43 protein-coding genes and 1 pseudogene (2 of these 44 running past the window's edge) are annotated in these 57,671 nt (G+C 59.1%); 30 read left to right on the top strand and 14 right to left on the bottom strand.

Annotated elements, in window-relative coordinates; all coding sequences use genetic code 11:
* Together NPS47_RS04245 and NPS47_RS04240 are read left to right on the top strand one after the other, a co-directional pair.
* A protein-coding gene (locus tag NPS47_RS04245) for a sensor histidine kinase (protein WP_274293853.1) crosses the window boundary here: on the top strand, positions 1-277 show its 3' portion. It extends 1,220 nt beyond the left edge of the window; 277 of the gene's 1,497 nt are visible here — the last part of the coding sequence; the start codon falls outside the window, past its left edge; it ends in the stop codon at positions 275-277.
* The gene (locus tag NPS47_RS04240) at positions 246-1,676 is read left to right on the top strand and encodes a sigma-54-dependent transcriptional regulator (protein ID WP_274293852.1); all 1,431 of its coding nucleotides are present in this window, start codon (positions 246-248) and stop codon (positions 1,674-1,676) included. The genes NPS47_RS04245 and NPS47_RS04240 overlap by 32 nt, the downstream gene beginning before the upstream one ends.
* 60 nt (positions 1,677-1,736) lie before the next feature.
* Here the strand turns inward: NPS47_RS04240 and NPS47_RS04235 are convergent, their stop codons facing one another.
* From NPS47_RS04235 to NPS47_RS04225, 3 genes are all read right to left on the bottom strand, one after another.
* Positions 1,737-2,930 carry a hypothetical protein gene (locus NPS47_RS04235; RefSeq protein ID WP_274293851.1) on the bottom strand — a complete coding sequence of 398 codons (1,194 nt, stop codon included), beginning with the start codon at positions 2,928-2,930 and terminating at the stop codon, positions 1,737-1,739.
* 88 nt (positions 2,931-3,018) lie between these two features.
* Complete coding sequence (locus NPS47_RS04230; RefSeq protein WP_274293850.1) at positions 3,019-3,486, bottom strand: VOC family protein; 468 nt, start codon at positions 3,484-3,486, stop codon at positions 3,019-3,021.
* Positions 3,487-3,594: 108 nt separating this feature from the next.
* Positions 3,595-5,214 (bottom strand): NADP-dependent glyceraldehyde-3-phosphate dehydrogenase, encoded by a 1,620-nt coding sequence (locus NPS47_RS04225; protein WP_274293849.1) that lies wholly within the window; start codon positions 5,212-5,214, stop codon positions 3,595-3,597.
* 139 nt (positions 5,215-5,353) lie between these two features.
* On the opposite strand from NPS47_RS04225, the gene NPS47_RS04220 reads away from it, so the two are divergent.
* Positions 5,354-7,594: a putative bifunctional diguanylate cyclase/phosphodiesterase gene (locus NPS47_RS04220; protein WP_274293848.1), complete on the top strand. Its 2,241-nt coding sequence runs from the start codon at positions 5,354-5,356 to the stop codon at positions 7,592-7,594.
* 1 nt (position 7,595) lies between these two features.
* Here NPS47_RS04220 and NPS47_RS04215 read toward each other — a convergent pair whose 3' ends face one another.
* Positions 7,596-11,198 carry a dermonecrotic toxin domain-containing protein gene (locus NPS47_RS04215; protein WP_274293847.1) on the bottom strand — a complete coding sequence of 1,201 codons (3,603 nt, stop codon included), beginning with the start codon at positions 11,196-11,198 and terminating at the stop codon, positions 7,596-7,598.
* Between the two features lie 424 nt (positions 11,199-11,622).
* On the opposite strand from NPS47_RS04215, the gene NPS47_RS04210 reads away from it, so the two are divergent.
* Together NPS47_RS04210 and NPS47_RS04205 are read left to right on the top strand one after the other, a co-directional pair.
* Positions 11,623-11,853: a hypothetical protein gene (locus tag NPS47_RS04210; RefSeq protein WP_274293846.1), complete on the top strand. Its 231-nt coding sequence runs from the start codon at positions 11,623-11,625 to the stop codon at positions 11,851-11,853.
* 61 nt (positions 11,854-11,914) lie between these two features.
* Complete coding sequence (locus NPS47_RS04205) at positions 11,915-12,211, top strand: DUF3077 domain-containing protein (protein WP_274293845.1); 297 nt, start codon at positions 11,915-11,917, stop codon at positions 12,209-12,211.
* A gap of 142 nt (positions 12,212-12,353) precedes the next feature.
* Here NPS47_RS04205 and NPS47_RS04200 read toward each other — a convergent pair whose 3' ends face one another.
* A complete protein-coding gene (locus tag NPS47_RS04200) occupies positions 12,354-17,495 on the bottom strand; it encodes an RHS repeat domain-containing protein (protein ID WP_274293844.1) in 5,142 nt (1,713 codons plus the stop codon).
* A gap of 470 nt (positions 17,496-17,965) precedes the next feature.
* Between NPS47_RS04200 and NPS47_RS04195 the strand changes: the two genes are divergently transcribed.
* The 7 genes from NPS47_RS04195 (at position 17,966) to NPS47_RS04165 (ending at position 25,282) form a co-directional block, all read left to right on the top strand.
* Positions 17,966-19,123, top strand: coding sequence for a hypothetical protein (locus tag NPS47_RS04195; protein WP_274293843.1), 1,158 nt, complete (start codon positions 17,966-17,968; stop codon positions 19,121-19,123).
* A gap of 75 nt (positions 19,124-19,198) precedes the next feature.
* The gene (locus tag NPS47_RS04190) at positions 19,199-20,314 is read left to right on the top strand and encodes a glycosyltransferase 61 family protein (RefSeq protein ID WP_274293842.1); all 1,116 of its coding nucleotides are present in this window, start codon (positions 19,199-19,201) and stop codon (positions 20,312-20,314) included.
* A 432-nt stretch (positions 20,315-20,746) separates the two neighbouring features.
* Positions 20,747-20,923 carry an EPS-associated small membrane protein EppA gene (gene eppA, locus NPS47_RS04185; protein WP_191831747.1) on the top strand — a complete coding sequence of 59 codons (177 nt, stop codon included), beginning with the start codon at positions 20,747-20,749 and terminating at the stop codon, positions 20,921-20,923.
* Between the two features lie 256 nt (positions 20,924-21,179).
* Complete coding sequence (locus NPS47_RS04180; protein WP_274293841.1) at positions 21,180-21,737, top strand: polysaccharide biosynthesis/export family protein; 558 nt, start codon at positions 21,180-21,182, stop codon at positions 21,735-21,737.
* 25 nt (positions 21,738-21,762) lie between these two features.
* On the top strand, positions 21,763-22,881 hold the full coding sequence (locus NPS47_RS04175) for a hypothetical protein (protein WP_274293840.1): 1,119 nt from the start codon (positions 21,763-21,765) through the stop codon (positions 22,879-22,881).
* A 20-nt stretch (positions 22,882-22,901) separates the two neighbouring features.
* A complete protein-coding gene (locus NPS47_RS04170) occupies positions 22,902-24,464 on the top strand; it encodes a GumC family protein (RefSeq protein ID WP_274293839.1) in 1,563 nt (520 codons plus the stop codon).
* 11 nt (positions 24,465-24,475) lie between these two features.
* Positions 24,476-25,282, top strand: a complete 807-nt coding sequence (locus NPS47_RS04165) for a CpsD/CapB family tyrosine-protein kinase (protein WP_274293838.1) — start codon at positions 24,476-24,478, stop codon at positions 25,280-25,282.
* Positions 25,283-25,474: 192 nt separating this feature from the next.
* On the opposite strand, the gene galE is transcribed toward NPS47_RS04165, so the two are convergent.
* The 3 genes from galE to NPS47_RS04150 all read right to left on the bottom strand — a co-directional run bounded on the left by galE (position 25,475) and on the right by NPS47_RS04150 (position 30,635).
* Complete coding sequence (gene galE / locus NPS47_RS04160) at positions 25,475-26,437, bottom strand: UDP-glucose 4-epimerase GalE (protein ID WP_274293837.1); 963 nt, start codon at positions 26,435-26,437, stop codon at positions 25,475-25,477.
* 68 nt (positions 26,438-26,505) lie between these two features.
* Positions 26,506-29,103 carry a cellulase family glycosylhydrolase gene (locus NPS47_RS04155; protein ID WP_274293836.1) on the bottom strand — a complete coding sequence of 866 codons (2,598 nt, stop codon included), beginning with the start codon at positions 29,101-29,103 and terminating at the stop codon, positions 26,506-26,508.
* A 5-nt stretch (positions 29,104-29,108) separates the two neighbouring features.
* A complete protein-coding gene (locus NPS47_RS04150; RefSeq protein ID WP_274293835.1) occupies positions 29,109-30,635 on the bottom strand; it encodes an O-antigen ligase family protein in 1,527 nt (508 codons plus the stop codon).
* A 95-nt stretch (positions 30,636-30,730) separates the two neighbouring features.
* Between NPS47_RS04150 and NPS47_RS04145 the strand changes: the two genes are divergently transcribed.
* From NPS47_RS04145 to NPS47_RS04095, 12 genes and pseudogenes are all read left to right on the top strand, one after another.
* Positions 30,731-32,107 carry an oligosaccharide flippase family protein gene (locus NPS47_RS04145; protein WP_274293834.1) on the top strand — a complete coding sequence of 459 codons (1,377 nt, stop codon included), beginning with the start codon at positions 30,731-30,733 and terminating at the stop codon, positions 32,105-32,107.
* Positions 32,108-32,350: 243 nt separating this feature from the next.
* Positions 32,351-33,817 carry an FAD-dependent oxidoreductase gene (locus NPS47_RS04140; RefSeq protein ID WP_274293833.1) on the top strand — a complete coding sequence of 489 codons (1,467 nt, stop codon included), beginning with the start codon at positions 32,351-32,353 and terminating at the stop codon, positions 33,815-33,817.
* A 144-nt stretch (positions 33,818-33,961) separates the two neighbouring features.
* Positions 33,962-34,579 (top strand): acyltransferase, encoded by a 618-nt coding sequence (locus NPS47_RS04135; RefSeq protein ID WP_274293832.1) that lies wholly within the window; start codon positions 33,962-33,964, stop codon positions 34,577-34,579.
* On the top strand, positions 34,572-35,528 hold the full coding sequence (locus NPS47_RS04130; RefSeq protein WP_274293831.1) for a glycosyltransferase family 2 protein: 957 nt from the start codon (positions 34,572-34,574) through the stop codon (positions 35,526-35,528). Before NPS47_RS04135 ends, NPS47_RS04130 begins: the two co-directional genes overlap by 8 nt.
* Positions 35,529-35,536: 8 nt before the next feature.
* On the top strand, positions 35,537-36,061 hold the full coding sequence (locus NPS47_RS04125; RefSeq protein WP_274293830.1) for a serine O-acetyltransferase: 525 nt from the start codon (positions 35,537-35,539) through the stop codon (positions 36,059-36,061).
* Positions 36,062-36,092: 31 nt separating this feature from the next.
* Positions 36,093-37,070, top strand: coding sequence for a glycosyltransferase family 2 protein (locus NPS47_RS04120; RefSeq protein WP_274293829.1), 978 nt, complete (start codon positions 36,093-36,095; stop codon positions 37,068-37,070).
* A gap of 7 nt (positions 37,071-37,077) precedes the next feature.
* Positions 37,078-38,007 (top strand): annotated as a pseudogene (locus NPS47_RS25635) (DUF535 family protein); the annotation flags it as partial.
* 441 nt (positions 38,008-38,448) lie between these two features.
* Positions 38,449-40,092, top strand: a complete 1,644-nt coding sequence (locus NPS47_RS25630; protein WP_337993412.1) for a glycosyltransferase family 4 protein — start codon at positions 38,449-38,451, stop codon at positions 40,090-40,092.
* A gap of 55 nt (positions 40,093-40,147) precedes the next feature.
* Positions 40,148-41,350, top strand: a complete 1,203-nt coding sequence (locus NPS47_RS04110) for a glycosyltransferase (protein ID WP_274293827.1) — start codon at positions 40,148-40,150, stop codon at positions 41,348-41,350.
* A complete protein-coding gene (locus NPS47_RS04105) occupies positions 41,347-42,534 on the top strand; it encodes a glycosyltransferase family 2 protein (protein ID WP_274293826.1) in 1,188 nt (395 codons plus the stop codon). The genes NPS47_RS04110 and NPS47_RS04105 overlap by 4 nt, the downstream gene beginning before the upstream one ends.
* Positions 42,534-43,304: a WecB/TagA/CpsF family glycosyltransferase gene (locus tag NPS47_RS04100; protein ID WP_274293825.1), complete on the top strand. Its 771-nt coding sequence runs from the start codon at positions 42,534-42,536 to the stop codon at positions 43,302-43,304. The genes NPS47_RS04105 and NPS47_RS04100 overlap by 1 nt, the downstream gene beginning before the upstream one ends.
* 168 nt (positions 43,305-43,472) lie before the next feature.
* Positions 43,473-44,891, top strand: coding sequence for an undecaprenyl-phosphate glucose phosphotransferase (locus NPS47_RS04095; RefSeq protein WP_274293824.1), 1,419 nt, complete (start codon positions 43,473-43,475; stop codon positions 44,889-44,891).
* A gap of 546 nt (positions 44,892-45,437) precedes the next feature.
* On the opposite strand, the gene NPS47_RS04090 is transcribed toward NPS47_RS04095, so the two are convergent.
* Together NPS47_RS04090 and NPS47_RS04085 are read right to left on the bottom strand one after the other, a co-directional pair.
* A complete protein-coding gene (locus tag NPS47_RS04090; protein ID WP_274293823.1) occupies positions 45,438-46,028 on the bottom strand; it encodes a hypothetical protein in 591 nt (196 codons plus the stop codon).
* A 322-nt stretch (positions 46,029-46,350) separates the two neighbouring features.
* Positions 46,351-47,286, bottom strand: a complete 936-nt coding sequence (locus NPS47_RS04085) for a LysR substrate-binding domain-containing protein (RefSeq protein WP_274293822.1) — start codon at positions 47,284-47,286, stop codon at positions 46,351-46,353.
* Positions 47,287-47,432: 146 nt separating this feature from the next.
* On the opposite strand from NPS47_RS04085, the gene NPS47_RS04080 reads away from it, so the two are divergent.
* The 3 genes from NPS47_RS04080 (at position 47,433) to NPS47_RS04070 (ending at position 50,778) form a co-directional block, all read left to right on the top strand.
* The gene (locus tag NPS47_RS04080; protein ID WP_274293821.1) at positions 47,433-48,809 is read left to right on the top strand and encodes an L-serine ammonia-lyase; all 1,377 of its coding nucleotides are present in this window, start codon (positions 47,433-47,435) and stop codon (positions 48,807-48,809) included.
* 119 nt (positions 48,810-48,928) lie between these two features.
* A complete protein-coding gene (locus NPS47_RS04075) occupies positions 48,929-50,227 on the top strand; it encodes a serine/threonine transporter (protein WP_274293820.1) in 1,299 nt (432 codons plus the stop codon).
* A gap of 143 nt (positions 50,228-50,370) precedes the next feature.
* Positions 50,371-50,778 carry an OsmC family protein gene (locus tag NPS47_RS04070; RefSeq protein WP_274293819.1) on the top strand — a complete coding sequence of 136 codons (408 nt, stop codon included), beginning with the start codon at positions 50,371-50,373 and terminating at the stop codon, positions 50,776-50,778.
* Here the strand turns inward: NPS47_RS04070 and NPS47_RS04065 are convergent.
* The 4 genes from NPS47_RS04065 to NPS47_RS04050 all read right to left on the bottom strand — a co-directional run bounded on the left by NPS47_RS04065 (position 50,775) and on the right by NPS47_RS04050 (position 55,039).
* Positions 50,775-51,452 (bottom strand): DUF3313 domain-containing protein, encoded by a 678-nt coding sequence (locus NPS47_RS04065; protein WP_274293818.1) that lies wholly within the window; start codon positions 51,450-51,452, stop codon positions 50,775-50,777. The genes NPS47_RS04070 and NPS47_RS04065 overlap by 4 nt on opposite strands.
* 199 nt (positions 51,453-51,651) lie before the next feature.
* Positions 51,652-52,398, bottom strand: coding sequence for an enoyl-CoA hydratase (locus NPS47_RS04060; RefSeq protein WP_274293817.1), 747 nt, complete (start codon positions 52,396-52,398; stop codon positions 51,652-51,654).
* 29 nt (positions 52,399-52,427) lie between these two features.
* Positions 52,428-53,024 carry a helix-turn-helix domain-containing protein gene (locus NPS47_RS04055; protein WP_274293919.1) on the bottom strand — a complete coding sequence of 199 codons (597 nt, stop codon included), beginning with the start codon at positions 53,022-53,024 and terminating at the stop codon, positions 52,428-52,430.
* A gap of 65 nt (positions 53,025-53,089) precedes the next feature.
* Entirely contained in the window at positions 53,090-55,039 is a 1,950-nt protein-coding gene (locus tag NPS47_RS04050) for an FAD-dependent oxidoreductase (RefSeq protein WP_274293816.1), read from the bottom strand.
* A gap of 184 nt (positions 55,040-55,223) precedes the next feature.
* On the opposite strand from NPS47_RS04050, the gene NPS47_RS04045 reads away from it, so the two are divergent.
* The 3 genes from NPS47_RS04045 to NPS47_RS04035 all read left to right on the top strand — a co-directional run.
* The gene (locus tag NPS47_RS04045) at positions 55,224-56,261 is read left to right on the top strand and encodes an ABC transporter substrate-binding protein (protein WP_274293815.1); all 1,038 of its coding nucleotides are present in this window, start codon (positions 55,224-55,226) and stop codon (positions 56,259-56,261) included.
* A 72-nt stretch (positions 56,262-56,333) separates the two neighbouring features.
* Complete coding sequence (locus NPS47_RS04040; RefSeq protein WP_274293814.1) at positions 56,334-57,095, top strand: class II aldolase/adducin family protein; 762 nt, start codon at positions 56,334-56,336, stop codon at positions 57,093-57,095.
* Between the two features lie 125 nt (positions 57,096-57,220).
* Positions 57,221-57,671, top strand: partial view of a TetR family transcriptional regulator C-terminal domain-containing protein gene (locus NPS47_RS04035; RefSeq protein WP_274293813.1) — the 5' portion only. 194 nt of this gene lie beyond the right edge of the window; only the first 451 of its 645 coding nucleotides appear in the window; it begins with the start codon at positions 57,221-57,223; the stop codon falls past the right edge of the window.

Below are 57,671 nucleotides of genomic sequence, written 5' to 3'. Positions count from 1 at the left end.
GCTTGAGCTGACGGGCGAAGGCAAGGTCCAGCTCACCTTGAGTGATACTGGCAAAGGCATGAGCCAGCAACAAGAGCGAATGGTTTTCAAACCTTTTTTCACCACCAAGCAAGGCGGCCTGGGCGTCGGCCTGGTGTTGGTCAAACGAATAATGGAGCGTTTCGGCGGCGCGGTCAGCCTGACCAGTCGCGAAGAGGAAGGAACCCGCGTATGCCTGACTTTCAATGTTGCAGCGGGAGGGGACCATGGAGCACAGCATCCTGGTGGTGGAGGATGATGAAATCCTTGCTGAAAATATCCAGACCTATCTGGAGCGTAAAGGCTTCGAGGTCACCGTTTGCCATAGCGCCGAGGAGGCACTGGAGCAACTGCCCCGGTGTCAACCCGATGCAGTGCTGACCGACAATTCATTGCCGGGCATGAACGGCCATGAGCTGATCAAGGCCTTGGCCGAGCGGGCGCCGGAGCTCAAGGTGATCATGATGACCGGCTACGGCAACGTCGAAGATGCCGTGCTGGCGATGAAGGAGGGGGCCTTTCACTACCTGACCAAACCGGTGGTGCTGGCCGAGCTCAAACTGATGCTCGACAAAGCCCTGGCTGCTGAGCGCCTGGAACGGACGCTGTCGTTCTACCAGGAGCGCGAAGCCCAAAAATCCGGTGGCCAGTCGCTGATCGGCGAGTCGCCGGCGATGCTCGGGCTCAAGCACACGCTCACGCAGCTGCTCGATGCCGAGCGGCGAATGGCCAGCGGAGATTTGCCGCCGGTGCTGGTGGAAGGCGAGACCGGCACAGGCAAGGAGCTGGTGGCCCGTGCCCTGCATTTTGATGGTGCGCGCAGCAAGGGGCCGTTTATCGAGTTCAACTGCGCCTCGATTCCGGCCAACTTGCTGGAGGCGGAGCTGTTTGGCCATGAGAAAGGCGCATTCACCGATGCCAAGGACCGCCGGGTGGGGCTGGTGGAAGCGGCCGATGGTGGCACGCTGTTTCTCGACGAGATCGGGGAAATGGACCTGATCCTGCAGGCCAAACTGCTGAAGCTGCTGGAAGACCGGACGATCCGCCGCATTGGCGCGGTGAAGGAGCGCAAGGTCGATTTGCGCATCATCAGCGCCACCAACTGCAACCTGGAGCAGATGGTGCAACAGGGCAAGTTTCGCCGTGATCTGTTCTTCCGCCTGCGGATCATCTCGATCAAGGTCCCGAGGCTGTATGCCCGGGGTGAGGACATCTTGCTGCTGGCCAGGCACTTCCTCGCCCTGCATGGCAAGCGCTATGGCAAGTCGCACCTGTATTTCAGCCCGGACGCCGAAGAACTGCTGCTCAATTACAGCTGGCCAGGCAACGTGCGGGAGTTGCGCAATATGCTCGAACAGACGGTATTGCTTGCGCCTAACGAGGAGATTGCGCCGCATCAGCTCAATGTCTGCATGAGCCTGGTGGATGAGCCGTTTGAGATGCCGGCGCCGGCGTTTCATGACCACCATCACGGCAGTGCCGAGGTGCCGGCTTCCACCAGCTTGCCTGAGGTGGAGCGCGAGATGGTGCGCAAGATGCTCGACCGTACCGACTGGAATGTCACCAAATCGGCGCGGCTGCTGGGGCTGAGCCGGGACATGTTGCGTTACCGGATCGAGAAGCTGGGGCTGACCCGGCCGGATAAGCGGCAGTGGTAAAAAAACTCGCAGGGCAAGCCGGCTCCCACTGACTCCGGTGGGAGCGGGCTTGCCCCGCGATTACTCACGCCCACGCATGAAGAAACCCGCGACATACTTGCGAAAGGTATCCAGGCTCTTGAAGTCGGCATAGCGCTTGAAGGTTTCGCCTTCGGGTTCGGGCCCCAGTGGTTGCTCGGTCAGCGATACGGAAAGCACCCGGTCCTGATCGGAGCTGAGTATCAAGGCATCCATGCCCTGGCCACCAATGACCGGGCGCCGCATGATCACCCGGACGCCTTTGCTGGCCATCCAGTCGATCAAGGAGATGAGCATCTTCAACGGCTCGCGCTCTTCATCGCGATACACCGGAAACAGCTGCCCACGCGACAGCACCGGGACGCTGGCGACATGGATCAGTTCATAGAAATGGCTACCGGCACTGGCCGGTGAGTAGATCGCCAGGGCCAGCAGCGGCCCCGGGGTCTTGCTGCCGCCCCACAACAGGTGATGGCCCTGGAAGTCGAAGCCGTCTTCGCTGCGTTCGTTGTAGACCTTGCGCGCCTTGATCTGGCCGACGCAGTCGAGCATCAAGCCGTAGCGCCGATGATTGCCAAAAGCGCTGGAGTCCCGCAGCCGCGCCTTGAGCATCATCATGTGCTTCATGTCCAGACGGGTTTCCAGGTAGTTGCTGGCCGGCACCCGCTCGATCAAGGGGTAACGACTGGCGACGCTGCGCAGTTCGGCAAATTGTCCGCTCAGGTCTTTTTTCAGGTGGCTGGCGTAGACGTTCAGGCCGCCGGCTTCGATCAGCGTCAGCAGCAAGGACAGCAGACGATGCTGTTCGCGCTTGTCGCCACCATTGTTGGTCTCGCCCCCGCTCCCAGGAGTGGGGCGGCGAAAATCGCCGATCAGACGCAAGGGCGTGTCGGGCGGCAACCAGGCGGCGGGGAAGGCGTCAGCATCTTCTGGGCGACCAGTTTCGCGCTCATCTTTGATGAAGGCACAGTCGGGCGCATGCTCGGCGGTGCCAGGGTTGTTCTTGAGAAACAGGGTGCCGGTGTTGCCGTTGAGATTGACGTTGAGGATCGGCATTGCACGCGGTTGGCAATCACACGCCAGCCAGTGTCCGGCAGCGCGGACCTTGAGCAACAGCTGATTGGCCTGCAGCAGGCGCGGGCCGGCCAGGTTGCCCTGGACAAACCCCTGCAGCAACTCGTCTTCGGCAGGGGTAAGCGTGCGCACCAGCGCGGTGTTTTTTTCGATGATTCTCATGAGCAATCCTGGCCAGCCTTCCTGTGCCCGCCACCTTAATGCAAAGCCCGGCTGGCGGCCATGGCTCGCCAACCGGGAACTGCCGGGTTTACTGTCCGCCGAACAACTTGGCGGCGCGGGCGCGGATTTCTTCCACCGAGACGTCCTCAACGTGGGACGAGACGAACCAGAGATTGCCGAACGGGTCTTTCAAGGTGCCGCTGCGGTCACCGTAGAACTGGTTCTCCACGGCTCTGACCTGGGTGGCACCGGCCTTGAGGGCTTGGTCAAAGCGCGCATCGACATCGTCGACATACAGGTGCAGGCCAATCGCTGCGCCAGCGAGCGACTGGCTGCTGACCAGGCCACCCGGCATATCGCAGGGGTCGGCGAGCATCAGCGAGGAGTCGCCAATCTTCAGCTCCGCATGCCCGATCCGCCCATCCGGGCCTTCCAGGCGGAACATCTCGACCGCGCCGAACGCGGCTTTGTAGAAGTCGATGGCCTTGCCGGCATCCTTGATGCCCAGGTAAGGGGTGATGCTGTGCTGTCCTTCGGGGATTGGTTTGACGGCCATTTTATGGATCCTCCTTAGCGCGCCGCAGGGTGGATGGCGCGAAACTGTATATTTGTACAGTTTCGACGATTGGGCAAATCAAAACCTGCGGCGCTGGACGGACGGCAATCAGAAAATGTAATCGGTGGTCAGGAAGCTGGAATCACGATTGCGGATGATGTCGCTGATCAGCTGCTTGTTGCTCTCCTGGAATCTGGTCGCTACCAGGGTGCGGATCGAGAACACGCGCAGTGCATCGTGTACCGACAAGGTCCCTTCGGCGGAGTTTTTGCGGCCGTTGAACGGGTAGGTGTCCGGGCCACGTTGGCACTGGGCGTTGAGATTGATCCGTCCGACCTGGTTGGCAAAGGTGTCGACCAGGCGTCCGACCTCGGCCGGGTTGGTACCGAAGATGCTTAGCTGCTGACCGAAGTCGGAATCGAGCACATAGTCGATCACGGTCTGCAGATCGCGATAAGGCACCACCGGCACCACCGGGCCGAACTGTTCTTCCTGGTACACACGCATCCCGGCATTCACCGGGTACAGCAGTGCCGGGTAGAAGAACGAACCACGGCTGCTGCCGCCCCCTTGGTTGATGACCTGCGCGCCTTTTTCGACGGCATCGGCCACCAGGCCGTTGAGGTAGTCGATCTTGCCCGCTTCGGGCAGCGGCGTCAGGGCCACGCCAGGCTCCCAGGGCATGCCCGGCTTGAGCGCGGCCAGCTTGCGCTGAAACTTGTCGAGGAAGCTGTCAACCACATCCTCATGGACGAAGAGGATCTTCAGCGCCGTGCAACGCTGGCCGTTGAACGACAGGGCTCCGGTAACCGACTCGTTGACGGCATTGTCCAGATCGACCTCGGGTAGCACGATCCCCGGGTTCTTCGCATCCAGGCCCAGGGCTGCGCGCAGGCGATGCGGGCGTGGGTGGAGCTTTTTCAGGTCGCTGGCCGCTTTATTGGTGCCGATAAAGGCAAACACATCGATCTTGCCGCTGGCCATCAGCGCGCTGACGGTCTCGCGGCCGCGGCCATAGATGACGTTGATCACACCCGCCGGGAAGCTGTCGCGGAAGGCTTCAAGCAGGGGGCGAATCAGCAGTACACCGAACTTGGCCGGCTTGAACACCACGGTGTTACCCATGATCAGCGCTGGGATCAGGGTGGTGAAGGTCTCGTTCAGCGGATAGTTGTAGGGGCCCATGCACAGCGCCACGCCCAGCGGCGCGCGACGGATCTGGCCGAGGGTGTCCTGCTCCAGTTCGAAACGGCTGGAGCGGCGGTCCAGCTCCTTGAGGGCATTGATGGTGTCGACGATGTAGTCGCAGGTGCGGTCGAACTCTTTCTCCGAGTCCTTGAGGTTTTTGCCGATCTCCCACATCAACAGCTTGACCACCGCTTCACGTTGCTCGCGCATTTTGCCCAGGAAGGTTTCGACGTGCTGGATGCGCTCGGCCACACGCAGGGTCGGCCAGGCGCCGCGGCCCTTGTCGTAGGCGTGTACGGCGGCGTCCAGGGCGGTGAGGGCGGTGTCGGCATCGAGCAGCGGCGTGTTGCCGAGGACCACCTGACGCTCTTGATCACCTTCCTTGAGCCATACCGGGCTGCGCACGGTGGCCAGCGGCCCGTCCCAGCGCTGCAACTGGCCGTTGACCAGGTACTCGCGTTGCACCAGCGGCTCACCCAGGCGGTACGCTTCGGGGATCTCGTTGGCGGTGGGAAACAGCGAATCGAGCAGACGGTCCATGGGCGCAGCACCTCTTTTTCTATGATGGGTGAAACGTTTCAGTTCGAGCATAACGCCAGCGCGCTAAAAAAAGCCAGCCTCACTCAATATTGCGCCCGACACGCCGATAAAGCGGTATGCCGACGCGAACAACGGACCTATGAGCACAAGAATCCTCGCCCTTGATGACAAACTGGTCCTGCCCGCGACCCTGAGCACCACCCTCAATCGCTTGCTGCCGATAGGCTTTGCGCTGGTCGGCATCGGCTTGTCGGTGGCGCTTGGCCGCCTCGACGTTCAGCGCCAGGAAAGCGAACTGGTGGCCAACGCCAGCGCTCGTCTGTCCGGGGTGCGCGCCGCTCTGGAGGCGCAGTTGCGCTCGGCCTTTGGCGAGACCGAAGGCATCGCCCAACTGATCAGCGCCGATGGCCAGATCAGCCCTGAGCACTTTCATGACATGGCGCGCCAGGCCATCGCTTCGGTTCCACATATCCGCCATATCTCGGTGGCGCCGGGCGATGTGATTGCCGATGTCTATCCGATCAAGGGCAACCAGAGCATCATCGGCGTCGACTACCGCCACCTGCCGGACCAATACCCGATGCTGCAGCGTGCGCGCGACCATTACAGCCCGGTGCTGGCCGGTCCCGTGCAGCTGTATCAAGGCGGGCGCGGCCTGGTCTATAGGCGCCCGGTGTTCCTCAAGGGCCACAAGGGCGTGAAGCTGTATTGGGGCAATGTCTCGATCGTTGCCGACATCGACCGCTTGCTCAGCGCCGCCGGTCTGGACCTGGACCCGGGCTTTGAACTGGCCTTGCGCGGCGCCGACGGCCAAGGCTCGGCGGGGGCAATGATCTGGGGCAATCCGAAACTGTTCGAGGAACATGCGGTAACGGTCAATGTCGATGTCCCGGGCGGGCTTTGGCAACTGGCGGCGACCCCGCTGGGGGGCTGGCCGTCGATGAGCCTGTTCGCCTCACCCTTGTTCCTGTTTGCGTTGACCTGTACCGGGTTGTTCAGTGTGTTCGTTGCCCAGCTCAATCGCAGCAACCACCTGATCAATCTGCGCAACGGTGAACTCAAGCAGTCCCAGGCGCAGCTGGAGCGCCTGGCCCATTACGATGCGATCACCGGCCTGCCGAACCGGCTGCTGTTCAATCAACGCCTGCAGGCGGCCATCGATGCTGAGCAACAACTGGCCGTGCTGGTGCTGGACATCGACGGCTTCAAGCAGGTCAACGACAGCCTTGGGCATGCAATGGGCGATCTGTTGTTGCAACAGGCCACCGCGCGTTTCGTCCAGATCCTCGACGAAGCGGACAGCCTCTGCCGTCTGGGCGGGGACGAATTTGCCTTTCTGCTCAGCGGCACTGAGCAAGCCTGTAGGGAGCGGGTTCTGGCATTGCTGCAGACCCTGCAGCTACCGTTCGATCTCAAAGGTAACGCAGCGCTGGTCACCGGCAGTATCGGCCTGGCCTGGTACCCCGAACATGGCCAGACCTGCGACCGTCTGTTGCGCCACGCCGACACCGCCATGTATGCGGCCAAGGAGAGCGGGCGCAACGCCTGGCGGCTGTATCACCCGGACATGACCGAGCGCCTGCAGGAGCGTTTGTGTATGGAACGCAACCTGCGCCGGGCGTTGAAGAACAATGAATTCGAGCTCTGGTACCAACCCAAGATCGACCTGTTCAGTGGCCGTGTGGAGGGCGCCGAAGCGCTGCTGCGCTGGCGCGATCCCGAGCATGGCCTGGTGTCGCCGGCGCAGTTCATTCCGCTGGCCGAGCGTACCGGACTGATCATTCCCCTGGGGGAAAAGGTGCTTGAGCTTGCCTGCGAGCAGATTGCCGCCTGGCGCGCTGCCGACTGCCTGCCGGGCCCGCTGGCGATCAACGTGGCCGCCTTGCAGATTGAACGCAGTGACTACGTCGCCAGCCTGTCGCGCAGCCTGAAACGTTATGACCTGCCACCCACCTTGCTGGAGGTGGAGATCACCGAAAGCCTGCTGATGGAAAGCCAGCAGCAAGCCTGTGCGGCCTTGGCCCAGCTGCAGGCCATGGGCGTGGCAACCGCGGTGGATGATTTCGGCACCGGGTACTCGTCGCTGGCTTACCTCAAGTCGTTACCTATCGATCACCTGAAGATCGACCGCGCCTTCATCAAAGACTTACCAATGGATGATGACGCGGTGGCGATCACCCGGGCGATCATCGACCTGGGCCATGCCCTGGGCTTTCGCATTACTGCCGAAGGTATTGAAACCCAGGCCCAGTACGATTTTCTGCGCAATGCCGGCTGTGACCAGGGCCAGGGCTTCCTGATGGCGCGGCCGATGCCGGCGCAGGCTTTACAGGCCTGGCTGGCTGACCGCCAGTTGCTGCGCCAACCGGTGCTTGATTGACTCAGCGGCGTTCAATCTGCAGATCAAGCAGGCGCACCGCCGGTATCGCTAGCATGCGCCTGCGGTAGTACTGGTCCTGGTCCATGCGCGTGAGTCGGCGCCAGACCTCGGCATGCGAATCGGGCAGGGTGTCCAGGTACCAGTCGCTCTCGACCAGCGTTCGCAGGTCACGGCGATACTGCAGTGGCAGGCGCTCCCAGATCCCCAGTCGGTCCGGGCCGGCGCCATGCAGCAACTCCTCGTAGTCAACGTCCGGTACCAACAGATCGATGCCGGTGGCCTGGTAGTAGCCATCGATTTGCCCCAATACCTGTGGGCTCAAGGCATTGCTCTCCAGTCGCAATGTCCGCGCCACATGCGCCGGGATGGACTCTGCCGCCGGCAGGTTTGCCAGCGGGTTATAGGCGAAATCCAGCAGCAGGGGATTGACCAGGTTCTGCAAGCCGTTGGGCAACTCGCGCAGCCCGCAGCGGGTCAGGAACACGGTACGCAAATGGGGTAGCGCGCTGAGGTCCGGGGTGCGCCCCAGCGGGCAATGCGAGGCGTCGAACACGCGCAGGTTGACGAAGCTGTCCAACCTGGCCTGGGCGGCGGCGTCCCAGACCAGCGGGTTGCGTTCCATGTCCAGCCATCCCAGGTTCTGCGGCATGCCGACGGAGGGAAGCCGATTGAAATTACAGCGGGTGAGCTTCAGACGTTCCAGTGCGGGGAATCGCTCATACAGTTCTGCCGGCAACCGGCTCACACCCGGGTTGCCGGAGAGGTCCAGTTCGCCGACATGGGTGAACTCGTTGGGCAATGCCAGGGTCGCGAGGTCTTCATCGGTCAGGTTCAGGGCGGACAGGTCCAGGGTATACACGGTGCGGCCGTCGAGCAGGGTTTCAACGGAGATGCGCCGCCAGGCATTTTCTATGCGCTGCAAGGCACGTCGCCGGTTCGGTACCGGAACCGCCCAATCGACGAGGTCGCGGCGCAGTTCCTGCAGTTGCGCTTGCAGGCGGTCCAGTTCCAGCGTCGGTGACAGGCCTAGGTTTCGCCAGTTCTGGATGGCTGCTTGAATGTCCATATCGGACATGCCGGGAAACAATCGCCGGTAGCGCACCGCCACCGAGGTGCGCAGGAACTGTCGCGAATAGGCCCGGGGCGGCTCACCACCGCGCAACATCCCAGCGCCCCAACGGCTTGGCTGATAACCCCAAAGGCGTCGATTCAGTGCAGCGCGGTCATCGGCAACCATCGTCAATACGCGCTCGCGCAAGGCTTCCCCAGCGTCGGCCGCAAGTCCCATCGCCAGGCGCTTTTGGCTGGGCAGTGCGGCCTCGACCGCGCGGCACAGGTCATGGTCGATCACTCCCGGAGCGGGGCGCTCGCCCAGGTAGGCTTCGTAGCCATCAAGCGATTTGACCACCACCACCCGCTCGCTTGCCTGCGCCTCGCCGATGGCGTGCAGCACCGTACCTTGTGGGTTGCCGGCGCGGATCTCCAGACGCAGGTCGGGCGACCAGCCGGGCACGCGCTCCAGGCAGACCAGCAACAGTCGCTCACTGTCATTGCTGACCAGACCCGGCAGCCACAAACCCTGGGCGGCGCGAGTCAGCGGCAGGTCGCTGGCCAGTTGGCTGGCGCGTTGTTCAAGCGTTGCTGATAACGGGCCCCCGGCGCGCAGGCGTGCGAGGGTATAGGCCAGCGGCTCGGGGGTGGGTTGATTGCCCAGGTGGACCTGCAGCACGTGTTCTTCGCGGGTGCCGCTGACCTGCAGCGCCTTGACCAGATCGACATCGGCCAAACCCTGATAGTTCGGGCTCAGCCGTCGCACCAGGTGCGCGCCGGACCAGGCATGGGGTTGCTCGTGTTCTGCGCGCCAGGCGCCTTCGCCGTTATGCTCCAACAGCGGTTGGTACGCCTCGGGCTCGCTGGGGTGAACGATACGCCAACGGTCCAGGGCGGGGTCCAGGCGCTGTTCATACACACGGCCATCGAGGCGGATAAAACTGCGTCCTTGGTGCTGGTATTGACCGGCACTGTTGGCTTGCAGGTGTTCGGGCAGCGCTGTGTCACTGGCGTACGGTGCAAGATCGGGGCGCCACAGGCGTTGTGTGCCGTCGGCGCTGCGAACTGGTTCGAGGCCTTCCATCAGAGTGCTGTTGAACAGTTTTGGCAGGACCTTGCCGGCCACATGCAGCCCGCCGATCAGTGCCAGGTTCAACCCGACCGCTTTCAGGTGACTCAACGCCAGCTGACGATCGCCGATGCTCCAGGCCTGGTAGCCTTCATAGACCTCATCGAGCAACTGATAAGCCACTACTGCGGTCATCAAGGTGCCGACGCCGGGAACGAACAGCCCCGCCACCATCAGTGCATTCAGGCTAATGTCTTCCCATTGTGCCTGGCGTCGCTTGCGCGCTTGCTCGTCGGCATCGGCGGTCGGTACCGCGAGCTGACGGGCCTCGCTTTTTAGCCGGGCGACATGCTCCAGGTGCAGGAAACTGAACAGTTCACCTTCGATGGCGAGCGGCACCAGGTACAACGACGAGTTGCCCTCGGCATCAAGGTTCTGCTGCAAGCGGCTGAGGAAAGTTTGCTGTTGATCGCGCGGGACGTAGGCCAGGAAGCGTTGCTGGAAATCCGCCTGCACCAGATCATCGCGCAATTGCTCATGCAGTGCGGACAGGTTCGGGAACTGGCGCAACGAAATCCCGTGGCCCGGCAAGTGCAGTAGCAGGCCTGCTTCGCCCAGATCGAGCATCAGCACCTCGTGCAAGTCGATACCGAACAGGCTCAGCTGGCTGCAGGTCAGCGTCGTACCCTGGTCGAGCAACGCCTGCACCTTGTCCAGCGCACCACCGCTCACCTGGTGGCGAAGGAAGGCGAGGTCTGCTGCCAGGCGCAGACGATCCTGGTGAACCCTGATGGCCAGCGTAGCGACCTGTGCGGGCGCGAAGACAGACGCCAGGTGCGCCTGGTAGCGCTGACCGAGGTCCAGGGAGCGGCAGGTGCGTGCAAACGCTTTTGGCGGCAGACTTAATGGCTTGATCGTGTAGGCCTCGGACTCCAGTTCGATGTCGACCAGGGTTTCGCTGTCACCGAGGGTGGTCTTGCCGATGACCACGGTCTTTTCAATCTGCGCATCACCTGCCAGGGCCAGCGCGCTTTCGTGGCTGAACTCGACCTCGTCTTCGAAGTTGTGCAGGGCGGCTTCGAGCAGGCTTCGGCGCTCGTGCTGGCTGACGTAGGTTTGCCAGGTAAACAGGTGATGGATATGTATCAGTTCGCTGGTGCGTAACGGGACTGACAATTGATGTTCGGTTGTCAGCGCTTGTGCGAGCAGGGGTTCGGCGAATTCTGCAATATTCTTCAGGCCCTTCAGTGCGCGGGCCAGGGCTTTCTGTGAGTGCGTCAGGCGTGCCTGGCTGCTATGAACCGCTTCGCGCAGATCGGGAGCGGCATTGGCGAACCAGTCGGCCTGGGCGTCGGGAAGACCTTGGGCGGGCAGCAGGCTTTCGTGCAGGGTTTGCCACTGCTCGGGTGAGGCGTGTTGACTCCAGCTCGGAAGCTGGCTTTCGATCAGCTGTTGGTGCGGGTTTTCCAGGTCTATGGATGGCATCTTCGGTGCTCCTGTTTCAGGGGCACTCAGGAGGCAGGAGGCGAGGGCGGTCAAGGTGGTAAATAGTTGTGGTGGGGTGGGAGCTGGCTTGCCCCGCGATCGAGGGCGAATGATTTATCCCGCACCTTTTCAGATTATCCCTCTTCCTTGTAGTCCATTTCCCAAAGATACTTGCAGCGCCTTTGAGCCGTTGCACTGCTCTGGAGTGCGGCCTAACCTCTGCCGGTCGTTGGTACTCAACGACCGGCTTTGACAGGCTGACCTAACCTTCAGAACATGTGCTCGCTTTATGGCGGCTGTACGTGGGGCACCTCGTGTGCGCCGAGTTGTCCTCTGGAGTTATCGGTCTGTCAACCCGCGTATAGCTGCCACCCTCCTGTTTGACAGCAGGTTTGTGGCCGCCTCATTAACTCCAGAGGTGTATATGCTCAAGATCGTCCCCGATCCACCCCTCAATCCCCATAACCATTCCCTTGAAGACCTCCTTGTTCTGGTCTCGGAGCATCTCGTCTGTGCGCTGACCGTTGCCCAGCAGACGGTACTGCTGCATCCCCAACCGTCCGGGCAGATTCTGACGTTGACGACCCTGCATGAGATCGACAGCGCTCGCAGTCTGGTCGAGCTGGCGTTGAGCAAGGTGCAGATGCGCCACTGAGTTGAAACCTTCGCGGGGCCCGCTCCCATCGGAATGTGGGGGCGGGTATGAGGACGTGGTAATGACTGACAGTAAAAAATCGAAAGACAACATAGGGCCGCTCAAAACCTGTGGTATCGGCAGTTTCGGCGAAGGCATCGGTGGGCGAATCGAGGACCGTTTGTTCCACACCACTGCAGGGCATGATCTGGTCTATGCGCTGGAACAGTCCACCGTGCTGATGAGCTGCGTCCACAAGCTCACCTTGCAAGCCGCGGTCGATCAGGACCACACGCTGGTGTGGGCGGCACATTACCTGAGCGGGATGGCCAAGGCGCTGGTCGATGATGTGGCCCACGTTATGGCGACAGGGCGGTGATCATTAGACAAACGTAAACATCATCGCCGATGAAAAAGCCCCTTGCGACCTCGGAAGGGGCTTGGTTTCATAGCGCTCACTCATCCTTCAATTGGCTGGCATCGCCCATCAGTTGCGCGTAAAGATCCTGACAGACTACCCATCAGCCCCGCCCCAATTTTGCATAGTACCCGGTAAAACTCTTCCAGCTGCCATGGGGTGCCCATGTTGAGCTGTTGACTTGTCCATTGACATAGGCAGCCTCCTCAGACTCAAAGTAACTGCTGTTGCTAAGCACACCGGTTACACCACATACAATCGTGTTGGCATCGCCTCCATCAAAAACGCTTAGAGAATCCCGCCACACTTGCATGGATGAGTTGCGAACGCCATGACTGGCGTCGATGCCTGTCAAAGGTTGACGCATTAGCTTTTCCATCTCGCGCGTATAGCGTACACCTGGCGTTCTGTTGAACGATGGGGCGGTAGCAGTTTCCCCGTAGTTCGAAATGTTGGTTTGGTAAGCGACTCCTCGGCCACGTGCCGCAGCCCCGCCGGACAGGTGCTGAGCCTTCCAGGCCGTCTTTTCCATAAGATGGCTCAGGCTTTTACCTGCACCGCGACCGATCCGAGGGAGTGATTGAGCAGCTTTAACGGCCAGCGCCCCGGCTTTTTTCGCGAGCTGGGCGGCGCCACCAGCCACTGCCGTTGCCAAAGAAACCCAACCCAATATCTTGGCTGTCTCCGGGTCCGTGTCCTCAATCACGACCGCTGTAATGGCAGTCGCAGCTGAGATAATCGCGAGGGTCACGATCGCTGCGTACACCCATAACGAAAGCCCACCCGTTGCTACGGCAGTCAGGACAGCTAAGCCCGCCCAAATCACTGTATTGATAATTCCCCCAACTTTTTCTCCGAAAATTGACTTCAACAAATATCCGGTGGCCACAGCGATAAGCGCCACTACCACGAACACGGCCAAAAAAGGCAGGAAAGCGAGATGCCCTGTCGGGTCTTGTCTATTGCTGGGGTCCCCATCGCAGTACCCATAAGGATGGGGACCGCCGGCGCCGAATGGACTCATGCTGTCCTGGCTGTGAAAGCGCATGGCATCGGGTGCATACCAGCGATAGCCGTTGCCTAATGGGTACTGGTCGTTGTCAGTGTCACGGTACTCGCCGTTATAGCCCTCCAGCGCCTCCTGTTCCGTCGAGGAGTGTTTGCCATAGGCTGTATAGGCATGATGCGCCAGAGTGCCCGCGGTCAGGTCTAAGGTCAGTACCACAGTGTCGCTGGCATCCTTGAGCTGCACCAGAAACCGCTTTACACCAGACTTCACTACACACACCACCGATGCACCGAACCCTTCCAGGCAGCAATGGCGCATGTTGTCGGCAGTAACGGCATACTCGCCACGCACCGTCAGGTCATCGTAGATGATCTGTTTTTGATCTGCGCCGTCACCCGTTGCCATCAGTTTGCTCATTGCGTCATAGCTGTAATGTTGACTACCCGCCTTGATCAAGCGCCCTAATGCATCGTAACGGTAGGTTTTCCCGGTCTGGTCCTTGGTCACACGACCGGCAGCGTCATAGCTGAGTTCGCCGGATGTGCCAAAACCCGGGTCATCATGGGTTACCTTGAGCAACTTTGTCCCAGTGGCATCGTCGTAGGTAAAGGTGGAAGTGCAGCGGTGCTTATCATAGGTAGTAACGCACTTAGTGACGTTGCCCATTACATCGTAAGTAAATACCTGTTTGTCGATGGCTTTGCCATTAGGCGAACTGGGCCGCCAGACGCCGGTAGTTTCACAACATTCCAGATGACCTTTGACGTGATAGGTTAACGTTCGACTGCCCAGCGTGGTATCACCCTGTTTGATGGCCGTATTAGCGAGACGGCCGTGTACGTCGTAGTTCCGAGTGATAGAAAATTCACCCTTGGCAGTCTTGATGGTACGGGATACCTCGCGGCGTTCTTTATCGTACTCATAGGCCACGGATAGATCATGTTTTGCCGCAGCACTTTTGCCTTTAGTGAGCGGTTTACCGAGACTCAGGTTCTCGTTGCTCAACCGGCCAAGTGCATCGTAAGTGATATCAAGCTGACTCTGTTCTGCACCGCCTGCATGAAGATGAGCTATCGATGAGCGTCTTCCATGAGTGTCGTAGGTAAAATCAGTCTTGCCTCCGCCGGCATCCTCTTCGCCTAGCAGGCGTCCTGCGGCAGAGCGTTTATAAGTAATTGTCTTCCAGCTGGCTGCAGCGGAAGGATCCGTTTGTGCTCTGAGTCGGGCCTCATAAATAGAAAGATTACCATTCAGGTCGTGGGTGCAACGAACACTGCGCTCGCCCTCGGTTGCGCTGGACACTCGCGAGGATGCGATAGCGTAAGTGAATTGCTGATGCAGCGAGCTGGTTTCCTCCTTGATACTGGCCACACGATTGCCAATTTCTTTGTAATAGGTGTAGTTCAATATTTTGCCATCGGCGGCGGTTTTACTTGACGGTACTGAACTTGCGCCAGTGTAGGCGAATGTTTCCTTATGACCGGCTCGGGAAATGGAAGTCAAGCGCCCATCGGTATCGAAGGCGCGCTCACCCAATGTGCGATCATCAAGAGAAATTTTGGTGGGTTCATGATTCAGCGGGTCTTGGGGATACTCGTAGTAATAGCAGTAATGGCTTTCGATATAGTCATGGCTAGAATCGGTGGGTTTGATAGGTCGCAGGTAATTATCAATAACTGGGGAGGATAGGTTGTTTTGAGTAAAATACTCTTCCAGATAGAGTCTTTCCGGTTTTACATGAGCATAGAACTTGCTGATGCATCGCCCAGCGTAGTCATATTCGTTAACTATGCTCTGGGCAGTATGTGCGGTAGCGATTACATGTGAGGCAATTAGCCCTGGGCCCCAGTAGGTAAAACGCTCCAGTTGTAGTGGGGTGCCCGCTTCATCCCGCCATACGATTTCCCTGATCGTTTCGTCATCGTTGTAGTAGGTGAATTTTCCGTGAAGCTCTGCAAGCTCTCCTGTCCGTTCGGTTCGCATTTTTTCAACGGGATCGTAACTGTTGACGTGTACTTCGCCGTTGCTGTACCTGCGTAGCGCTTCGTTTCCCCAGACATCGTACTCATACTTACAGGATTCAGTGATTACATTTTCGCCATCTGCCGATTGAAGATAATCGTAACGCAGGGTGGCGCTCTTGCGGCCCTGTTCATCAAATTGCTCTTCGAGCATCAGCTTCCACGGTATTTCCACTTCGCTCTTGTCGGCGGGCGCTGCCAGATACTCTCGAACCACATTGCCTCGCCCGTCATAGTCATAAGCGCGACGCAGTCCGTTTGCTTCCTCGACTTCCATGCGCGCGGCGCAAGGGTAGCGGTAGACGGTCACAGCTTTGTAGTGGGCGCTTTGGGCGCACGCGGTGTGCTGGGTCAAACGTCCATGGCAGTCATATTCATAGTCGGTGCGGTTCCCGTCCGCATCGGTTTCGCTGATAAGCCTGCCGCTGAGGAAACTATGGGTCTGCTGGGTGATGCTGCCTGCTGCCCCCTGTGTCTTTTGCTCAATTGTGGTGGTGATTGAGTTTCTCGAATAGTCACAGTGATGTTGGACCGTCTTTTCTTTCAGGGTTCCATCCGGGTAGTGCGTGCTGATTTTTCTAACGCCGCGTCGGCCGTAAACATAGCGCTGCTCCAGTTTTGTTTTTTCGTTATCAAAGAAAAATTGTTGGCGCGCTGAGGGGCGAGATGTTACTTCGTCGTAAAGGTAGCGAGTTGTTGTTTTGCTTTCGTCGGGGTATGTGGTTTGTTCAGCTTCCAGTTGTGATGGTATGAATTTTAACTCACCCTCGCTGCGATACGTCGTCTCGTTGATGGCGTTGAGTGTGTGGGAAAGTTTGTTGTATTTCCAGGTTGTCTGGCAGCCTGGTAGCGTTCGACTAGTAAGGTGCTGCTTTTCATAGATCTCTTCTGTTGATGCAGAGGTCTTAGCCCCTGAATTATAATGTTCCGTCCAATTTTTTTCAAATTCCTCTGCCATTGCTCTCGCATACCTCGGTGCTTCGAAATTGAAGAACCCATATGCCTTCTTGTTCTGGTGCGCGAGCTCGTATATATCTTTTTTCTGTTTTTCCAATGCCTCCACACTTATCGTGTAAAACGATTTTTCAGTGATTCGTCTTAGTGATTGTTCGCGTGCTTTCATCCAATAGTTTTCTTTGGATACACAGTTTGGTGTGGCGATGTTGTACGATTGCACCTCTGTCAATTGATGTTCACGGTTGAATTGGTGGCGTTCAGTTTTGTGTCCATCCGTGATCGTTGTGCAATACTTCTCCTCGGTTGAGCCGCTATATGTATAGTGGCTAGTGACTTTTGTTGCCAGGTTTACAGGAGTGACCGTGTGCATCGCAACGCAGGGTAGCTTTGACAGTTTGGGGTCGTCCTTGAATTGCAAGCCGTTATTTTCGTAAGTGACAGCTTCGGTAAGCCCTTCAGGTGTCTGTATTTTTGAAAGCAGCCAGCCACATTCGGGGTGGTTGTCGTAAGTGAATTGATAGTTGTCACCTTCTGGCAAGGTAATTTCGCTCAGTGCGTAATCGGTCAGCGCTAGTTTGAATTTGCAGGTTTCTAGAGTGTTTGGCCAAAACTCAATTGATATTTCTTTTTCTGATGTTTTCGTGGTGGGGTAGTTGATTTCTACTAGGGGTTCATCGCGGTATTCAAGGCGCTCAGTGTCTTCAAGGTATACATCATATTTGTCACTGATGCTTAGAAGCTTGACTTGATGGTAAGTGATGTTGTTTATTTCATGTGCTTCAGCGACCCATTTTAGTAAGGCATAATGAGTCCCGTCCATGCTCAAGGAAGTGGGTGTAAAAATGGTACTGCCCCCAATTTTTTCGAGTCTCTCTACCCGGCCGTCGAGGCGTTTGACGGTTAACGCATCCCACTCCCATAACGCCATCACGCCATAGCTGAAATAGTCTTTGTTGTATTCGACCTTGATGGCTTCTCCCGAATGAAGCCTCAATTGTTCCGTCGTAGTGTCATAGGTGGTGAAGGCAAAAGACCACCCATCGCCAAGCCCCGCGCGGTTGTTGACCATGGGGGAGTAGAACAGGCTCATGTCGATCGCAGGGCCCAGACCTGCATTGCAGGTAATGGTGGGTAAAGGTATATACGCCTCGAACAGGCCGGTGCGTGTGTCGACAAACGTACGCTTCTGGCTGGTGGTATTGAAAATCTCGTGGTTCTCACCGTCACAAGGGTCAATGCCCATCACGTTGTGCGTCATATGCCACCTCAGGCTCAATAGAGGTGCCGAAGTGACGACCTCTGCGAACGTAATCTGGCGTCGCTTTGCAGACTGCGCTACTGGCAAAATTACTAGGTATTGCAAGAAAAACGTGTCGCAGGCAGCGCGTTACAGTTCATAACGCTGGAGAACAGGTTGTCAGGTGTGCGCCCGCGCTGGAGTCGGGGGGAGCGGTACGCCCCATGACCCGATGTGACGCCAACTCGTAAGCGGGGACAAGCGCGCTCACTGCTCTACGCCTGTTCCGAAGGAAAATTGGCGCCATAAAATACCTGCGCGCAGCGGCAACATTCGGCTTGCAAAGTCCCTACCCAGCACCTTTAATTGTTACTGAATGTGAGCAAGTCAAAACGTTCGCTATGGGGTCCATGTCGTTCAAGAATATCTATCTGGGTGCTACTTGATGCTTTACTGATCTGCCACCAGGCACTACTTCACAGGACGTAGAAATGAAAGCGAATTTGGTGGCAGCAATCCGCAAGCACGTATCACCGGCCATGCGTTATGAGATTAGAACGACGTTGAACAAGGTGCACGATCTGCTCGGCCGCGCGTGTTTCTGGCGCTGGGAGATCGCCCGGTTCAGGCTGCAGCAGGAAAGCCCCTTCGAAATTCTTTATGTCGGTCGCAAACATTACCGGGATGTGGCCAAGGTGCTCATCGGCGGCAAGTCGCTCAGGGACTCGCCGGTGGCGCCAGGCCAAGCGCAGCCGACTGAGTCGAGTCATGTGGTGGTGGTCAGTGAGATGCCGACCGCCGGGGCGTTGAGTGTTCCTCACTATCTGAGTGCGGTGGTGCCGCTGCTGGGGCGCTCCCTGGAAGAGATCACAGCGCGCTACGACAGCGAGTTGCGCCGCAGCATCCGCAAGCACCGGCCGCTGTACTGGATGAAACAGGCGCTGACCGATGAAGAGATTGCGATGGCCGACCAGCACCTGCTGCGCGCCTATGCTACCGCCAGGCAAGGCGAACACGCGGCACAGTTTTCCACCGAGACGGTGTTTCGCCTGGCCAAGACCGTAGGCCGGCTCGACCTGATCATGCAGGGGGATGAAGTAATTGGCTGTCACCTTGGCTGCGAAATCACCCGGGGCACAAAGCGCTACTGGAGCACGCTGCGTTTCGGCTATTGCGAAGCGGTTTTTTCAGATGCGAAGAAACTCAAGGAAGCCAACTCGATCAACACCTACATGGCCCTTGAGTGGGCGGTGGAGAATGGCTTTGATTATTACGATATCGGTCTTTGTCTGGCACGGCCTGATGACGGCTTGTTGAAGTGGAAACGGCGGCGCGGCGGCGATATCGATTCGTTGGGTAATCACGCTTATATGTTTGTGCGGTTGCCAAAGACCGGCACGGCAAAGTTCTTGTGGGACACGCCGTTATTTGCTGTTGAAGGTGACAAGTTGACGCTCCATCTGGGTTTGCCGGACGGGGCAAGCGATGACGAAGTTGCTGATCGTTACCATGAAATGGTGTTCGGTGGGTTGCACAAGATTTATCTGTACGGTGGAAAGAGTTCGGGTGAGCTGTTTGTGGAAACGTTGCGTAGCCGCTACGCAAACTTACAGTCCCCGCCCGTGATGGAAAGGATTCCTTCCAACTAAGCAATGTTCCGGGTTGAGGTCAATGCGGGCGCAGTGCGCCTGTCGATTGACTGTGCCCTGAGGGGAGTGATCTTCATGGAAAGTAATCTTTCGAATTTCAGTGCGTCGAGCGCTGAAAAACAAAAAAGAATCTCACTTTCCGCCTATAAATTCATGGCGAGAAAACTGTTTGCACGTAAAACAGAAATCAACCTGAAAAATGTAGCGGCGAAAAGCTGGGATATTGCTCCGGGGGAAACAACGATTTCACCGCCGGCTTTTTTTCTACCTGGCCAGTTAGAGCGGGTCAGTGCCTGGGAAGCGCGGTTTTTTCCTTTCGAGCATCCTGCCCGTACCATGCACGGACGGCTGAGGATGGAGCATGGCTCGACACGTGGCCACTTGATTAAGGACGTCTGGCTGATCGATGGCGCCCTGTACAAGGGCAATGCCAGTCTGTGGTTGTCGCTGAACCCGACCAAGTTTCCACGCATCGTCGTCGACACCGAGATCCAGCGTGGCGCCGCTTACTGCACACAAAATGGCAACACCTGGTTTGGTACCTGGTTGATGGAAGACTGCGTGACCTACGCACTTGCCTGCAATGAAGGGGTGCCGGTGACCACCGCGCCATCGGCCAGGTTCCCACTCTTTACCCAGGCACCCGCCTATGAGAACTGGCTGGGCATGCGCCCGGTTCGCTTACGCAGTGCGTTTTTTCGCGAGCTGGTGCTGTTCGATGATCTGAGCAATAACCGCAGCCGGCATTTGCGTTACCGGGCGATGGGGGAAAAGCTGCTCTCGCACGTGAACCATGCCGCTCACCCTGGGGTGTTCATTCTTCGCGGCGGGGACGGTGACTTGCGTTTGTTGCGCAATGAAATCGCGGTCGCTGAGCATTTGCACAAAACCCGCGGATTTCGCATCCTCGACCCGTTGAGAACGGATGTTCCGACCATCGTTGCAACCTGTGCCGGAGCGAAAGTCGTGGTGGGGGTTGAGGGAAGCCAGTTGGTACATGGCGTCAATGTACTGCAGCCGGGTGGAGCGTTGTTGGTGCTGCAACCACCGAACCGTTTTGTCAGCTATTACAAGTTCCTCACTGATCGCGATCATCAGCATTTCGGCTTTGTGGTCGGAACGCCGGAAGGCGATGGCTTCACCATCGATACTGAAGAGGTTGAGCGCACGCTGGATCTGTTTCCGGTATAGCGGCGTTTACTTGAATCCCAAGCCAATACGTCTGGTTACGAAGCAGAAATATTCGTATTTGATTTCTCAGCGTTGAAACACTCTCTTTCGTTTTCGGCGCCAGGTTCGTGCTGGCGTCGGTTACCTGTCGCCTTATTCAAGCAAATTTCAGGGGGTATGACGGTTGATTTTTTCCACCGTCAACAGACCGGATAGTCCCAGCACTGGCTGGAGAATGGCGGTCTAGAGCGCTCAACCGAACAGGCCTGAGACTGAATAAATCTGCTGACGGCATTTTGACGCGGGGCGACACTTCCCATTGAGATTTATTATGGTGTCGGATCGTTGACGTAGTGTCATTGTGCTCATAAGCTCAATTCAACAAAGTAACAATCTTTCACCCGCCGCACGCTGTTGGTTACTTTTTTATACCAGGCCTTTCTGGAGGGGATTATGCGCTCGACACTGTTGATAAAATCGATTTTTCTGTTGGTGCTTATGAGCGGTGCGGCGGGGGCTGCTGATTCTTATGTTAATAAAACGAGTGTCGTGCCCATTGGCACAGCGGGCTGGCTTTTTGCGTTTGCAGTGATTGGCTTTATTGCAGTCGCCAACAGACGAAAAGTTTAAGCGAAGTTTGTGAGGGTCACGATTAATACTATTGTATTAATACCGTGTCGGCGCATCTGCCGCGGCTTGTTAATTCTCAAGCCATTGCTATATTCCACTGGTCTGCCGCCTTCGGGCGGTGCTGACTGAAGGACGTGGTACCGGCTTCAGGGGTGATCGACGCCAGCGCAGCGGGTTGCAGGGCTGCGTAAAGAGCGAGAGTTTGTATGTTGTTCTCAATTAGTGCTCATTTGGCCGCCTGGCCGGAGGGATCCTCATGCTACGTTTGATGACGTCTGTGCTCTGCGTGCTGGTGGTCTGGACGGGTACTGGCAACGCTACCGAGAAAAACGCCCCTTACTTGCTCAATCCCGGCGACCTGGTGTCTATTTCCGTCTGGGGTGATGAAAAACTGCAAGGGGAGGTCAGCGTACTTCCCGATGGCAGTATCACCTTCCCCTTGGCAGGGCGCATTGATGTTGCCGGGCTTGATGCCAGCGCCGTCGAACAGAAAGTCGCTGCCAGACTTGAAAAATTCATTTCCGATCCGACGGTCAGTGTTGTGGTCAAAAATGCCGCCGGCAATCTGCTCTATGTCCAGGGCAAAGTAGCCAAGCCCGGTCCAGTGCAAATGGCAGGCCCTACAGCGGTGCTGCAGGCCCTGAGCATGTCAGGCGGCCTGGACAAATTCGCGGACGTCAGTGAAATCAAGGTGGTCCGTGGTACGGGCGACACACAAAAGATAATGCCCGTGCACTATAAAGATTTGATTTCCGGGCGCGATATGTCTACCAATATCCAGCTGCAGGCCGGCGATACGCTGGTCGTACCTTAAACTGCCCGACCTAATAAGAATTACAGTGCCTCTATTGCGAATACCCGGCGTTGCCACAGCATGCTTGATCCTGCCGTTTGCGGGCATGGTCCAAGCCTCCACCTGGCAGTCCTCGGCAGCATTGCCGACCACTGTCGAATATGACAGCAACCCGTTGCTCTTGACGTCTGGGGAGGAGGGTGTGACGCGTACGATCATCGCCCCCGACTACAGCCTCGTCGGCACCTTCGATCGCGACCAGTTGCGCCTGGGTCTCGGGGTGCGGGTGTTGCGCTCGTCCGACACGAATATCGTCGATAACCGTGAGGACCCCAACGTCAATCTGGGCTGGCAGCGAGAGACCGAAACGGGCGGCTATGGTTTGTCGGCGCAATACAATGAAAGCTCGACACTGTCTTCCGCTGTGCAGGATACCGGCGTGGTCACCACCACCGATGGCACGCAGAAGTTGTACGTGCTGGCCGCCAACTGGAACAGCGCCCTGACTGAACGCAGCACCTTGTCCAACGAAACCAAGTACTCCAGCGCCACCTATGACGTGGATACGCTTACCGGTTATGACGAGCTTGCGACCAATCTGACCTGGACCTATGCCTGGAGTGAACGTACCGACCTGTACACCGGCATCGGTGCCAAGCGCTATGAGCCGGATGATGAAACCCTGGCAAGCGCCTCCAATAGCTACAGCCCGGTAGTCGGCTTGAAGTATCAGTTCTCCGAGCGCCTGCAGGGCGATGTGCACCTGGGCGTCAATGAAGTCTCCGGTGACGGTGGTGGTCGCCGCGGCGAAGGCGGGCTTTCGCTTTACTACACAGGCGAGCGAAACGCTTTGAGTGTCGATGCCGAGCGCAGCACGGTCGCCAGCGCCGAGGGTGGTTTCACCGAGGTCGATTCGGTGCGCGGTGCCTGGAGCTATGCGCTCAACGAGACCAGTCGTGTAGGTCTTGATGCCGCCTGGCAGGACAGTAAAGGGCAAACGCCAAACACGTTGCAGACTTATGGCGCCTGGGCGAGTCGAGACCTTTCGCCTTTTTGCGATCTGCGCCTATCGTTGATGTACAAGGAACGCCAGCAAGACGGTTTGCCAGATGCTGTAGGCACGATCATTGGTATGACCCTGACCTATAGATTTCCCGACCTCTGAACTTCGGCAGAGTGGCCCCTATGAAATCTGAATACGAGCTGTCCCTCAACGATTACATAGCCATTATCAAGGACCGGGCCCTGCTGTTGGGCGTGAGTATCGTGGTCATTCTGGCAGTGACTGCGGTGGTCGCGGTGACTGTCCCGCCGATCTATCAGTCGACCGGCACCATCCTGGTGGAATCGCAGCAGATTTCTCCGGAGCTGGTGTCGGCGAACAACAACAGTTTTGCCGATGAGCGCATTGAAGTCATTCGCCAGCGGGTGATGACCCGCGACAACCTGCTGCGGATTATCGACAAGTACAACCTGTTCGCCGACAAGGGCGGGCGCTTCAGCGAGTTCGACAAGATCGACCTGATGCGCAACTCGATTGTGGTGGCCACCCTCAGTACGTTCATCAAAGGGCGTGGCGAGGCGACGGTTGCGTTCAACGTGTCGTTTGAGCACAAGCGCCCGGAGGTTGCCAAAGAGGTTGCCAACGAACTGGTCACGCTGTTTCTCAATGAGAACATCAAGCAGCGCACCGAGCGTGCCAGTGAAACAACCGTGTTCCTGACCCAGGAAGCGAACAAGCTGGGCGCCGAGCTGGCCAGCCTGGAAAACCAGTTGGCCGACTTCAAGCAAACCCATGCCAATGCCTTGCCCGAGCATCAGGCATTGCGCATGGGGATGTTGTCGCGTTCAGAGCTCGAGTACAGGGAAGTCGACCGCGACTACAAAGCAGCGCAGGAAGAGCTGCGTTACCTTGAGCTGGAGTTGTCTGCCGCCAATGCCGGATTGACCAGCAAGGCAGAAGGCGCCAAATCCGTTGCCGATCAGCCTCAGGACCTGCCCAGCCTCAAGGCGGAGTACACCAGGCTGCTGACTCGATACACCGACGCGCACCCGGATGTGGTTGCCGTCAAACGCAAGATCCAGGCGCTCGAAGCCACCGGCGTGCGTGGCGCGCCGGCTTCTACGGTAAGCCTGGATGTTGCCCGGGTGCGCACCCGGATTGGCGCTGCGCAGGAACGCATCGCTTCACTGGCCGAGCAGAAGCGTGAGCTGGTGAAGAAGATGGAAGGCTACGAGGCGGAAATTCTTGAAGCACCGCAAGTCGAGCGTGGCCTCGTCACCTTGATGCGTGATCACGACAACGCCCGCAAGAAGTATGAGGAAATCCGTGCCAAGGAAATGGGCGCGAAGATTACCGAAAGCCTGGAACAGGAGAACAAAGCCGAGCGCTTTGTGCTGCTGGAGCCGCCAATGATGCCGGAGAAACCGGTCAAACCGAACCGCAAGAAAATTGCTGCGCTGGGCCTGGTGCTGGCACCGGCCGGTGGTGCCGCGTTGGTGATGCTGCTGGAAATGTTGAACCAGCGCGTGCGCGGTGTAGGGGCGCTGGAGAGTGTGGTGGGCCGGCGCGTGTTGGTGGCCATTCCCTATATTCCCACCCAGGCCGATCTGGCACAGCGCAAGAAGTGGCGAAAGCTGCTGCTCCTCGCTGGGCTGGTGCTGGTTGCTATTCTGATGGTGCTGGTGCACGTGTTCTACATGCCTTTGGATCTTCTGCTATTTAAAGCTATGGCTAGATTTGAATAGGGAAAGCAGTGATGGACAGGATCACCTCGGTGTTTGGAAAGAATATTCATCAGGTCAACCCGGATGCCTCGCCGGCAGCGGACGTCCCGCCGCCGGCCGAGCAGCCGGAGGTACCCGGTCAGTTCGATTATGTGCAAACCAGGGTCGTGCCGTTGCGCGCAGAGCACCTGGAACGTCATCGGATTGTGGCTTACAACAAGAACTCGAACCTGAGTACGTCGTTCGACCTGCTGCGCACGCAGGTGCTGCAGGCGATGGAAGAGAATGGCTGGCGCACCCTCGCTATCACCTCGCCGACACCGGAAGCGGGCAAGACGGTATTGGCCATCAACCTGGCAATGAGTATTGCCCATCACACTACCAAGACGGCGCTGCTGGTGGATTTTGACTTGCGTCGCCCCAGGGTCGGGGCAAGTCTTGGGTTGTCGATGGAAAAGTCGCTCAATGAGCTGCTGTCCAACAAGGCCGGGTTGGAAGACGTCATGGTCAACCCGACATTGCCGCGTTTTGTGGTGTTGCCGACGCGCGAACCCATTCCGCTGTCCACCGAGCTGCTGTCATCACCCAAGGTCAGCAACCTGATCGGCGAGCTGCGCGAGCGCTACGATTCGCGCATCTGCATTTTCGACTTGCCGCCCTTGCTGAGCTCCGATGACGCGATCACCTTGTTGCCCAAGTTCGACTGTGTGCTGCTGGTGGTGGCTAACGGTTCGAACAACAAGAAAGAGATCGAAGACTGCATGTACCATCTGGCGACGGCCAATCTGATCGGTACGGTATTGAACAAGGCGGGGCCGCAACCGCGCTCTTACTATTAAGCAGGGGCAGGTAAAAGCTAAATGCCCGTTCCCCGGTGGGAGCGGGCCTTGTCCCGCGATCGGGCGCGTAGCGGCCGCAAATCCTGAATGTGCGGTACCTCTGATACACCTAGCTGCTTGGTTTTACTGCCGCTTTGCGGCAGATCGCGGGGCAAGGCCCGCTCCCACCGGGTGGCTGGTCGTGCTTGGTCGTTAGTGCCAGGGGTATTGCCGTTCCCAGTGCCAGGCGTGACTGACGATCTGTTCGAGCGATGCGAACTTTGGCTCCCAGCCCAGTACGTCCTTAGCCTTGCGGGCATCAGCCACCAGCCGTGGCGGGTCTCCGGCGCGGCGCGAAGCTTCGTTGACGACGATCTGGCGACCGGTCACGGTGCGGGCTGCATCTATCACTTGTTGCACCGAAAACCCCAGGCCATTGCCAAGGTTGAACGCGGTGCTAGCGCCACCCTTCAATAGATAGTCCACAGCCAGCGAGTGGGCCGAAACCAGGTCGCTGACGTGAACATAATCACGAATGCAGGTGCCGTCGGGTGTGTCGTAGTCACGACCAAAGACAGTGACCTCTGTGCGCCGCCCGGCAGCGGCCTGCAGAATCAAAGGCAACAGGTGGGTTTCCGGTAAATGGCATTCGCCCATCTCGCCCTCAGGGTCTGCCCCGGCGGCATTGAAGTAGCGCAAGCAGACGGATTTCAGTCCATAGGCACGGTCAAAGTCCTCGAGTATCTGTTCCACCATCCACTTGCTGCGGCCATAGGGGTTGATTGCAGCCTTCGGATGATCTTCGTCGATCGGGACATACTGCGGGCTGCCATAGACGGCGGCGCTCGAGGAAAAGATCAGGTGCTTGATGCCGGCCCGGACCATGGCCTGCAGCAGTGTCAGGGTCGCCGCCACGTTGTTCTGGTAGTACTTGGCAGGGTCGGTGACAGACTCGCTCACTTCTATGAAGGAGGCGAAGTGCAGTACGGCATCAAACTGATACTCGGCGAACAGGGTATCCAGGGCCCGGCCGTCGGCGATGTCCAGTTCGACCCAGCGGACGTTGTGACGAGTGGGGGAATGATCTGCAACCAGCACTTCATGACCGGCGCTTGAAAGGTGCTTGACCATGTGCGAGCCGATATAGCCTGCACCGCCGACAACCAAAAACTTCATCCAAACCTCCTGGCATCTGTTGGTGCGCGAACGGTGCAATCAGCTTTGACTGTAGAAGGCGAAATGGCCTATTTCAAGAACAGCCAGTTGGACATTTGCCGAGCGTCGAAGGTGATCTGGTAGCGGCCATCCTGGTAGGTTGCGGCAAGCTCTTTGACTGGTCCGTGGGCCTGGTAGCCGAACAGCTTCAAGCCCGCAGGCGCTTTGATGCTCAGGCTGCCTTCGAGGGGTTCGACATTAAACGGCGTCATGTCATCGGCTTTCGGCACGGCCCGGGTGCCCAACGAGATCAACAGCTCGCGCGATTGGCTGAGCGGCTTGGCGTCAAGGCTTTGCACCACGACACTGGCGTAGGCGTTTTTCACCTGAACCTGGATGTCGGCAAGGCTGATGGTCTTGCCACCCAGCCAGCCGGTAGCGGCCTGGGTCAGCGGCGTGTCGATGGTGTAGAGGCCTTGTTGCCAGTTGCGCTTGAGCTCGCCAGTGTCGCTGGTGGACTCGCTGGCATTGGCATCCAGCAGCGACTGGCCGGGGTCATGCAACACCTGCGCTGGTGGGGCGATGGCGCCTGGCTGCAGCCATGGCAGCTCCGCTGTTTCGGGCATGGCGATCTGCAGCTTGCCTTTCTCGATGGCGGTACGCAGCAACACCGAGTTGTTCGGGTTGACGGGCTGGTTGAACAGGGTGTCTGGCGTGGGTGCGAAGACGTAGCGGGTCGATGCTTCGCGTACATCGGCACGACGATAGAGCAAGGCCGCAGCGGGGAGGGTGGCGATCATCGCCGGGTCGTTGTAGGCATTCCAATTGCCCGTCCTGATCCAGCCGGCGTCGAAGGCTTGCTGGCTATAGGCATATTGCATCAGCGCATCCCAACCCTGATGGCTGGCGGTACCGGCAATGTACAGCGGCAGCGAGTGGCGGTCGGGGGTAGGGAAGGGTTCAGTGTTCCACTCGGTGACTGTCAGCGGCTTGCCCACGACCTGGCCCGCGGCAAGCCAGTTGATCATGCCGTCGCTGGTCAGTGGGTTCTTCTCCAGCTGAGCTGCGCCGCCGTAGCTGTGGGCATCGATCACATCGCCGACGGTTAGCGCCGGCAAGGCGCTCAGGCCATTACCGCCCCAGGTGCTGGTGGTGGCGATGGGGACCTTCACCCCGATACTGCGCAGGTGCTCGATCATATCGACGTTGAAGCGTCGCTCCAGATCGTTGAGAAACAGTTTCGACGGGCCGTACTCCCAGGCCCGCCAGGTTTGCCCGGCTGGCAAATCATGGCGCATGGCAAAGGCCTTGGCTTCGTCCATGTACAGCCGACTGTGCTTGGGTACGTCTTTGTCCGGCAGCAGGATATTGCCGAAGTGCTGGGTGATATCGTTTTCGTTGGTGATCAATACCGCAGCGATGGCTGGATCGTCTTTATAGGCAAGACCGGTGAAAGCGTTTACATGGGTCAGGTAGTCTTCGGCAAAGCGCTTCATTGCCTGCTGTAGGGTGATGTTGACATAGGCATAGCCTTTGAGGCCGGCTCGACCTTGGTCCTGCGGCAGCTCCTGGAACGCATAGATGTTGTCGTTGGCCGTCAGGGCGCGCTCTACGTGCATGTCGAGCCATACATAAATGCCTTCGTCTTTAAGGCACTTGATCCACCAGTCGATCTTTTTCAGCGATGCCGCGCTCAACTGCTGGGTGTCCTGGATGGCGTCTGCCTTGCCGAACATGTTCGGGCTGACCCAAGGAGAGTCATGGTGGTGCAGGCGCACGAGATTGAAACCCAGTGCCGACAGGCGTTTGGCCTGCTGTTTGATCTCCATGTCGGAGGTGTTGAAGATCGCGTACGCCGACACGTTGGTGCCCCAGAAGCGTGCCGGGGTGTTATCGGCAAACAGCAGCTGTTCGCCGGACGCTTTGACGAAACCGCGCTTGCCGGCTGGTTTTTCGGGGGCATTGAGAAACGACAGATCGACCGGCGAGGTTCGCCAGTCGAGCTGGTCGTCCGGCCAGGTGCCGGGGTCTGCCAGGCCGAAGCGTTCGCTCGGGGTCTGGCCCAGGGCAATGTCGCCGGTCAGGTTCAATACCGCTTTGATCTGCTGGCGACCGGCGGGGACGGAGCCCTTGTAGAAGAAGGCACGCACTTGTGAAGGGTTGCCCTGTTCGAAAAACACCTTTGCCAGCGGAGGTTCGAAGCGCATCTCCAGGCGCCTGCTCTGGCTGTTCCCCCAGGACCAGCCGCGATTGTCGGGTAGCAGCACGGGATCGCCCATTTCCCCGGCAATCAGCTCCGGGTCGAACTGGAAAACGATACCGCCGCCCTCAACGTTCGATTTCTGGCTATGGGCATCGAGGTCGAAGGTCCAGGTCAATGTCTGCGCTGCCGGCTTGTCGATATCGGCCTGCAGATCGAAGTCGAGGCTTTTGTTGCTGCCCGACAGGCTATAACGGTACGGCGCATCGACCTTGAATGACGTGGGAAAACCCGTCCAGCCCCAGTCGGCGCCCCAGAAGTCGAATCTGGAGATCATCGCCGGACCACCGCCGCGGGTCAGGGTGGGTAGACCGTTTTGCTCTTCTACGCTGACGGTCCAGTCGCTTGCCCCGCTGGTCAGCGGCAAGATAACCAGGCAAACGAATGCCGAAGCCCGCATGAAGGGGCGCAGAGCCAGTGAGGTCATTGACATTACCTGGGTTGAAGGCCGGCACGGAGAAGGTTTTCGGTCTGGGTGTACCTGTGCCTGCGGACCATCTGGACATACGCCGCGCCCACGCCGGCGACCGACCAATACACCACGGGAATCACGGTGATGCTGCTGACGGTAAAAATGATCACCATGATCCCGACAAGCGTTGCCAGCAGCGCCCGTCCGAGCTGTCGCTGTTCATCGTCCTTGTCGGGGAATGCGCGCAGTGCCTTGCGGATTCCCAGCAGAACGCTGAGAAAGAACGTCACGAACAGCGTCAGTCCGACCAGGCCGGTGCGTAGCGCCAGGCTGACGTAGGTATTGACGATATCGATGATGCCCTGGCCTTGAATCATCGATAGCATTTCAGGGGTGTTGCGATAATCGAATGAACCGAACAAGGGGTTGCGCTGGATAACGATCCACGAGTTGTCGAGCAGACGCTGGCGGTAGGTGATGTTCTCTTTTTCCAGGTTGCCAACGAAGGGCAGCAGGTCGAGGACCTTTTCGCCACCGGGTGCCAGGGTCAGCAAGGGAATTGCCAGCACTCCCGCGAGGGCCAGCAGGGTCAGGCGCCTGACCGCGCCCCTGCCGGTGGCGATGAACGCCGCAATGATGATCACGGCGCCGATCCACGGGCCACGCGACAGCGGCGCTATCAGCCCGCCAAACAGCAGCAGGGCGCCGAGATAGCGCTGCCAGCGGCTGCGTACATAGCCCTGCACGAAGAGGAAAAAGCCGATCGCCACGCTGATGACGTAACCCAGGGCAATGGCCTGACCGGTGGTCGCACTGGCGCGCAATGAGGTGCCGCGGCTCAGGTAGTTGGACATGCCCCACTGCACACCCATGGCATCGGTCAGGGCGTTGTACAACAACCAGTGACGGGTGAATTCGGCAACGCCAATGATTGCCAGTACGAACGCGGCGAGCACGAAGGCCAGCAGCGCGTCCTTGAAATCACTCAGTTCCTTCAGTCCCCGGCTGGCGACGTAATACGGCAGGAACACGTCGACGTAGAGATAGAACGTCTGGCGCAAGGTGTCGGTGAGGGTGGTTTCGCGCAGGTACAGCAGGTTCATCAGCACCACACCGGCAGCCAGCAGCTTGTCAGGCAAGGTGCGGCCAAAGGCCTGGGTATCGCTCTGTTTGCTCAGGTACAGGGCCGCGGGCAGCAACACACAGAGTGTCAGCAAGCGTACGTGGTTGAGTTCGAACAGGTAGTTGATGACCCCGAAGCCGGGGATCTGTACCGACGCCGGCGGAATGGCGAAAAGCAGCAGGAAGAATAGCGCCATGGGGTTGCGTTCGCGGCGTCCTGCGAGCGTCAGCACGATCGCCGCGGCGCCGGCATACAACCAGAAACTGTGGGAGAAAAAAGCCAGCAGGGTCACGATGAACCACAGGTTACGTCGCCGCTTGAAGTCGCGGTACGGAATCAGGTCTGTTGCAGGCCGGCGCGCAAGGATAAAAACCATGCCAGCCAGAAACAGAATGACGATAAGCGCACGAAAATGTTCAGGCATTGGCGATGGGCACCTGTCCCTTGGTGGATGACGGCTAGCATCATGGCTAATTGAAACTATAGTGACTTCTAGCCATTCAGTCAGAGATTGATGTCATGCCGTCGATTGATGTGTCAGCCCCGGTGAGTCTCAAAAGACGCGCAATCTGGGCCGGGGCCTGGAACGTGTTGTCGTTGGTGCTATCGCAAGTCCTTCGTTTGGGCGGCAACCTGATCATTGCCCGGTTGTTGGTACCGGAAATGTTCGGGGTGATGGTGATTGCCACCACGGTATCCGTGCTCCTTCATCTGCTATCGGATGTCGGTATACGGCAGAACATTGTCCAGAGCCGACGTGGCGACGATCCGCTGTTCCTCAATACCGCCTGGACGGTGCAGATCATCCGCGGCTTTGTGCTGTTTTCCCTGACCCTGCTGCTGGCCCTCGGCGTCTGGCTGACCCAACTCGGCAATCTGTGGCCGGCGGGCTCCACCTATGCCGCACCGGAACTGCCGCTGGTGCTGGCGATCACCGGCATATCGGCAATCATCTTTGGCTTCCAGTCAACAAAGATAGATGTCGCGGTGCGAACTTTCCAACAAAAGCGCGTGGTGCTGATCGATCTGACGTCGCAGGTCGTCGGCTTGGTGGTGATGTTGCTGATCGGCTATTTCACCCGCTCGATCTGGTCGCTGGTGATCGCCAGTGTGGTAGCGGCCCTGACCAGTACGGTCCTTGGCCACGTGGCGCTGCAGGGGCCGCGTAACCGCCTGCAGTGGGATCGTTCGGCCCTGACCGAGCTGGTCAATTTTGGTCGCTGGATCCTGGTGTCGTCGGTCGTCGGCGTGCTGGCCATGTATGGCGACCGCATCTGGTTCGGGGCCAGCATGACCGCGGCGGAGCTGGGCGTGTACTCGATTGCCGTGCTGATTCTCGGTTCGATCCAGACCGGCCTGATGAAGTTGTTCGGCGCCGTGGCCCTGCCAGCCTTCAGCGAAGCGGCCAGAGAGGGCGACAGTGAACGTCTGAAGGCCCTGTACATGCGCTTCAAATTGCTGGTTGACCTGGTCTCGCTGTTTACCTGCGGCGGGCTGCTGACCGCAAGCCCGATGCTCATTGGCTGGATGTACGATGAGCGGTATGCCGGTGCAGGCACTATTCTTGCGATATTGTCGCTGTCTTTTCTGGTCTTGCGTTACACCTTGGCGCACCAGGTCTGGCTGGCCATGGGACTGACGAAATACCAGGCGATCGACAACATTATTCGCCTCGTCTCGTTATGGGGGCTGCTACCGTTATTGTTAGCCATCGGCGGCGTGAACTATGCGATCTGGGGGGTGGCCTTGCATACGTTCCCGACCCTTGTACTGATTGTGTACGTCAACCGCAAGCTAGGTATTTTCGACCTCAAGCGCGAACTCGCGGTGCTCCCGGTGGTGGCCGTCGGGGCGTTATGCGGCGTGCTGGTAACGAGCTTTTTCAACTGGCTGTGAGGCGTGCCCGGTTACTTCTCTAAAAACGATAAATGGCATAGGTCTTGGGATCATGGGGAAGTTTCAGTTTTGTACTCCGCTATTAGGTCGCAGGGGCTTTCTGGGCAGTTGTGTGGTGCTGGGCGTTGGCGGGGTGCTGTTCGGCTTCTCTGCAGGCGTTGCCCGCAAACCTGCCGGAAAGACCGGATTTGTCGTGATCAATGGCTGGGTGTTGCCATCTGAGTACTTCCGGAAAGAGCCGACATGATCAAGGACTACCAGGCGCAAAAAGAACTGCGCAGCGGCTACGACTTTTGCATCGTCGGTGCCGGCCCGGCCGGTATCACCCTGGCCCTGCAACTGGCGCAGGCCGGATGGAGCGTGGTCCTGATCGAGGGCGGAGGGCACGAGGCCTCACCGCGTTCACAAGCTCTTTACGCCTGCACCTCGACAGGCCTTGAGATGTATGCCGAGGAAACGCGCTTGCGCTTCCTGGGCGGCACGTCCAATCACTGGGCAGGGCGCTGCCGTCCGTTCGAGGCCTCTGACTTCGCGGTCTCGCCGCCTGGCAATCTGCCCGGTTGGCCCATCGAATATGCGGAGATCGAGCGCTATCTGCCGGCGGCGATGGCGATCGTCGACCTTCCGCAAGGGGCAAGCTTTCAGGCGCGCAACACCGGTTTGAAGGGGGGCGAGTTCGAGGCTGACCGCTTTCTGCTCAGCCCGCCGACGCGGTTTGCGCAAAAGTACGCAACGGCGCTCAACGAAACCCCGGGGCTCGAGGTTTTTCTCAATTGCAACTGTGTCGATCTTGAGTTCGATCAGGCTTCAGGCCGCCTGGTGGCTGCGCTAGTGTCGGATTACGACCTGCACCGTGAGCGACTGGAGGCACACAATTTCATTCTGGCAACCGGCGCCATCGAGAATGCCCGGCAATTGCTCAACAGCGAGTCGCTGCTGGCGGCGGGCGTCGTCAACCGCAATGGCTTGGTGGGCGGGTGTTTCATGGAACACCTGAATATCGATATGGGCACCTTCATATTAAGAGAAGGCCAAGATACCGAGCCGCGCGAGTATTACACCACCGATGCATTTATCGAGGAGTACCGTTCGGGCAAAGGTAATGTCGCTACCTCGGTGCTGTCGGAGGTGCGCACTTACGGGCGAACCGCCGAGGTCAAACACTTTCTCGAAAACCTCGCCTGTGAAATGGGCGTGGCCAGCAAAATTGAATTCATTGCCAAGTTCAGTTGCCCGGGGGATGGCGTGATCAGCACGATGCTCGAGCAGTTTCCCAATGTGCAAAGCCGTATCTCGCTGCTGGACGAAAAAGACTCGCTGGGTGTCGCCAAGGTCAATGTCAACTGGGCCTTGAGTCCCGACGACAGGCACACCATCAAGTGCATCGGCAGCGAAATCGCCAAGCAGTTTGCCGAGGTGGGGCTGGGTTTCGTCAAGCTCAACGATTACGTCTATGACACCGCCGTGCCACTGAAAATAGCGCCGCATGCCCACCATATGGGGACCACGCGGATGGCGGCCTCAGCGCAGACGGGTGTGGTCGATGCCAACTGCAAGGTGTTCGGCACTGAAAATCTTTATGTGGCCGGCAGCAGTATTTTTGCCAAGGGCGGCGCCTCCAACCCGACGATGCCGCTGCTGCAGTTTGCGTTAAGGCTGGCGGATCACCTTGATAACAAAATGAAGGTGGCCAGCGCTTCGGCGGTATGACATCGGCGGGATGTTGCGCCAGTGTTGAAGGACGGGCAACAGCGCGGTTGATAGTGGGGAGTGCAATCCGGTCAGCACCAACAAGAACGAGACCGGATCGACTCAGGGACAGTCCAAGATAGCTTCACTTGCGAGGGTCGCAGTATGTTTGGATGGATACGCAGCGCATTGACCTATTACGTCAACTCAACCGGGCGCGGCAGCCCCCTGTACAAAAAGTTGTGCAACCCCAATGCCTGCGAGTGGGGCGTCTACTTGAAGCGCTGGGGAAAGTTTCATTCGGTCGGCAACCATGTACACATCAGTAGCGGTTGCAACATCACCGACCCGACGATGGTACGCATCGGCAGTTATGTGGGGCTGTCCGATTGCACGCTGATCGGCCATGACGCGGTAGTGGCCTTGATTGAAGTGCGCTATGGCAAGCACCTGGACTCGGTCGGTTACATCGATATCCACGACAACTGCTTTATCGGCCATGGCGCCATTGTCATGCCGCGCGTGACCATCGGGCCTGACTCGATTGTCGCCGCGGGTGCTGTGGTGACCAAAGATGTTCCGCCTGGCACGGTGGTCGGAGGCAATCCGGCCAAGGTCATTTGCACTACCGAAGAACTGGTCAGCCGGATTGAAGAGCGCTGCGTTGCCTACCCGTGGATGGACCTGGTCAGACAGCGCAACGGCGCGTTCGACCCGGCGCTGGAGCCAACACTGGTGGCGGCAAGGCGGCAGTACTTTTTCGGGGAAGGGAACAATGGCTAGCAAGCCCGTCGACGTGCTGGTGGTCAACTTCAACACCGCAGCCTTGTTGCAGCCGATGTTCGACGCGCTGCGCCAGGCTGATAGCGAGCAGCTTGCCAGCTATCTGGTGGTGGACAACGCCTCGGTCGACAATTCGCTGGAGTGCCTGGCCAAGGTGTGCCCTGAGGCGACGTTACTGAGCAATGAAAAAAACGTCGGCTTTGGACGTGCCAACAATCAATTGCTTGAACACCTGCAAGGCAAGTACGCGTTGCTGCTCAATACCGACTCCTTTGTGGCCGCCGACAGCCTGGGCAAAACCATCGACTACATGGACGCCCATCCTGAATGCGGGGTGCTGGGTGTTCGCCTGGTAGGGCGTGAGGGTGATCTGCAACCCAGCTGCCGCTACTTTCCAACGCCGTTGAACGTGTTTGTGGCCCGCACCGGGCTCAGGCGCTTTTTCCCGTGGCTGAAGATGGTCGACGAGATGAGCTGGGATCACGGTTCGGTCCGCGAGTGCGACTGGCTGCCAGGCTGCTTCTATCTTGTGCGCCGGGAAGTGCTCGATCAGGTTGGCCTGTTCGACCCGCGTTACTTCCTCTACTACGAGGAGGTTGACCACTGTAAACGCGTTAAAGAGGCCGGCTGGAAGGTGGTGTTCTATCCGCATACCACGGTCGTGCACATTGGTGGCGAAAGCTCCAAGTCGGTTGCCGAACTGGAGGCAGCCAGTCGCCAGATATCGAACTACCAGATCGAAAGCGAGCTTTTGTATTTCCGCAAACATCATGGCGTGCCCGGGTTGGCCTTGCATATGGCACTGGTGTGCCTGGGTGATCTGCTGCTGGCACTCAAGGCGCTGTTGAAAGGACGAGGCCGGGCGGCCATCAGGGCATGTTGGCAGCATACCCGTGCCACCTGGTCGCTGTTGTTCGAAACCCGGTTCGCGAGCCAACCCACAAGGTAGGTGAATTCATGTTCGAAAACATACGTGCGGACTTGCGTGCATACCGTGGCGACTGGGGTGCTCAGGGCTTCTGGGTCATGCTGGTGTATCGCTTCGGACGCTGGCGCTACGGCGTGCGTCCGGCGTTGCTGCGCAAGCTGTTTTCCTTTGTCTACAAGGTGCTGTTCAAACTGGTGCAGATCGTCACCGGCGTCGAGTTGCCGTGTGAGGTGGTGGTCGGCCGCAACTTCGTCATCGACCATTTTGGCGGCATCGTCATCAGCGGATACGCGCAATTCGGTGATGACTGCCGGATTCGCAACGGCGTGGTGGTCGGCCTGAAAAATGTCAATGAACCCACGGCGCCGGTCATCGGCAATAACGTCGATATCGGCGCCGGTGCCAAGGTGCTGGGCAATATTCGCATTGGCAACAACGTCGTGATTGGCTCCAACGCGGTGGTATTGATCGATGTGCCGGACAATTCACTGGCCGTTGGCGTGCCAGCGACTATAAAGGTGAGAAAGCCCACTGAAGTAATGGAATACACCTGAGCAAGCCAGTTGATCGTCGCGAGTGAGGCCCATGGTGAAAGGCATTGGCGTAGTGGTTATCGGTCGTAACGAGGGCCAGCGGCTTGAGCGTTGTCTGGCTTCGCTGGAGGGTAGCGCGGACAAGGTCGTTTACGTCGACTCGGGTTCGGTGGACGGTTCGGTGCAAATGGCACGCCAGCGCGGCGTCGAGGTGTTGGCGCTGGACATGACCCGTCCGTTCACGGCAGCACGGGCTCGCAACGAAGGCTTTGCCCGTTTGCAACGCCTGTTGCCGACGCTGCGTCATGTGCAGTTTGTCGATGGTGATTGCGAGGTGGCCGCTGGCTGGTTGCCCAAGGCACAAGCGTTTCTTTATGCGCATCCTGCGGTCGCGGTGGTGTGCGGGCGGCGCCGCGAGCGCTTTCCGCAACGTTCGGTGTACAACTTGCTGTGTGACCTGGAGTGGGACACACCGATTGGTGAGGCCAAGGCCTGTGGCGGTGATGCGCTGATGCGCGCTGACGCTTTCGCTGCCGTGTCCGGCTATCGCGCCAGTCTTATTGCCGGAGAAGAGCCTGAATTGTGTGTGCGTCTGCGCGCCGCTGGCTGGAAGATCTGGCGTTTGCCTGAGGAAATGACCCTGCACGACGCCGCCATGACCCGGTTTGGCCAGTGGTGGCAGCGCAGCCTGCGTGGCGGCTATGCCTTCGCTGAAGGCGCTTTTTTGCATGGTGCGGCACCGGAGCGCCATTGGCAGCGAGAGTCGCGGCGCATCTGGATCTGGGGGCTGGCGATCCCGCTGGCAATCGTCGCTGCCAGTGCATGGCTGGGAGGCTGGGGGCTGTTGCTGCTGTTGATCTACCCGCTGCAGGCCGTGCGCCTGGCACGCCGGGGCGTCAGGTCGGCGCGCGAAAACTGGCTGCAGGCGATCTTCCTGGTGCTTGGCAAGTTTCCCGAGATGCTGGGGCAGGTGAAGTTCCTATTGAACAGATTCGGTGCCGGCAAAGCGGTATTGATCGAATACAAGTGAGAAACCGATGATTTATCGATCGATATTGAACAGTGTGCTCACGTTGCAGCCCGGATATTCTTTACGGTCGCTGAACAACAAGTTCAAGTTGATGCTGGTCATGACCTGGCAGTGGTCAGACCTGCGCTCGTTTTTCACGCGCATGTCGAACACGCTGGGCAGTGACGGCTTTGAGAAACTCGGGGGTGACTGCATCGGTGTGGTGCAGTGGCCCTACATCAGCAAGAGCTGGAATGCCCCGGTACGCCTGGCTGCGGTGGCGTCGCACTATGAAGCGATCAGCGATCAGTTTCCGGCGCTGTTGTTGCTGGGGCGTGACGAGCGTCTGACCCTGTGCGACCTGTCGAACTACTCCAGCGCCTGTACCCTGGTCCTGGATCGGCCGATCTGGTTCAAGCGCGAAGGGGAGTTGGTGCTGAACGTGTTCCAGGGTGATTTGCGCGTGGCCTCAATCGCCTTCACCTTGTCGCGCAGCACGGATGGGCTGTGTCTGTTCATCGGTGCGGTTCAGGGTATTCACAAAGGCATAGACAGTGAAAGGTCCTTGAGTATCTACCGCGACCTGACCAAGGATTTTGAGGGGCTGCGTCCCAGAAGCTTTCTCATCGAAGCCATCAAGTGCATTGCCAGAACGGTGGGGGCTTCCCGAATTTACGCGGTCGGCGACGCGTACCGGCACCATCGTCATCCGTATTTTGGTGCTGAAAAAGCCCAGGATCTGGCGGCAAATTATGACGTCATCTGGCTGGAAAATGGTGCAACGCCCTCGGATCGCGAGGATTTCTTCAGCATTCCCCTGGCCCAGTCAATGCGTGCGGCGGATGACATCGCCGCGAAAAAACGCGCGATGTACCGCAGACGCCAGGCGTTACTGGATGATGTATTTGCCCACATCGAAACTGCACTGGCAGGCACGGATGCGCAACGGCAGCTGCAACTGCACCGCCAGCGTCTGGGCGCCGCGTTGGCGGTACAGGAAGTCCACCGCGCATCGACCCTCACGCCATTGACGGCACGGGTTGCCGCGTTGCTCCGCCACCTTGCAAGCGAACCACGGCTGGACCAGCGCTTTCGGGCGTATGTGCACAAAGCCGGGTTGTATCCAACCCTGAAAAAGGTCTGGCGGGAGTTGTTGAAGCAGGGGCCGGGCCTACTGTGGAAAGCCCCTGATGCAACGGGTAAAAGCCTGCCGCTGGGCAACCCCGGGGTCCCGGCCAGCGAGCTGTTCGCCAATGAAGTGGTGTTGATCAGCGAGGTTGACCTGGCGCAATGCCCACAATCCCGGGTGGTCCAGATCCAGCAAGCGCTTGCGGGCCTCGGTTACCGATGCCGCGTTTTTGATTGGCGTGAGCACAGCGCTTGCCTGAATGCACTGCAGATGTGTTCCGCGGTGATCTTCTTTCGGGTGCCGGCCTTCGCCGATGTGCTCCTGCTGATCGAGGAGGCCAGGCGGCTCAAGGTCACGTCCTACTGGGACGCCGATGAATTGATTTTCGATGCGCAGGCGTACCGTCAGCAGCATGATCTGCATGCCTTGAGCGACGACGCCATTGCACGCCTGCTGGCGGCCGTGGCGCTGTATCAACAGGCGCTGCTGTCGTGCGACCGGGCCATCGCTTCGACAGGCGCGCTGGCCCAGGTAATGACCGAGGCTGGCGCCAGGCATGTGACGGTGATCGAGCAGAGCCCGGATGCTGGGTCCGACAGCAAGAGCTGGCAGCCACTGAGCCGGATCTTTCCGGCGCAGGTGCAGACCCGCGCCAGGCGCGTGCTGTCGGCAAACATATTCTTCGCCCCCAGAAGCTATGGCGGCGCCACGATCATCGCTGAACAGATGACCCGGCTGATGGCGCAGTCATCGCAACTGCAACCCTTCGTGTTGACCTCGTTGCCAGTCGCCAGCGCGGGGCCCTACGGCCTGTTCAGGTACGAGGTCAACAAGGTTGCGGTAATCGGTATGGGGCTACCCGATCAGCGCGCCGAATACTTTGAGAACCCCGCGACTATCCCGGTCTTCGAGGCCATGCTCAGCACTGTTGCGCCAGACCTTGTGCACTTGCATTCGGTGCAAGGACTCGGGGCGCAGCTGGCGGAAAGTTGCCGCAAGGCAGGCATTCCTTTTGTGGTGACCTTGCATGACACCTGGTGGATCTGTGGTCGCCAGTTCATGATCAACAAGCATGGGCAATACTGCGGGCAAACCAGGATTTCCAGTGAAGTCTGCGCAAAGTGTGTAGACGATCCAGTGCTGAACGATTACCGCCAGCAATGGCTGGCAAACATGCTGAAAAAGGCCGACCTGTTGCTTGCGCCCAGCAAGTTTGCCAGGGACCTGTATATCGCCAACGGCTTCGATGCCGCAAAGATCCGGGTCAACAACAATGGCATCCTGGCGCCTGCGGCCAACTACCGTAAGCAACCGGGCAAGACCCTCAGGTTTGGCTATGTCGGCGGCAATGTCTCGATCAAGGGGGTGACCCTGATCGCCCGCGCCTTTGCCTCGCTCAACCGCTCGGACTATGAGCTCAAGGTGGTGGACAGCCAGCTGCACCTTGGCTTGCGTTCATTCAAGCCGGACAGCATCAAGATACCCGGGACCGTCACCTTCATTCCTGGCTATGCCCAGGCGAACATGGACGCGTTCTATTCCAGCATCGATGTTCTGCTGTTCCCGACGCAGTTGAAAGAAACCTTCGGCTTGTCGGTGCGCGAAGCGCTTGCCCGCGATGTCTGGGTGATCAGCACCCAGGGCGGCGGAACGGTTGAGGATATCGTCGATGGCGTCAACGGCACCATCATCCCGCTGAGCACCGATGAAAAGTACTTGCGCCAGGCACTGTCCGATGTGCTCGAGAACCAGCATCGCTACCTCGAACATCGCAACCCCTTCAAAAACAGTATCAAGTTGTGCAGCGACCAGGCCCTGGAGCTTCAGGGGATCTATGAAGACGTGCTCAAACAGGCCTCGCTGCCGGGGGCAACGCCAGCAGGCGAGCCGTCGGTGATCGCCAGCCTGAGGTAGAAGGCTGGCGGGGCAGTTCTGATCATTCATAACGCGGGTAAACAGTCGGGCTCCTATGCGCATTGCTTATTTCATCAATCAGTACCCCAAGGTCAGCCATAGCTTCATTCGCCGCGAAATTCTGGCGCTGGAACGCCAGGGCATCGAGATTCAACGCATTGCCTTGCGTGGCTGGGACGCTGAGTTGCAGGATGCCGAGGACCTGTCTGAACGGGACAAGACCCGCTATGTGCTGCAAGACGGCATAAAGGGCCTGCTCGTGCCGTTGCTGCAAGTGCTGCGAAGTCGCCCGCGGCAATTTTGTTCGGCCCTGTGGCTGGCCTTGCGTATGGGCCTGCGTGCCGATCGCCCGTGGCCCTACCACCTGGTCTATCTGGCCGAGGCGTGCCGTGTTGTGCAGTGGTTGCAGGCGTTTGGCGCCGAGCACGTGCATGCGCATTTCGGCACCAATTCAACCGAGGTGGTGATGCTGGCCAATGCGCTCGGCGGGCCCACTTACAGCTTTACCGTGCATGGCCCGGAAGAGTTCGACAAGCCTCAATTTCTGTACCTGGGTGAGAAAGTCCGGCGCGCGGCGTTTGTCGCGGCCGTCAGCTCCTACGGGCGTAGCCAGCTGTATCGCTGGGTGGCCCATGAGCATTGGGCCAAGGTCAAGGTGGTGCATTGCGGCCTGGAGCGCATGTTCCACGAAGTCCCCGCCGTCGTAGCGCCCAGTGTGCCGCGCCTGGTATGCGTGGGGCGTTTGTGTGAACAAAAGGGCCAACTGCTGCTGCTTGAGGCAGCACGCTTGTTGGCCGCGCAGTCGGTGCTGTTCGAAATCGTGCTGGCGGGCGACGGGGAAATGCGCGCGGACATCGAAGCGCTGATTGTCCGGCATGACTTGCAGGAACAGGTGCGCATCACTGGCTGGATCAGCAGTGCGCAGGTACGCGATGAGATCCTTGCTGCCCGTGCCCTGGTGTTGCCGAGTTTCGCCGAAGGCCTGCCGGTGGTGATCATGGAGGCCATGGCCTTGCGCCGACCGGTGCTGACCACCTATGTGGCGGGTATTCCCGAGTTGGTTCGCCAGGGTGAGAACGGTTGGTTGTTTCCCGCCGGGGCTGTGGAGGAGTTGGCTGCAGCCATGGCCGACTGCCTTGCGCAACCGGTCGACACCTTGCAGCGCATGGGGGAGGCGGCGTATCAGCGCGTGTTGCAACGCCACGATATCGACAATGAAGCGGCCAGGCTGGCCGGCTACTTTAAGGCATTAGCATGATTACTTTACTGGCTTGGCTGCTGGGAGCAGTAGCGCTACTGGCGTTGCTGCCGGTGTTGGTGCTGTTCGCGCAGGTGCTGCTGGCCTGCCTGCCGGCGCGACCTGTACTGCCGGTGAACGGAAGGCGGCCGCGAGTAGCGGTGCTGGTGCCCGCGCATAACGAAGCCTCGGGCATCGTGGCGACGCTCAACAGCATTTTCCCGCAGCTGCTGGAGGGTGATCGACTGCTGGTGGTTGCCGACAACTGCAATGACGACACTGCCGCACGGGCCCGCGCGGCTGGCGCCGAGGTGGTGGAGCGCTGGGATACGCAACGGCGTGGCAAGGGCTATGCGCTGGACTGTGGTGTGCGTCATCTGGCCGGGGCTGCGCCAGAGGTGGTGATTATCATCGACGCCGATTGTACGGTGAGTGAACACGGCATTGACCATCTGGCGCGCCGCTGCGCCAGTGCCGGGCGGCCAGTGCAGGCCCTCGATCTGATGTGTGCACCGGCAGGTGCGGGGCTGAAAGTCCAGGTTGCCGAGTTCGCCTGGCGGGTCAAGAACCTGGTGCGGCCACGCGGGGGGGCGCGAGTGGGTTTGCCCTGTCAATTGATGGGCACGGGAATGGCGATCGCCTGGCAAGACCTGGCGTTGGTCGATCTGGCCAGCGGCCACCTGGTCGAAGACTTGAAAATGGGCCTGGATTTCTGCCGCAACGGCAAGCCGCCGTTGTTTTGCCCGGATGCACAGGTCACCAGCTTTTTCCCCCGTAGCGCTGAAGGGCTCACGACTCAGCGCGCGCGCTGGGAGCGGGGGCATCTGGGGGTACTGCTGGGGGAAGCGCCGCAGTTGCTGGGCGCGTCGCTCACCCGGCGCAATTGGTACCTGCTGGCGATGACGGTGGACCTGATGGTTCCGCCGCTGGCCTTGCTGGCCTTGACCTTGCTGGTTGTGTTCAGCGCCGGATGGTTGGCCTTTCTGCTGTTCGGTGTATGGCTGCCGGCGTTGATCGCCACGGGCGCGATGGCTCTGCTGGTTGCCGCGGTGCTGTTGGCGTGGAGCCGGTTCTGCCGTGAGCTGATCGGGTTTTCCGTGTTGCTGTATGCACCGTTCTATGCGGCGAAAAAGGTACCCCTGTATCTGGGGTTTTTAATCAAGCGCCAGGTTGAATGGGTGCGCTCAAAACGGGATGACAGCTAATGGTTGATGTGGCTTCGCAGAAAAGCTGGAAAGCGATTGTTGAAAAACTTCAGGTGATCAGTAATCCAGATGGTCAGCAAGGATTACTTCAAGCGTTCTCTGAAACCGCAGCGCCGACAGTGCTTGGGTTTGTCAACGCCCATGCGATGAATCTGGTCGCGAGGAATGCTGATTATTACGAGGCACTGTCCGCGGCTGATGTGTTGTTACGGGATGGCGTAGGCATGGCGATTCTTTATCGTCGCCTGGGCCTTGATCCGGGGTTGAACATGAATGGCACGGACTTCATTCCGCAACTGCTGGCGACTTTCAAGGGCCGCCGCGTGGCGTTCTGGGGGACAGAAGAGCCGTTCCTGAGCCAAGCGGCGCAGCGTAGCGAAACGCTGTTTGGTGTGCAGGTTGTATCGGTTTGTCATGGCTTTGCCGAGATGGATACCTACAGCAACCTGGCCCAGCAACTGCGGCCTGAGCTGATTGTGTTGGGCATGGGCATGCCTAAGCAGGAGGCTGTTGCTGCCCGATTGAAAGCCATTGACATGCCATGCCTGATCGTCTGCGGCGGGGCGATCCTGGACTTTCTCGGCGGCAAAGTAACGCGGGCTCCGTTATGGCTGCGCAGGTTGGGATGCGAGTGGCTATTTAGATTGATGAGGGAACCTAAACGCTTGTTCAAACGGTATGTGATGGGCAATCCAATGTTCCTGTTGCGGACGCTTTTCTGCACAAAGTCGGCAACGCAAGACGCCGAAAACACGCCCCGGCCTTTCTAGGCAACACCGTCTGACCGGCGGATCGTCTGATTCAGCCAAAGTGAACGGCAGGGATGACTCAGTCAGCGATGAAAGCTTGGTACTGCTACAGTGATATCACAAGCTCCTTCAGGCAGGGCTGGGAAATATTGGGAAAGCGTGTGGTATCTCAATTGACGAGGTCTAGTAATGGTTTTCGAACCCAGAAGCAGCCGCTCCCTCCTCCAGCGAAGAAGCAGTGTCAGTAACGCCATCCAGGCGGGTCTCGACGGTATTGCGGTGACCGGTGTTGCCTGGTACCTGATCAATGACCAGATCGGTTACATCACCTCTGATTACGTCATCATGATGTTGCTGTTGATCGGTGCATTGGCCGTCATTTACGACCATTACGCCATTTACCGCAGCAATGTCGGGCTTTCCATCAAGGCCTTCAGGTTGTTTAAAGCCTGGTCGGCGACCTTTTGTTTTCTCGTGGTCATGGCGTTTCTTACCAAACAGAGCGAGAGCTATTCACGCATGCTGGTGGGCGAGCTATTTGTCATCGGCTATTTTGTGCAGCTGTTCCTGCACTTTGCCGTGCGCGAGGTGCAAAAGCGTTTTTTTGCCCACGCCTATCGGCTGGAAAACGCCCTGATCATTGGCGCCGGCGACCTGGCGCATTTTCTGCACCAAAAGATAAGCAACAACCCCTGGTTTGGTGAGCGGATTGTCGGCTGTGTCCTGACCGGTGAAGGGGACAGCGGCGATAACCTAGAAGGCAAGAATCGCTTGTCGGTGTTGGGGCATATCGCCGATCTTGATGAAATCGTCGTGCAGCATGCGATCAGGACGGTCTATCTGGTCACGCCGCTAAGCGGTTCTGCGGTCATCAATGACGTGTACTTGAAGCTGCTCGACAAATGCATTGCGGTTAACTGGGTGCCGGACATCTTTTCACTGCGCTTGATCAATCACAGTGTGCGTGAAATTTCCGGCATTCCCGTGCTGACCTTGTCTGAAACGCCGCTGACAGGGACGAGCCTGTTCCTCAAGAACCTGGAAGACAAAGTCCTCGCAGCCCTTATCTTGCTGTTTGCATCGCCGGTGCTGCTGGCTGTTGCCCTTGCCATCAAACTCGACAGCCCGGGCCCGGTGTTCTTCAGGCAGGAGCGCATGGGCTGGACCGGAGAATCGTTCCGCATCTGGAAGTTCAGAAGCATGGTTGTTCATGAGCCGGAAGATGGCGTGGTCAGGCAAGCGCAGAAGAACGATGTGCGCCTGACCCGCGTGGGGGCCTTTATCCGTCGAACCAGCCTTGACGAACTGCCGCAGCTGTTCAATGTGCTGATGGGCGAAATGTCCCTGGTGGGGCCGCGCCCGCACGCGCGTCAACATGACACACAGTACTCTCAGGACATCGTCGACTACTTTGCCCGGCACAACATCAAACCCGGCATGACCGGCCTGGCGCAGGTGCGGGGTTTCCGAGGTGAAACCAAAGACATCGAGCAAATGATCCAGCGTGTTGATTCTGACATCGAGTACATCAACAACTGGTCGCTGTGGCTCGACTTCGTGATTCTGGTGCGCACGCTCAATGCTTTTACTGGCAAGCAGGCTTATTAGGTGTTCAGTCTCGACTCGCTGGATCAACTGCGCCGCCAAGGCACGCAGTTCTTGATCGAGATTCGGATGCGAAGTCATGCCGCCGATTTTGTCAGAGAGGGCTCATGGCGACGATAGACTGATGGGCCAATTGGGCTGGCATGCGCGTCGTGGCAGATGTTAAAGCATTGAGATAATTCCGCCTGCATCGGCGCGCTGCCAAGGTAAACCGAGTACCAGGGCCTGAAGTTGCTCGGCATTCAACTCAACTTCGGAGCCGTGCCGCACACCAGGTGCCGGCGCCTATGTCCATGGGCTCGGTGGCGAGCCAGATGGAGTCGATGCGGATCATCGCAGCAAGTCTCGTAGGAAAGCAGAACACGGCGCTGCATTTTCTGCCGGCCAACTCACAACGACAGTGCCTTTTGAATGAGTGGGGGCAAGAAATGAAATGGGTGCAGCACCTTACCGCAAGAATCAAGTGCTGCACTCAGTTTTCGCTGACCGTCAAATGTGAACCTATTTCAGAGCTAGGCAAGTAGATAGATAAATTAACCGCTCAGCGCACTACTTAGCCGTGGGAAGGCCAGCGTAATTTTTCTCCTTTATGCGGATTTGGAATGTAGCATTTTGGCCTTTCACAATCAGCGGTGGCATGCCTTCCTTGCGATAATTTGCATCCACGCGAGCATGCCATTCTGTACCATGTGTCTCCCGGTTAAATAAACTTAATCGATCACCTGCACAGTAGATTTCCACCTCATAAATAACGTCCGCTTCAATAGTTTTAACGACCTTCAATTGGTAGAGAGATGGCGAGTTGGCCTGGGCCTTAATGCTCCCCCCGTAATCATAGGTGGCAAGGCACTTCCCATATTCGCCTGCAGTCGCCGCGGAGTAAATATTGTAATAGCCGTCCTTGATCCTCTTGAAATAAAAGGGTACCTCCATGTCTTCGGTCGAGTTGGCGTACAGAGTGGATGTATACTTCTGTGTTATGCCATAAGTGCCATTTCCAAGCGTCAACACTTTACCCGCTTTCGTCTGCCAGTTATCAGTATTCTCTTCCAATATAAAATAAGAGAAGCAGGCAGGGGCCGAATCGATAGTTAATGTTGCCAGGAATGAATCTTTGAGTGGATCATAAGTAGTAGGCATTGGTTTCTCCCGTTAAATTGCCTCTTGGCCTGATCAGTGTGCGAACCTATTATCATTTGAGCAGCTAGCGATATTGATAGCATTAAAGAGCTTCTCTGGTGCCGATAAAACCTACATCGTTGTACGCCCAATCGATACTGACAAAAGTAATAGTTGCAGATCACATCCGACCAGAGGCCTGGATCTCGCCGCGCTAATGCGAGGGCTGGTGCCAGATCATTTCGGGACCGAACACCTAAGAGCCGACGACCGCTTGATACTCAACGGTGTGTGTGCCCCCGGATGAGTGGGCACCGCATCAGCGCAGAGCGCTAGCCACCGTTTAATTGAGCTCATGCAGGTTGCGAAAGATCCCAGCTTCCTCCACCAACCAGTCATGCACTGCCCGGGCGCTCGGATGCGCCAGGCCGCCAGGCGGGTAGAGCAGTACGTAGCGCTTGTGATTGGCGATCGGCAGGCCGAACGGCACGATCAGGGTGCCGCGTTCAAGCTCGTCATTGAGCAGGGTCCGCCGCGCGATAGCCACACCAATTCCAGCGATGGCTGCTTCAATGGTCAGGTGATTGCGGTTGAAGGTGTGCCCGCGGCGCACGTCCAGGCCGCCAGCACCAATCCCTTCCAGATAAAACTCCCATTCTGCGTACTCCGAGCTGCCACGCCAGGCGGTGATGTCGTGCAGCAACGGATAGTGCGCAAGGTCGCCGGGGCCATGCAGAGGCGGGCGGCCACGCAGCAAGGTCGGCGAACACACCGGGAAGATCTGCTCGTCGAGCAGTGGCGTTGAGTGCATGCCTGGATAGCTACCGTCGTTGAGGTCGATGGCCAGGTCGAAGTCGCCTTCATGCAAGGCCTGACTGCTGTCTTCGGCCACCAGACGCAGCTGGATGTCCGGGTAACGTTGCTGCAGGCGGGGCAGGCGTGGGGTCAGCCACTTGGCCAAGAACGAGGGAATCGAACGCAGGCGCAGGGTGCCGCGGATTTCGCCGGCGTCCAGGCGCAGCAATTCGGCGTCGATGTTGCCGTAGGCTTCGCTGACTGTTTGTGCCAGGCGCTGGCCTTCGGCGCTCAGCTCTACGCCACGGGCGCGGCGCAGGAACAAACGAAAGCCCAGGCGCTCTTCCAGCTGACGAATCTGCTGGCTCACCGCACCGGGAGTGATGTGCAGTTCTTCGGCGCAGCGGGTGAACGACAGGTGCCGCGCCGCACAGGAAAACACGTGCAGCCAGACATACATCTGGCCATTCATCTGTCGTCTCATCGTTTAGTTCTGCTAAAGACTTGCTTAGAAAGTTTCGTTGGTCAATGCCACGGTGACCGGGCAGTATCGCGCAACTTCGCGAAACCCTTCAATTTTTTCATAACGCCGCAGGGCGACATTCGTCGCTTGAGCGTGCAGGCATTAGCATGGCTATCAGTGTTTTCGACCTTTTCAAGATTGGCATCGGGCCCTCCAGCTCCCACACCGTGGGCCCTATGCGGGCGGCTGCGACCTTTGCCCAGACCCTGCGTGAGCAGGATCTGCTGGCGCACGTCAGTCGGGTCGAGGTTCGTCTGTATGGCTCGCTGTCGGCCACCGGCGTCGGTCACGCCACTGACCGTGCCACCTTGCTCGGGCTGATGGGCGAATGGCCCGACCAGATCGATCCGCAGCGTATCGAGCCGCTCATCAGCCAGTTGCAGGACAGTCAGGTGCTGCTGCTCGATGGCCGTCACGCGGTGGCCTTCGATTGCACCCGCGACCTGCTGCTGCTCGACGAAAGCCTGCCGTATCACCCCAATGCCATGACCCTGGAAGCCAGCAGTGCGACCGGTTCATTGCTGCAGCACACCTACTATTCGGTGGGTGGTGGTTTTATCGTCGAGGCCGCGCAGATTGGCGCAACCGGCGACAGCACCGAGCAAGTGCAATTGCCTTACGACTTTGACAGTGCCGCTGAACTGCTGGCGCTGTGCAAACAGCACCAGTTGCGCGTCAGCGAGCTGATGATGGCCAACGAACTGGCCTGGCGCTCCGAGGCCGAGGTGCGCAGTGGCTTGCTCAAACTCTGGGCGGCGATGCGCGAGTGTGTCGATAACGGCCTGCGCAACGAAGGCATCCTGCCCGGTGGGCTGAAGGTCAAACGCCGCGCTGCCAAGCTGCACCGCAGCCTGCAGGAACTGGGCAAGCCTAACGTGATCGGCTCGACCTTGAGCGCCATGGAGTGGGTCAACTTGTTCGCCCTGGCGGTCAACGAAGAAAACGCCGCAGGCGGGCGCATGGTCACCGCGCCCACCAACGGGGCTGCCGGGATCATTCCGGCGGTGCTGCACTACTACATGAAATTCAACCCTGATGCCTGCGACAACGATGTTGTCGACTTCCTCCTCAGTGCTGCCGCGGTGGGCATCCTGTGCAAGAAAAACGCCTCGATCTCCGGTGCCGAAGTGGGCTGTCAGGGGGAGGTGGGGTCGGCGTGCTCCATGGCTGCGGCGGGGCTTGCCGAAGTGCTTGGGGCGACGCCGATGCAGCTGGAAAACGCTGCTGAAATCGCCCTTGAACATAACCTCGGCCTGACCTGCGACCCGGTGGGCGGTCTGGTTCAGGTGCCGTGTATCGAACGCAACGCAATCGCGGCGGTAAAGGCCATCAACGCGGTGCAGATGGCCTTGCGCGGTGATGGCGAGCACTTCATTTCTCTGGACCGGGTGATCCGCACCATGCGCGATACCGGTGCCGACATGCATGCCAACTACAAGGAGACTTCGCGCGGCGGCCTGGCGGTCGCTTTTGTCGAGTGTTGAGTTAAGCCCTGTCGCGGGGCAAGCCCGCTCCCACCGGGATAGTGAGAGTTCTGTGAGAGCGGGCTAGCCCCGCGATCAAGTTATTTGTAAGCAACAAAAACAACTACAAGGCAATATCGATGACTGATGTAAACACCACCACCCACCTGGGTGCGCGCACGGCCGCGCCCGCGCAAAGCAAAACCTGGAATCGCCACGACACTACCTGGGTCCTGGGCCTGTACGGCACCGCCATTGGCGCCGGTACCCTGTTCCTGCCGATCAACGCCGGGGTAGGGGGCTTCTGGCCGCTGCTGGTGCTGGCGCTGCTGGCGTTTCCGATGACCTATTACGCGCACCGTGGCCTGACCCGCTTCGTGCTGTCCGGCAAGCGCGGCGCCAGCGAAGACATCACTGAAGTGGTAGAAGAGCACTTCGGTGTCGGCGCCGGCAAGCTGATCACCTTGCTGTACTTCCTGGCCATTTTCCCCATCCTGCTGGTGTACAGCGTGGCGCTGACCAACACCCTGGGCAGCTTCATGGAGCACCAGTTGCACATGACCCCGCCACCGCGAGCCTTGCTGGCGTTGCTGTTGATCTGTGGCCTGATGATCGTGGTGCGCAGCGGCCAGGGCATCATCGTCAAGGTCATGAGCCTGCTGGTCTATCCCTTTGTTGCCGCGTTGCTGTTGCTGGCCCTGAGCCTGATCCCCAACTGGAACGGCGCGTTCTTCGCCCAGGCCTCCGCAGGCATGCCGCTGGACCTGTTCTTCAAGACCCTGTGGCTGGCGATCCCGGTGATGGTTTTCTCGTTCAACCATTCGCCGATCATCTCGGCCTTCGCGGTTGACCAGAAGCACCGCTACGGCGAACAGGCCGACCAGAAGAGCAGCCGCATTCTGGCCAGTGCGCACGTGATGATGGTGCTGACGGTGATGTTCTTCTGCTTCAGCTGCGTGCTGGCCCTGAGCCCAGCCGATCTTGCCGCGGCCAAGCAACAGAACATCTCGATCCTCTCGTACCTGGCCAACCACTTCCAGACCCCGGTCATTGCCTTTGTCGCGCCGCTGATTGCTCTGGTAGCGATCACCAAATCGTTCCTCGGTCACTACATCGGTGCCAGCGAAGGCTTCCAGGGCATGATCGTGAAAAGCCTGCGCAGTCGCGGCAAGCAACTGCCCGCCAAGCGCCTGGAGCAACTGACGGCACTGTTCATGGTGCTGACCTGCTGGGCCGTGGCCACGCTCAACCCGAGCATTCTGGGGATGATCGAGAACCTTGGCGGGCCAATTATCGCCTGCCTGCTGTTCCTGATGCCGATGTACGCCATCCACAAGGTGCCGTCGCTGCGTAAATATTCGGGCAAGCTGTCGAATGTCTTCGTGGTACTGATCGGCCTGATTACCCTGTCGGCGATTCTTTACTCGTTGTTCGCCTGACCTGTAGGTTGCTGCGCCGTTGTTCCAGGCGCAGGACACTGCAGGCCGCGATTGCACCTTCCCCTGCGCAGGGCCAGACGCTAGTGTAAACACACTCGCGTCAGGCCCTTTTGGCTTGACCATCGCAAAGGAAGCCACTGCAGATGACCGATTCGACCGTCCACGCCGAACTGGGTGAGATCCCTTACACCGTCAACTTGTCCGCCGGTGTAAACCAGTGGCTAGCTGATGAAAACCAGGCCCTTGGTGGTCGTGATGCCGGCCCCAATCCCCACCAGTTGCTGCTCTCGGCACTGGGCGCCTGCACCGCAATCACCTTGTCGATGTATGCCCGGCGCAAGGAATGGCCGCTGCAGCATGTGCATGTGCAGCTGGATATCGTCAAGGAAGACAAAACCACACCGGTGAGCACCGAGATCAAGCGTGTCATAGAACTGCACGGTGATCTCGATGCGGCCCAGCGTGAGCGCCTGCTGGGCGTGGCCAACGCCTGTCCGGTGCACAAGCTGCTCAGCGGCAGCATTGCCATCGACAGTCAGTTGAGTGACTAACGCGACTCGCTTCTGAACTTGACGAGGCTGCGGCGCAAGTCCGAGGCCCAGCCGTCGAGTACCGGTTGCACGTCTTTTACCGTCAGCTTGGTGGCATCGTTTTCAAGCTCCTTACCGGCGCCTTTGCGTACCACCTGGGCCACCACTGTGTTGTTGCCGCCGTCGAGAATGGCCGCTTCGGTGGCGATGTCGACATCCTGGTCACGACCACCGGCAGCAGTCATGACGGCTGCCGACACCAGGGCGATCGGGATCACCTCATAAGGCTTGAGCCCTTCGGTGCTGGTGGCCACTGCGGTAATCGCCGGGCGCACCACCAGTACATTCGGGCCTGGGCCTGTGGCCAGCGGTACCACCGCACCCAGTTCACGCTTGAGCGCCGTGTCGTAGTAGTGGGTGATTTGCTGCAGGGTTTGCGGGGTGATCACGGCGGTGGGCTGCGGTTTGGGGTAGAACTGGCTTGGTTCGATGTACACCTGTTTGTAGTTGGCGGCCTTGAAGTTGGGCGAGATCCAGCGCATTACCGGTGCGCCGGAGATGCTTTCGGCCTCCTTCAGGCGGCTGTAGTCCTTGAGGAAACCGGAATATTCGCTGGGGTCGACCCTGGAGCTGGCGCAACCGGCCAGTACGATAAGTGCGGAGCAGAGTAAGGTACAACGCAATGCGGATTTCATCGGCTTTCGTTCCTTGGCAAGGGTTGCGATGACACGTGTGAGTTGACCTCAACAAAGCTAGCAGCTCCCAGCCTGCGCGCCAGAGCTTGCCGTGGATTTTCCCGGGTGGGAGCAACTGTTTTGCACGGTGGGAGCGGGCTTGCCCCGCGATTGCGGTGTGTCAGCCACATAGCATCGCGGGGCAAGCCCGCTCCTACCGTCAGTCCTTCACCAGCGCCCGTAGCGCTGCCTTGGCCTCAGGCGTGTGCAGGCGATCGATAAACAACAAGCCCTCGCGACGCACACAGGCGTCCAGTTCTGCTCGATGGGTATCCTTGAGCAAGCGCTTGCTGATCCGCAGCGCTTCCTGCGGCAGGCTTTGCAGGCGTTGCGCCAATTGCCGGGCGGCGCTCAGGCATTGCTCGCCATCCTCATGCAGCTCATTGGCCAGGCCCCATTGCACGGCCTGTTCACCGCTCAACAGCTCATTGCACAACAGCAGCCGCGCCGCCCGGGCGTGCCCCAGCAAGCGTGGCAACAACAGGCTGGAGCCAAATTCCGGGCACAGGCCCAGTGGTACAAATGGCATGCGCAGTTTGGCCGTGCGGCTGACCAGCACCTGATCGCAGTGCAACAGCAGGGTGGTGCCAATTCCGATGGCGGCGCCGGACACCGCGGCAATCAGCGGCTTGTCCAGGGCCATGACAATGCGCATCAGGCGAAACACCGGGCTGTCCATGTCGACGGGCGGGTTGTCGAGAAAATCCTTCAGGTCGTTACCGGCGCTGAAGCACTGGGCGCCGCCGGTGACGATGATGACCTCGACCTGTGGATCTTCTCCGGCCGCCTGCAGCAACTCGCCCAACTGGCTGTACATGGAACTGTTTAAGGCGTTGAGCTTGTCGGGGCGATTGAAGGTCAGGGTCAACAAGCCGTTGTTCAGGTCGCGAATAATCAGGTCGGTCATGGCAAGCCTTTATTGTTGTTGTCTTGGGTTTAGAAGGTCGGCGGCGTGATTACCCAGATGACCACGGCATCGACCTCGCCAGGGTTGCCGTAGCGGTGCGGTTCCTGGCTGGAAAAACTGAAGCTGTCGCCTTCGTTGAGCTGGAAGTAGCGGTCGCCCACCCATAGCTCGAAACTGCCGGACAGCAGATAACCGGCTTCTTCGCCTTCATGGCTGTAACTCTGCTGGCTGTAGCTGCCCGGCGGGAAGCGCGAGTGGAGCATTTCCAGTTCGCGGTTAGGTTGCGGGCTCAGCAACTGGTCAACGATGCCGTCTTCGTAGTGAACACTCAGGCGGCTGTTTTTGCGCACCACGTAGCCGTTGTCTTCAGGGTCGGTGCTGGTTTCGCTGGCGAAAAACCACTGGATGGTCACGCCCAGGCTGCGGGCGATGTTGAACAGCGCCGGAATCGACGGGTAGGACAGGTTGCGTTCCAGCTGGCTGATGTAGCCAGCGGTCAGCTCGCTTTGCTGGGCCAGCTCGGCCAGGGTCATGCCCCGGCGTTTGCGCAGGCCGCGAATGCGGGTGCCGAGAAACTGCGGGGCGGCGGCGCCTTCCTGGCTGGGAACGGCGCCGGCGGGCGGCATCTTGCTGCTGTTGCTCATGGGGTGCTCCGAACCGCACGCTGCAAAGCCCCGGAGTATAAACAGGCTCAGAGCGTCCAGGCGACCTTCAATCCTTCGTAAATGGCTTCTTCGGCGGTGCGTGGCGCCAGGCAGTCGCCGATCCGTTGCACTGGCACCAGGCCGCTGAGTTCGTTGACCAGGGTATCGACCGGTTGATGGCCCTGGCACAACACCAGGGTGTCGATGTCCTCGAAGATCATCGGTTCGCCGCTGGCAGTGTGTTGCAGGTACACGGTGTTGTCATCGCAGCCGTAGAGGCGGGCATAGGGGGTGATGGGAATGCCGAGTTTGTGCAGTTCACCGGCCATCTGGTCGCGTACGTACAACGGCAGGTTCTCGCCGCAGTGGGTGCCATTGACCGCCAATTGCACCTGATGCCCGGCGCGGACCAGGCGTTCGGCGATGCCCGGGCCGATCCAGTCGCAGCGCCAGTCCACCACCAGCACCGAACGCCCGAGGGTGACCTCATCGCGCAGCACCTGCCAGGCATCGACCACCTGCAGTTCACCGCCGCGTTCAAAGGTTGGCCAGTAAGGCTCGGCACCGGTGGCGACGATCACCAGGTCAGGCTGTTCACGTTCCACCAGGGCGCGATCGACGCGGGTGTTGCGCACCACCTCGACCCCGGCCAGTTGCATCTCGCGCTGCAGGTTGGTGCTGGCGCCGCCGAACTCGGCACGGCGCGGCAGCAATTGCGCCAGCAGTACCTGGCCGCCCAGTTGCGCACTGGCTTCGTACAGGGTCACCTCATGCCCGCGTGCGGCAGCCACTGCGGCGGCTTTCATGCCAGCCGGGCCGCCACCGGCGACCATGATGCGCTTGGGTTGTGGCGCTTTCTGAATCTGGCCGAACTGCTGTTCACGCCCGGTCTCCGGGTGCTGGATGCAGGAGATCGGCAAGCCGCGATGGAAGTGGCCGATACAGGCCTGATTGCAGGCGATGCACGCGCGTACATCTTCGGCATGGCCGCTGTCGGTCTTGTTGGGCATTTCGGGGTCGCAGATCAGCGCGCGGGTCATGCCACAGACATCGGCCTGGCCACGGGCGAGGATCAGTTCGGCTTCCTGCGGCTGATTGATGCGTCCGGTGACGAACAGCGGGATCGACAGGCTGGCCTTGAACGTCCCGGCTTCGCGGGCCAGGTAAGCCGCTTCGATGGCCATCGGCGGGACGATATGCACGGCGCCACCGAGGGAGGCCGAGGTGCCTGCGACGATGTGCACATAGTCAAGCGCCGACTGCAGCGCCTGTACCGCCGCCAGCGATTCGTCTTCGGTCAGGCCTTCGGCATCGCGCTCATCGGCGCTGATGCGCAGGCCGATGATGAAGTCCGGCGCGGTGGCGGCGCGTACCGCGGCAATCACCTCGCGCAGAAAGCGCAAGCGCTGTTCAAGCTCACCGTTGTAGCCATCGGTGCGGCGATTGACCCGTGGGTTGATGAACTGCGCCGGCAGATAGCCGTGGCTGGCGACCACCTCGACACCGTCGAGCCCGGCCTGATGCAGGCGCCGCGCGGCATCGGCATAGCCTTGCACGATCTCGTCGATCATTGCCTGGTCGAGGGCGCGCGGCATCACCCGGAAACGCTCATTGGGCACCGCTGACGCCGAATAGGCCACCGCCAGCAGACCGTCGCTGGATTCCATGATTTCCCGGCCGGGGTGGAAAATCTGCGACAGCACTACCGTGCCATGGGCATGGCAGGTCTCGGCCAGCTGGCGGTAGCCTTCGATGCAGGCATCGTCGGTGGCCATCAGCACATGCGAGGTGTAGCGCGCACTGTCGTGCACCCCGGCCACCTGCAGCACGATCAGGCCAACACCGCCTTCGGCACGGGCCTTGTGGTAGGCGATCAGCCGGTCGTTGACCAGGTTGTCGGTGGGGATCGAGGTGTCGTGGCCGCTGGACATGATGCGGTTCTTCAGGCGTTTGCCACGGATTTGCAGCGGTTCGAACAGGTGCGTGAAGGTCGACATGCTGTGCAGGCTCCAGCGGGTTGTTGTTTTTATTTTTCTATAGAAGTGTACCGCCAGTAAAAAATCAACTTGTTTTTTTACTGACCATTGGCTAGCTTTCGATTCACCCCGAGTCCTGGGGCCTACCTCACAACAACAAGAAAACGGACCGCACCTGGCGCGGTACCAGCATGAGGAACCACGAATGAAAGCGAACCTGCTCAAACTCTCGCCCTGGCTGCTTGCCCTTGGCCTTGGCAGCGCCCAGGCAGCACCGGACATGGTCGTCGTCGCCTACGGCGGCGCCGGTCAGAAAGCCCAGGATGCGGCGATCTTCCAGCCTTTCAGCGCCCAGGACGGCAGCAAACTGATCCAGAGTGAATACAACGGTGAAATGGCCCGGATCAAGGTCATGGTCGACACCGGCAACGTTGACTGGGACCTGGTGATGATCGAGGCCCCGGACTTGATGCGCGGTTGCGAAGAAGGCATGTACGAGCGCCTCGACTGGACCCGGCTCGGCCGCGCTGAACAGTTGATTCCCGATGCCGCACAGGAATGTGGTTCGGCGGTGCTGGTGTGGAGCGTGGCGATTGCCTACGACAAGAACAAACTGGCCCAGGCACCGGCGTCATGGTCGGACTTCTGGGACGTGCAGAAGATCCCCGGCAAGCGCGGCCTGCGCAAACGCGCGGTGTACAACCTGGAATTCGCCCTGATGGCTGATGGCGTCAAAGCCGAAGATGTCTACAAGGTGCTGGCCACCCCACAAGGCGTCGACCGCGCCTTCGCCAAGCTCACTGAACTCAAGCCCTACATCCAGTGGTGGGAAGCCGGTGCGCAACCGGCGCAATGGCTCAGCGCCGGCGATGTAGTGATGACCTCGACCTACAGCGGCCGCATCGCCGTCGCCGCGCAGGAGGGCAGTCCGCTGGCGGTGGTATGGCCGGGCAGCCTGTACGGTATGGACTACTGGGCGATCATCAAAGGTTCCAAGCATGTCGACCAGGCCAAGCGTCTGATCGCCTACGCCAACCAGCCTGACACCCAGGTGCGCTACGTCAATGCGATCCCCTACGGGCCGACCAACACCGAGGCGGCTGCGCAGCTGGATCCGAAGCTGGGCAGCTGGGTACCGACCTCGAAACAGAACCTTGAAGGCGCCTTGGCGATGAACGTCGAGTTCTGGGTCGATCACGGTGATGAACTCGAAGAGCGCTTTAACGCCTGGGCCAGCAAGTAATCCCTTGTGGCTGGACACCGCCGGGTGTCCAGCCCTATTGTCTGGCCGGCCATTTGCCCGAGAACAATAAAAATGAACCTGACTGAAACCGAATTGCGCCTGCGCCAGGAACTGGCTGCCTGCTACCGGCTGATCGCGCACTTTCGCATGACCGATCTTATCTTCACCCATATATCGGTGCGCATTCCTGGCCCCGAGCACCACTTTCTGATCAATCCCTACGGCTTGATGTTCGATGAAATCACCGCCTCCAACCTGGTGAAGATCGACCTGCAAGGCAATGCCGTGGAGCCTTCGCCGTACCGGGTCAACCCGGCAGGATTCGTAATCCACAGCGCCATTCATGGCGCCCGTGAAGATGCCCAGTGCGTACTGCACACCCATACCAAAGCCGGTTGTGCGGTGGCTGCGCTCAAGTGCGGGCTGCTGCCGGTCAACCAGATCTCCATGGAGTTCTACGGCAAGGTCGCTTACCACGATTACGAAGGCGTGGCGCTGGACATGGACGAGCAGCAACGCCTGGTTGCCGACCTCGGCGACAAACCGGTGCTGATGCTGCGTAACCACGGCTTGCTGACCGTGGGCGAAACCGTCAGCGAGGCGTTCCTGCGCATGTATTACCTGGAAAAAGCCTGTGAAATCCAGCTGGCAGCGCAAGCGGCCGGTGAGATTGTGTTGCCGTCTGATGCGGTCTGCGCGCATACCGAGCGCCAGTTCAACGATCACGCGCGGCAGTTGAAGGAAGGCGAGCTCAGCGATAGCGGTGCTATGCAACTGGCCTGGAAAGCTTTGTTGAGGATGCTGGAGCGGGTAGCACCGGGCTATCGCGACTGATCGGGAGTTGTTGTACAGTTGTTCAACAGCGTCGCGGGGCAAGCCCGCTCCCACCGGGAGAAGTGCAATCCTGGTGGGAGCGGGCTTGCCCCGCGAAAAGGCCGCCCCACCAATGAGAACCGCCAATGAGCCAGGAAGCCCGTTACAGCCGTATGGTCCCGGAGTTGCGCAAGGCCAACCTGGTCGAAGCAACCCTGGTGTGTCTGAAACGCCACGGCTTCCAGGGTGCCTCGATTCGCAAGATTTCAGCCGAGGCGGGGGTCTCGGTGGGGCTGATCAGCCACCACTATTCGGGCAAGGACGAGTTGGTGGCCGAAGCCTACATGGCGGTCACCGGGCGGGTCATGGGCCTGATCCGCGAAGCCATGGCCCAGGCCGCACCGAATGCCCGCGAGCGCCTGTCGGCGTTCTTTCGCGCCTCGTTCTGCGCCGAGTTGCTCGACCCGCAACTGCTCGATGCCTGGCTGGCGTTCTGGGGCGCGGTGAAGACCGCCGAAGCGATCAACCAGGTGCACGATCACTCCTACGGCGAGTACCGCAATGAGCTGGGTCGATTGCTCAGTGACCTGGCCCGGG

It is taken from the genome of Pseudomonas putida, assembly GCF_028682475.1.
Lineage (GTDB): Bacteria > Pseudomonadota > Gammaproteobacteria > Pseudomonadales > Pseudomonadaceae > Aquipseudomonas > Aquipseudomonas putida_AG.
This window is presented reverse-complemented; position numbering and strand designations above follow the sequence as displayed.

Excerpts from the sequence above, each read along its gene's own strand:
- NPS47_RS04240 (WP_274293852.1), top strand. The coding sequence starts at position 246 with ATGGAGCACAGCATCCTGGTGGTGGAGGATGATGAAATCCTTGCTGAA.
- NPS47_RS04235 (WP_274293851.1), bottom strand. The coding sequence starts at position 2,930 with ATGAGAATCATCGAAAAAAACACCGCGCTGGTGCGCACGCTTACCCCT.
- NPS47_RS04230 (WP_274293850.1), bottom strand. The coding sequence starts at position 3,486 with ATGGCCGTCAAACCAATCCCCGAAGGACAGCACAGCATCACCCCTTAC.
- NPS47_RS04225 (WP_274293849.1), bottom strand. The coding sequence starts at position 5,214 with ATGGACCGTCTGCTCGATTCGCTGTTTCCCACCGCCAACGAGATCCCC.
- NPS47_RS04220 (WP_274293848.1), top strand. The coding sequence starts at position 5,354 with ATGAGCACAAGAATCCTCGCCCTTGATGACAAACTGGTCCTGCCCGCG.
- NPS47_RS04215 (WP_274293847.1), bottom strand. The coding sequence starts at position 11,198 with ATGCCATCCATAGACCTGGAAAACCCGCACCAACAGCTGATCGAAAGC.
- NPS47_RS04210 (WP_274293846.1), top strand. The coding sequence starts at position 11,623 with ATGCTCAAGATCGTCCCCGATCCACCCCTCAATCCCCATAACCATTCC.
- NPS47_RS04205 (WP_274293845.1), top strand. The coding sequence starts at position 11,915 with ATGACTGACAGTAAAAAATCGAAAGACAACATAGGGCCGCTCAAAACC.
- NPS47_RS04200 (WP_274293844.1), bottom strand. The coding sequence starts at position 17,495 with ATGACGCACAACGTGATGGGCATTGACCCTTGTGACGGTGAGAACCAC.
- NPS47_RS04195 (WP_274293843.1), top strand. The coding sequence starts at position 17,966 with ATGAAAGCGAATTTGGTGGCAGCAATCCGCAAGCACGTATCACCGGCC.
- NPS47_RS04190 (WP_274293842.1), top strand. The coding sequence starts at position 19,199 with ATGGAAAGTAATCTTTCGAATTTCAGTGCGTCGAGCGCTGAAAAACAA.
- eppA (WP_191831747.1), top strand. The coding sequence starts at position 20,747 with ATGCGCTCGACACTGTTGATAAAATCGATTTTTCTGTTGGTGCTTATG.
- NPS47_RS04180 (WP_274293841.1), top strand. The coding sequence starts at position 21,180 with ATGCTACGTTTGATGACGTCTGTGCTCTGCGTGCTGGTGGTCTGGACG.
- NPS47_RS04170 (WP_274293839.1), top strand. The coding sequence starts at position 22,902 with ATGAAATCTGAATACGAGCTGTCCCTCAACGATTACATAGCCATTATC.
- NPS47_RS04165 (WP_274293838.1), top strand. The coding sequence starts at position 24,476 with ATGGACAGGATCACCTCGGTGTTTGGAAAGAATATTCATCAGGTCAAC.
- galE (WP_274293837.1), bottom strand. The coding sequence starts at position 26,437 with ATGAAGTTTTTGGTTGTCGGCGGTGCAGGCTATATCGGCTCGCACATG.
- NPS47_RS04155 (WP_274293836.1), bottom strand. The coding sequence starts at position 29,103 with ATGACCTCACTGGCTCTGCGCCCCTTCATGCGGGCTTCGGCATTCGTT.
- NPS47_RS04150 (WP_274293835.1), bottom strand. The coding sequence starts at position 30,635 with ATGCCTGAACATTTTCGTGCGCTTATCGTCATTCTGTTTCTGGCTGGC.
- NPS47_RS04145 (WP_274293834.1), top strand. The coding sequence starts at position 30,731 with ATGCCGTCGATTGATGTGTCAGCCCCGGTGAGTCTCAAAAGACGCGCA.
- NPS47_RS04140 (WP_274293833.1), top strand. The coding sequence starts at position 32,351 with ATGATCAAGGACTACCAGGCGCAAAAAGAACTGCGCAGCGGCTACGAC.
- NPS47_RS04135 (WP_274293832.1), top strand. The coding sequence starts at position 33,962 with ATGTTTGGATGGATACGCAGCGCATTGACCTATTACGTCAACTCAACC.
- NPS47_RS04130 (WP_274293831.1), top strand. The coding sequence starts at position 34,572 with ATGGCTAGCAAGCCCGTCGACGTGCTGGTGGTCAACTTCAACACCGCA.
- NPS47_RS04125 (WP_274293830.1), top strand. The coding sequence starts at position 35,537 with ATGTTCGAAAACATACGTGCGGACTTGCGTGCATACCGTGGCGACTGG.
- NPS47_RS04120 (WP_274293829.1), top strand. The coding sequence starts at position 36,093 with ATGGTGAAAGGCATTGGCGTAGTGGTTATCGGTCGTAACGAGGGCCAG.
- NPS47_RS25630 (WP_337993412.1), top strand. The coding sequence starts at position 38,449 with ATGTGTTCCGCGGTGATCTTCTTTCGGGTGCCGGCCTTCGCCGATGTG.
- NPS47_RS04110 (WP_274293827.1), top strand. The coding sequence starts at position 40,148 with ATGCGCATTGCTTATTTCATCAATCAGTACCCCAAGGTCAGCCATAGC.
- NPS47_RS04105 (WP_274293826.1), top strand. The coding sequence starts at position 41,347 with ATGATTACTTTACTGGCTTGGCTGCTGGGAGCAGTAGCGCTACTGGCG.
- NPS47_RS04100 (WP_274293825.1), top strand. The coding sequence starts at position 42,534 with ATGGTTGATGTGGCTTCGCAGAAAAGCTGGAAAGCGATTGTTGAAAAA.
- NPS47_RS04095 (WP_274293824.1), top strand. The coding sequence starts at position 43,473 with ATGGTTTTCGAACCCAGAAGCAGCCGCTCCCTCCTCCAGCGAAGAAGC.
- NPS47_RS04090 (WP_274293823.1), bottom strand. The coding sequence starts at position 46,028 with ATGCCTACTACTTATGATCCACTCAAAGATTCATTCCTGGCAACATTA.
- NPS47_RS04085 (WP_274293822.1), bottom strand. The coding sequence starts at position 47,286 with ATGAGACGACAGATGAATGGCCAGATGTATGTCTGGCTGCACGTGTTT.
- NPS47_RS04080 (WP_274293821.1), top strand. The coding sequence starts at position 47,433 with ATGGCTATCAGTGTTTTCGACCTTTTCAAGATTGGCATCGGGCCCTCC.
- NPS47_RS04075 (WP_274293820.1), top strand. The coding sequence starts at position 48,929 with ATGACTGATGTAAACACCACCACCCACCTGGGTGCGCGCACGGCCGCG.
- NPS47_RS04070 (WP_274293819.1), top strand. The coding sequence starts at position 50,371 with ATGACCGATTCGACCGTCCACGCCGAACTGGGTGAGATCCCTTACACC.
- NPS47_RS04065 (WP_274293818.1), bottom strand. The coding sequence starts at position 51,452 with ATGAAATCCGCATTGCGTTGTACCTTACTCTGCTCCGCACTTATCGTA.
- NPS47_RS04060 (WP_274293817.1), bottom strand. The coding sequence starts at position 52,398 with ATGACCGACCTGATTATTCGCGACCTGAACAACGGCTTGTTGACCCTG.
- NPS47_RS04055 (WP_274293919.1), bottom strand. The coding sequence starts at position 53,024 with ATGCCGCCCGCCGGCGCCGTTCCCAGCCAGGAAGGCGCCGCCGCCCCG.
- NPS47_RS04050 (WP_274293816.1), bottom strand. The coding sequence starts at position 55,039 with ATGTCGACCTTCACGCACCTGTTCGAACCGCTGCAAATCCGTGGCAAA.
- NPS47_RS04045 (WP_274293815.1), top strand. The coding sequence starts at position 55,224 with ATGAAAGCGAACCTGCTCAAACTCTCGCCCTGGCTGCTTGCCCTTGGC.
- NPS47_RS04040 (WP_274293814.1), top strand. The coding sequence starts at position 56,334 with ATGAACCTGACTGAAACCGAATTGCGCCTGCGCCAGGAACTGGCTGCC.